Source organism: Luteimonas kalidii, assembly GCF_029887935.1.
Taxonomy (GTDB): Bacteria; Pseudomonadota; Gammaproteobacteria; order Xanthomonadales; family Xanthomonadaceae; genus Luteimonas; species Luteimonas kalidii.
On record NZ_JARXRO010000016.1, the window covers coordinates 1 to 52,408 of the forward strand.

Annotated in this window: 45 protein-coding genes and 1 tRNA gene; 17 read left to right on the plus strand and 29 right to left on the minus strand. The window is 67.5% G+C overall.

Annotated features, from left to right (window positions below; genetic code table 11):
• Positions 1-188: 188 nt before the first annotated feature.
• Positions 189-275: a hypothetical protein gene (locus tag QFW81_RS09870; RefSeq protein ID WP_280578806.1), complete on the plus strand. Its 87-nt coding sequence runs from the start codon at positions 189-191 to the stop codon at positions 273-275.
• A gap of 368 nt (positions 276-643) precedes the next feature.
• On the opposite strand, the gene QFW81_RS09875 is transcribed toward QFW81_RS09870, so the two are convergent.
• Together QFW81_RS09875 and QFW81_RS09880 are read right to left on the minus strand one after the other, a co-directional pair.
• The gene (locus QFW81_RS09875; protein ID WP_280578612.1) at positions 644-1,558 is read right to left on the minus strand and encodes an RES family NAD+ phosphorylase; all 915 of its coding nucleotides are present in this window, start codon (positions 1,556-1,558) and stop codon (positions 644-646) included.
• A 4-nt stretch (positions 1,559-1,562) separates the two neighbouring features.
• Positions 1,563-1,919 (minus strand): hypothetical protein, encoded by a 357-nt coding sequence (locus QFW81_RS09880; RefSeq protein ID WP_280578613.1) that lies wholly within the window; start codon positions 1,917-1,919, stop codon positions 1,563-1,565.
• Between the two features lie 451 nt (positions 1,920-2,370).
• Here QFW81_RS09880 and QFW81_RS09885 point away from each other — a divergent pair, with 451 nt between their 5' ends.
• Positions 2,371-2,988, plus strand: coding sequence for a hypothetical protein (locus QFW81_RS09885; RefSeq protein ID WP_280578614.1), 618 nt, complete (start codon positions 2,371-2,373; stop codon positions 2,986-2,988).
• 510 nt (positions 2,989-3,498) lie between these two features.
• On the opposite strand, the gene QFW81_RS17735 is transcribed toward QFW81_RS09885, so the two are convergent.
• From QFW81_RS17735 to dtd, 19 genes are all read right to left on the minus strand, one after another.
• Positions 3,499-4,044 carry an SH3 domain-containing protein gene (locus QFW81_RS17735; RefSeq protein WP_425604008.1) on the minus strand — a complete coding sequence of 182 codons (546 nt, stop codon included), beginning with the start codon at positions 4,042-4,044 and terminating at the stop codon, positions 3,499-3,501.
• A 794-nt stretch (positions 4,045-4,838) separates the two neighbouring features.
• A complete protein-coding gene (locus tag QFW81_RS09890) occupies positions 4,839-9,536 on the minus strand; it encodes an RHS repeat-associated core domain-containing protein (RefSeq protein ID WP_280578615.1) in 4,698 nt (1,565 codons plus the stop codon).
• Between the two features lie 117 nt (positions 9,537-9,653).
• Positions 9,654-9,968, minus strand: coding sequence for a zinc-finger-containing protein (locus tag QFW81_RS17740; RefSeq protein WP_425604009.1), 315 nt, complete (start codon positions 9,966-9,968; stop codon positions 9,654-9,656).
• A 42-nt stretch (positions 9,969-10,010) separates the two neighbouring features.
• Complete coding sequence (locus tag QFW81_RS09895) at positions 10,011-10,265, minus strand: hypothetical protein (protein ID WP_280578616.1); 255 nt, start codon at positions 10,263-10,265, stop codon at positions 10,011-10,013.
• Positions 10,255-10,503 (minus strand): hypothetical protein, encoded by a 249-nt coding sequence (locus QFW81_RS09900; RefSeq protein WP_280578617.1) that lies wholly within the window; start codon positions 10,501-10,503, stop codon positions 10,255-10,257. The genes QFW81_RS09895 and QFW81_RS09900 overlap by 11 nt, the downstream gene beginning before the upstream one ends.
• On the minus strand, positions 10,484-10,798 hold the full coding sequence (locus tag QFW81_RS09905; protein WP_280578618.1) for a hypothetical protein: 315 nt from the start codon (positions 10,796-10,798) through the stop codon (positions 10,484-10,486). Before QFW81_RS09905 ends, QFW81_RS09900 begins: the two co-directional genes overlap by 20 nt.
• Positions 10,795-11,730: an SOS response-associated peptidase family protein gene (locus QFW81_RS09910; protein WP_280578619.1), complete on the minus strand. Its 936-nt coding sequence runs from the start codon at positions 11,728-11,730 to the stop codon at positions 10,795-10,797. Before QFW81_RS09910 ends, QFW81_RS09905 begins: the two co-directional genes overlap by 4 nt.
• Before the next feature lie 1,032 nt (positions 11,731-12,762).
• Complete coding sequence (locus QFW81_RS09915; protein WP_280578620.1) at positions 12,763-13,365, minus strand: Fic family protein; 603 nt, start codon at positions 13,363-13,365, stop codon at positions 12,763-12,765.
• A gap of 1,110 nt (positions 13,366-14,475) precedes the next feature.
• On the minus strand, positions 14,476-14,706 hold the full coding sequence (locus tag QFW81_RS09920; protein WP_280578621.1) for a hypothetical protein: 231 nt from the start codon (positions 14,704-14,706) through the stop codon (positions 14,476-14,478).
• The gene (locus tag QFW81_RS09925; protein WP_280578622.1) at positions 14,699-14,914 is read right to left on the minus strand and encodes a hypothetical protein; all 216 of its coding nucleotides are present in this window, start codon (positions 14,912-14,914) and stop codon (positions 14,699-14,701) included. The genes QFW81_RS09920 and QFW81_RS09925 overlap by 8 nt, the downstream gene beginning before the upstream one ends.
• 741 nt (positions 14,915-15,655) lie before the next feature.
• On the minus strand, positions 15,656-17,422 hold the full coding sequence (locus QFW81_RS09930; protein ID WP_280578807.1) for an ATP-binding protein: 1,767 nt from the start codon (positions 17,420-17,422) through the stop codon (positions 15,656-15,658).
• 5 nt (positions 17,423-17,427) lie between these two features.
• A complete protein-coding gene (locus QFW81_RS09935) occupies positions 17,428-17,730 on the minus strand; it encodes a CHC2 zinc finger domain-containing protein (protein WP_280578623.1) in 303 nt (100 codons plus the stop codon).
• A 221-nt stretch (positions 17,731-17,951) separates the two neighbouring features.
• Positions 17,952-18,167 carry a hypothetical protein gene (locus QFW81_RS09940; protein ID WP_280578624.1) on the minus strand — a complete coding sequence of 72 codons (216 nt, stop codon included), beginning with the start codon at positions 18,165-18,167 and terminating at the stop codon, positions 17,952-17,954.
• 911 nt (positions 18,168-19,078) lie between these two features.
• Positions 19,079-19,273, minus strand: a complete 195-nt coding sequence (locus tag QFW81_RS09945) for a hypothetical protein (RefSeq protein ID WP_280578625.1) — start codon at positions 19,271-19,273, stop codon at positions 19,079-19,081.
• Between the two features lie 580 nt (positions 19,274-19,853).
• Positions 19,854-21,068 carry a tyrosine-type recombinase/integrase gene (locus QFW81_RS09950; RefSeq protein ID WP_280578626.1) on the minus strand — a complete coding sequence of 405 codons (1,215 nt, stop codon included), beginning with the start codon at positions 21,066-21,068 and terminating at the stop codon, positions 19,854-19,856.
• A gap of 177 nt (positions 21,069-21,245) precedes the next feature.
• A tRNA-Ile gene (locus tag QFW81_RS09955) sits at positions 21,246-21,321 on the minus strand.
• Positions 21,322-21,643: 322 nt separating this feature from the next.
• Positions 21,644-22,024, minus strand: a complete 381-nt coding sequence (locus QFW81_RS09960; RefSeq protein ID WP_280578627.1) for a hypothetical protein — start codon at positions 22,022-22,024, stop codon at positions 21,644-21,646.
• 209 nt (positions 22,025-22,233) lie between these two features.
• Entirely contained in the window at positions 22,234-24,102 is a 1,869-nt protein-coding gene (rpoD, locus tag QFW81_RS09965) for an RNA polymerase sigma factor RpoD (protein ID WP_280578628.1), read from the minus strand.
• 169 nt (positions 24,103-24,271) lie between these two features.
• Complete coding sequence (dtd, locus tag QFW81_RS09970; RefSeq protein ID WP_280578629.1) at positions 24,272-24,712, minus strand: D-aminoacyl-tRNA deacylase; 441 nt, start codon at positions 24,710-24,712, stop codon at positions 24,272-24,274.
• Positions 24,713-24,935: 223 nt separating this feature from the next.
• On the opposite strand from dtd, the gene QFW81_RS09975 reads away from it, so the two are divergent.
• Genes QFW81_RS09975 through QFW81_RS09985 form a run of 3 tightly spaced genes read left to right on the plus strand, consistent with a single transcriptional unit; the run spans position 24,936 to position 27,884 of the window.
• Positions 24,936-25,853, plus strand: coding sequence for a lauroyl acyltransferase (locus QFW81_RS09975; protein WP_280578630.1), 918 nt, complete (start codon positions 24,936-24,938; stop codon positions 25,851-25,853).
• Entirely contained in the window at positions 25,850-26,386 is a 537-nt protein-coding gene (locus tag QFW81_RS09980; RefSeq protein ID WP_280578631.1) for a PH domain-containing protein, read from the plus strand. Before QFW81_RS09975 ends, QFW81_RS09980 begins: the two co-directional genes overlap by 4 nt.
• Positions 26,370-27,884 carry a PH domain-containing protein gene (locus QFW81_RS09985; protein WP_280578632.1) on the plus strand — a complete coding sequence of 505 codons (1,515 nt, stop codon included), beginning with the start codon at positions 26,370-26,372 and terminating at the stop codon, positions 27,882-27,884. Before QFW81_RS09980 ends, QFW81_RS09985 begins: the two co-directional genes overlap by 17 nt.
• A 25-nt stretch (positions 27,885-27,909) precedes the next feature.
• Here the strand turns inward: QFW81_RS09985 and QFW81_RS09990 are convergent, their stop codons facing one another.
• Entirely contained in the window at positions 27,910-28,923 is a 1,014-nt protein-coding gene (locus tag QFW81_RS09990; protein WP_280578633.1) for a glycosyltransferase family 4 protein, read from the minus strand.
• Between the two features lie 172 nt (positions 28,924-29,095).
• Between QFW81_RS09990 and QFW81_RS09995 the strand changes: the two genes are divergently transcribed.
• The gene (locus QFW81_RS09995; RefSeq protein WP_280578634.1) at positions 29,096-30,121 is read left to right on the plus strand and encodes a glycosyltransferase family 9 protein; all 1,026 of its coding nucleotides are present in this window, start codon (positions 29,096-29,098) and stop codon (positions 30,119-30,121) included.
• A gap of 6 nt (positions 30,122-30,127) precedes the next feature.
• On the opposite strand, the gene QFW81_RS10000 is transcribed toward QFW81_RS09995, so the two are convergent.
• From QFW81_RS10000 to def, 4 genes are all read right to left on the minus strand, one after another.
• Entirely contained in the window at positions 30,128-31,006 is an 879-nt protein-coding gene (locus QFW81_RS10000) for a glycosyltransferase family 2 protein (protein WP_280578635.1), read from the minus strand.
• 138 nt (positions 31,007-31,144) lie between these two features.
• Complete coding sequence (rsmB, locus tag QFW81_RS10005) at positions 31,145-32,458, minus strand: 16S rRNA (cytosine(967)-C(5))-methyltransferase RsmB (protein ID WP_280578636.1); 1,314 nt, start codon at positions 32,456-32,458, stop codon at positions 31,145-31,147.
• A 1-nt stretch (position 32,459) separates the two neighbouring features.
• Complete coding sequence (gene fmt / locus QFW81_RS10010) at positions 32,460-33,392, minus strand: methionyl-tRNA formyltransferase (protein ID WP_280578637.1); 933 nt, start codon at positions 33,390-33,392, stop codon at positions 32,460-32,462.
• A gap of 179 nt (positions 33,393-33,571) precedes the next feature.
• On the minus strand, positions 33,572-34,087 hold the full coding sequence (def, locus tag QFW81_RS10015) for a peptide deformylase (protein WP_280578638.1): 516 nt from the start codon (positions 34,085-34,087) through the stop codon (positions 33,572-33,574).
• 144 nt (positions 34,088-34,231) lie between these two features.
• On the opposite strand from def, the gene QFW81_RS10020 reads away from it, so the two are divergent.
• The 11 genes from QFW81_RS10020 to QFW81_RS10070 all read left to right on the plus strand — a co-directional run bounded on the left by QFW81_RS10020 (position 34,232) and on the right by QFW81_RS10070 (position 49,815).
• Positions 34,232-35,395 (plus strand): LysM peptidoglycan-binding domain-containing protein, encoded by a 1,164-nt coding sequence (locus QFW81_RS10020; RefSeq protein WP_280578808.1) that lies wholly within the window; start codon positions 34,232-34,234, stop codon positions 35,393-35,395.
• 93 nt (positions 35,396-35,488) lie between these two features.
• A complete protein-coding gene (dprA, locus tag QFW81_RS10025) occupies positions 35,489-36,616 on the plus strand; it encodes a DNA-processing protein DprA (RefSeq protein ID WP_280578639.1) in 1,128 nt (375 codons plus the stop codon).
• 33 nt (positions 36,617-36,649) lie between these two features.
• Positions 36,650-37,123 (plus strand): DUF494 family protein, encoded by a 474-nt coding sequence (locus QFW81_RS10030; RefSeq protein ID WP_280578640.1) that lies wholly within the window; start codon positions 36,650-36,652, stop codon positions 37,121-37,123.
• A gap of 90 nt (positions 37,124-37,213) precedes the next feature.
• Complete coding sequence (locus QFW81_RS10035; protein ID WP_280578641.1) at positions 37,214-37,720, plus strand: pilin; 507 nt, start codon at positions 37,214-37,216, stop codon at positions 37,718-37,720.
• A 44-nt stretch (positions 37,721-37,764) separates the two neighbouring features.
• Complete coding sequence (locus QFW81_RS10040; RefSeq protein WP_280578642.1) at positions 37,765-38,736, plus strand: RDD family protein; 972 nt, start codon at positions 37,765-37,767, stop codon at positions 38,734-38,736.
• 176 nt (positions 38,737-38,912) lie between these two features.
• On the plus strand, positions 38,913-41,462 hold the full coding sequence (locus QFW81_RS10045) for a DNA topoisomerase I (protein WP_280578643.1): 2,550 nt from the start codon (positions 38,913-38,915) through the stop codon (positions 41,460-41,462).
• 179 nt (positions 41,463-41,641) lie between these two features.
• Positions 41,642-42,208, plus strand: a complete 567-nt coding sequence (gene tsaC, locus QFW81_RS10050) for an L-threonylcarbamoyladenylate synthase type 1 TsaC (RefSeq protein ID WP_280578644.1) — start codon at positions 41,642-41,644, stop codon at positions 42,206-42,208.
• A 178-nt stretch (positions 42,209-42,386) separates the two neighbouring features.
• Entirely contained in the window at positions 42,387-46,844 is a 4,458-nt protein-coding gene (gltB, locus tag QFW81_RS10055) for a glutamate synthase large subunit (RefSeq protein ID WP_280578645.1), read from the plus strand.
• A complete protein-coding gene (locus QFW81_RS10060; protein WP_280578646.1) occupies positions 46,841-48,322 on the plus strand; it encodes an FAD-dependent oxidoreductase in 1,482 nt (493 codons plus the stop codon). Before gltB ends, QFW81_RS10060 begins: the two co-directional genes overlap by 4 nt.
• A 129-nt stretch (positions 48,323-48,451) precedes the next feature.
• Positions 48,452-49,156 carry a DUF4124 domain-containing protein gene (locus QFW81_RS10065; protein WP_280578647.1) on the plus strand — a complete coding sequence of 235 codons (705 nt, stop codon included), beginning with the start codon at positions 48,452-48,454 and terminating at the stop codon, positions 49,154-49,156.
• Entirely contained in the window at positions 49,156-49,815 is a 660-nt protein-coding gene (locus QFW81_RS10070) for a DUF4124 domain-containing protein (protein ID WP_280578648.1), read from the plus strand. Before QFW81_RS10065 ends, QFW81_RS10070 begins: the two co-directional genes overlap by 1 nt.
• A 6-nt stretch (positions 49,816-49,821) precedes the next feature.
• Here the strand turns inward: QFW81_RS10070 and QFW81_RS10075 are convergent, their stop codons facing one another.
• The 3 genes from QFW81_RS10075 to QFW81_RS10085 form a co-directional block, all read right to left on the minus strand.
• Positions 49,822-50,256 (minus strand): VOC family protein, encoded by a 435-nt coding sequence (locus tag QFW81_RS10075; protein WP_280578649.1) that lies wholly within the window; start codon positions 50,254-50,256, stop codon positions 49,822-49,824.
• A 122-nt stretch (positions 50,257-50,378) separates the two neighbouring features.
• A complete protein-coding gene (locus QFW81_RS10080; RefSeq protein ID WP_280578650.1) occupies positions 50,379-51,155 on the minus strand; it encodes an SDR family oxidoreductase in 777 nt (258 codons plus the stop codon).
• A gap of 168 nt (positions 51,156-51,323) precedes the next feature.
• A partial coding sequence (locus QFW81_RS10085) for a cupin domain-containing protein (protein ID WP_280578651.1) occupies positions 51,324-52,408 on the minus strand: 1,085 nt, incomplete at its 5' end.

The window sequence follows — 52,408 nt, forward strand, 5'->3', positions numbered from 1 at the left end:
GGCCGTCCAACGCTTGATCTCTTCGTCCATCACTTGGCTCATCGTGCTCTCCTTCAAAAGGTAGCACCTGAGCAGGAAATCACTGGGTCATTACACAGGCGCGGAAATACAGCTTCGATTTCCTCGAGTGGAAGCGGCAGTACGTGCTGCGCCAGCACTGGCTCGTCCACCGCAAGCGCGACTGTCCGGTGTGCGGCCACCTGCTCACGAAGGCCAAGCTCGGTACCCGCGATCGCTGGGCCTATTACTGCCCCCACTGCCAGCCGGTGCGATAGGCGGTCAAGTGGTGGCCCACCAGCGATCGCATTTGACGCGCAACCCATTGTTTGTGCTGTTTTTGTCAGCCGCCAGCGTTTCGCGTGACTCGCAATCTGACTCACTTTCCCGGGTTTGCCCCTGGACGCGGGACTGACAGACCGCTGCCGCCTTCTGCTGCTCCAAGCTGAACTTGGCACCCCGTCACGGACCGGGTAACCGGTGAGGAGCAGAGTGCCTCGGCCAGCAGCGCACAGAGCGACGCGGCCACACCTGCGGAGCTCCTCCCCAGCCAGTGCGTGCGCCCCGGATGGGGCGCGGCTGGCGCGGAAAACAATTTATGGCGCCCTTACGCCGCGCGGCCCTGATTCCGCGGAGCACCGCACAGCTAGCCCCCCTGGTATGGCAGTGCTTTCGCGATTGCACCGGGGTCCGGGTTGTCCGCTAGGATCGCGGCATACTCTGCCGGCGTCACGTTATAGATGCATATGCGCCCGGGCTGACTGGTGGCGGGCCATACAAAGTTCAGATCGTGGTCCAAGCCAATGGACGCAGTAATCACTTCGTGGTCCAGCATCCCAAAACGCCTTCGCTTTCCGACGCGTACTAGCGCGCAGGCTACGTTCTCAAATGCCAGGTCTGACGGCTCTGGATGAACCGCAATGTTGATGCCCCCAGGGTCTCTCACGCTCGGAAATGAAATACCATGTGCGGATACGCTTCGATGGAGCATCGCCCCTAATGCCCTGCTGAATGTGTAATTGGATTCGCGGGCTAGCGGATCATTGACAACTGAGGACAGGAACTTGTCGATATAGATCTGCGCGTGCGCTCCTCGGCCGTGCTCTCGAATCAGCCGCTTTATTGTTCCCCCAGGATCCGTACCCAAGGTATGCACGTACCCACTCTGCTGCACATTTGCATATTCGCCTACTAAGATTAGCCCGAGCGTCGCGCCGCTCACTAAGCGAAAGCCAGCCACTTGAACTAACTGCCCGTCTCTCGCCTCAATTTCGCACAGCGCCGTATGGATACTATTAGCGGCATAGAACGCCGGGACACCATGATCATTCAACCTTCCTACGCGCGCAAACTGCGCGGGCGGATAGTCCAACTGCTCCAAGTTCGCGAACCTGCCTTCATTGGTAGCTCGCGCGCGCCAAAAGATGGTTTCACCACGGCCAAACACAACCGAAAGTACGTCATAGAAATCCAAGAGCGGGCGGATCCGGTAGCAGAACTCACCCTCAGTAGAAGACTGGAGGACATCCTCAATCACGCTGTCGCAGGCATCTAGATTCATTCTGCTATTTGATCACTGCTCGGATTGTTGCGACCTTCCGGGTGGCGCGACCGAGCTCCGTCTTGGCGGTATTGGTGTGCTTCGTCGCCAGCTTCCGCTCGTTGTCAGCCTTGCGCTTGGACTGCTTGAACAGCTCCTGCTGCCACTCCTGCTCGGCAAGGTCCAGGCGGGTGTCCATCGTGGCGACCGCCTTCGCGACCAGCTCCGGCCGCAGTGTGTCGATCAGCGCCTTGGGGATCTTCTCGTGCTCGAGCCCATTCTCTCGGATCCACAGCCGCGCGAAGGCGTCGAGGTCCATGACAGCCCCGATCTCGCGGACCAACTTCCGGTAGTCGGAGTGGATCTGGGCGGAGTAGCGCATGGGGAATCCTCCAAAGACGCGATCCTACAACCGCAAACTGAGCTTCGCGCGATGCTGAAAAATGAATAGCGCTTGCACGATAGTAAATGTGAGACATATGTCTCCGCCATCGACAAGCCCCGAAGCTAAGGTAAGACCTCCTCAAATCGACAGGATGTAGAGCATGGCTAGGATGCATTATTCGCTCGCAATTGCGCTCTTCTCTTTGCAAAGCGCGCACGCTCAACAGTCCGAGGCACCGAATGCGGTTCCTGTGCAGGTATCAGCAGTTACTTGTGGAAATCCGACACACACAGCGTTTCCGGGTGGATACTCTGCTCGGCGATACTGCGGCGGGAAGTACGTCGAAGGAGTGGGCTCCACCCAGCCTGTGGCGACTGCGAATGCTCAAGGTTTTGGGGACCTTAGCGCCCAAACAGGGGGCGAAAGTTGGGTTGTCTCTCAGGATGGTGTGAAGCTGCTTGCTGGTGGATACAAGATCTATTTTACTAGTGGCGGAAAGCGCATCTCGGGTGTCGGAACGACAGCGACAACCGCGGGCGTGAATGGCTTGGCGTTCGGCCAACTGGAAGCCACCACTGGTGATTCGTATATGGCCTCCACCTACACCGACGGGGTGGTGCAGGTCGCTGGAGGATACGTTGTCAAGTTCGTCGACGGCTCGGCTGGGGTTACGGGTGCGGGGAACACTCTTACAGATGCGGGCGAGAATGGAGTCGGATTTGCTGCGCTCGCGTCGGAGTCAGGCCGAAACTACAATTTGTCCCTTAGCGACTCCGCAAATTTGCAGTCCTTCAGTGGTGGGTATTTGATGCAAGTTGGCTACTCGCTGGGTAGCAAAGTCAGTGGCGTTGGTTCGAATCTCAGCGACGCTGCCGATATCGCTCTTGGGTTCGCAGAGTTGGTGGAGCAGGGCGGAAGGCGCTGTACTCTCCAGATGAGTGATATCAGCATTGTCTTAGGTGCGTTCAACGTTTCCTATCGGTGTTCGTCGCGAATCGTCCAAGGTACTGGCGCTACGGCAACGGACGCAGGCCTCGACGCGCTCACGAAAGCGCAGGCGTTGTGACGCGATGGCCACCGCTGACTCCGAGCCGTCGGTAACTCCCACGAATTAGTCCATGAATCATGTCGGGTTCCTTGCCGGCGGGATCCGTCCAGGTGACCCAAACGCAGGCCTGGACGGATCCCGGTGAATAGCTGAGACAGGAGCTCGAGCGGAAGCGTGCCCGAGGCTTGGTTGGGGTGCTGAGATAGCGCAGATGCTGATAGTTCCTGTTGCCCCTGCTCTTAGGCCCACAGTACATACAGACGATCGCCGACCTCTGTGATTGCTACGGGCGCCATCGTGTCCAAGGGAAGCTGGCGCGGCCCGCCAAACCTCCGTAGTAGCGCCCGTTCGCCGACGCAGGCAAGCCAGTTCCACGGGCAGCCTTCAATAAGGGAGATTACCGTAAGGCGATGATTCGACGGCATACACGGACAGACTTTTAATCCGCTGGTCGATGATTCGAATCTAGCTCCGCGGTCCGCTGGGATGCCGGCGCTGTCAGCCACCTTGCAGTCGTGTATCGCTGTCCTAGCGGTATCGCTTGTTGCCGCCGCTGGTGATGCAGTAGCGACCGCCTCTTGGTCCGAAACAGTTGGACGACCCCGAGCAGGGGCAAATCCCCCCGTCACCCACCGGCGCCGCACGGGCCGCCCTCATCGTCGCTGGGGCAGGGGCCGCAGCTGGTGACGCACGATGCCAGCAATACGCGGTCGCACATGTGTACCGCTCGGAGATCCAGCCCGATCGAAACGACCCTGCGGAGACCTTCATCCATCCTCCTTCGCGTTGCTCGATGGTGACCTGAGTGCCTCGCGTCAGACGGCCTAGGACCCGACCGCTTGGAGAGCCGCGGTAGTTCAGAGCATCCGCGTCGACGTACGCTGTTTCAAGCCGCGGCGCGAGCCACGCGGGCGTCGAGAGTGCAGACGGTTGGGCGTAGTTCGCCGCTGAAGTCGCGTCTTGATGCGATCTGCTCGTATCACCGGAGCAGCGCCCGAGGAGCCACAAAACCGACGTGAGCGCGATGATGATGCTCACGGCTTCTCCCCCTGAGGTGCCGGCTCCCTTCGCCATGCCCGTCCCCTTCGGCTCGTCGCTTGGCGAAAGTAGTCCCACAACCCGTGTGGGTCAAATGTTGATCCGCATGGGGCCAGCTGCGGACGATCTGCATGTGGCGAACCCTGTCAGCAACGCGCAGCGTCCACTCCGGAGCCCAAGCGAACGTTCCCCGGGCGCGCGGCGCTTGCGTTTGGTGCTGCCTTTCGCGGCGATGCTGGCTTCTACACGTCGCGACGCCTCAGCACCGTCGCGCGGGCCCACTGATCAAATGTCTCGCCCGCGTCTCGCAAATGACCCTGAAGAGCCAGCGATAGACGAAAACTGTTGCCGCAGCCCGAACACGCGCCTCCTGGCCACAGTTCTAGTTGGACTCGTAAGGCATGGGGGCGATACCTGCCCTCAACAGCGGGTAGCCACTCACTGAAGAAGAAGCTAAGCGCGGGATGGCGTCGTCATGCTCTTCCTTACCCAAAATAACGGAAGCCCAGTCGTTTATGGCTGTTGTTGCACCAACCTCTTCACTTCTTCGTCCGCATGGCTACTTGCAAGGATGTGGGTTCTGACATCAGCAGCCATAACCTGGTCTGGGTCCAGAAACGACAATCTAACAAGATTAACCAAGACGTCGCGCGTAGGTGACTGCTTTAGCCACCAATGGAATACGCCATTCCTATCGTGCTCTGATGCCAACTCATTCCCAGGCTCATATGTCTCAATAAGATGATCCACGAGGCGATCTGGAAGCATCCCCAAAGACCGCCATTCCTTCGAGAAACCCATAAGACGAAGATACTCTTCTCTACTCACGATCATTCCCATCCGGACGGCACTCCAATACTTTCGATAAGCTCAGCACATGCGAGCGGATCAGAGCGGCAAGCATTCGTAAATGAGTCAGCGCCAACTAACGGCATAGACATCGCCCTAAGTATGTACTTGCCATACTTGAACACTGCCGCCTGGCGCCCCCTGATGAGGGACTTTTGACTATCAGTCAAAGAATCACACATCTTCCTCTGCTCACGGCTCATCTTCCGTGCATCAGCATCGGATAGGGGTCTGAAGTTCTCCGTATCAACTCTTGGTCCTTCATTACTTCCCAAATGCACGTGAGGCGGGCCGTGTTCTGCACGAAACGTCGTGGCTTCTGGCCCAGGATTGGCGTGTATGGAGATTGGAACTCCTGGAATCTTTAAGTCGATCAACCCTAGTGGATCGACGTAGCTAATTGGGTTTCCGCGCACATAAGCGTACGTATTCAATCCGCCGGCGAGCCCTATCGGGTCACTCTCCGCGTATCGCCCTGTTCCACTCTCGTAGTCACGGAAGTAGTTGTAGTTGAGCCCGCTTGCCGCGTCATAACGCTGCCCCGGAAACCGCATATCGAACACCAAGGGTGTGCCGTCGCCGTCCGGATCCTGATTCGGCGGCGTATCGCCGAACACCTCACCCGTCTCCTCCCACTTCCACGTCGCAACATCTCGCACCGGATCGATCACGGCCCGAGGAGTCCCCAAATGATCGGCTTCAATGTACTGAATGCCAGCCCCGGTAATCAGACCGACCGGCAGGTGGTCCAGCCAGACGATCTGCTGCTTCGGCGCCCCGTTGAGGTCGTACTCGCCCAACCAGCGTCCATTCTCGTCGTACACGAAATAGCTTTGGAGTGGGTCCAATGCGGACGCCAGTCGCCGCACTTGTTCTCCGCGCCCGTTGTACCTGTAGTACATCTTGATCGCACCGTTGCGCTTGACCACGCGCATCCGGCCGTCGGGCGTGTAGAAGAACTCTCTTGAAAGGCCGCCGATCGATGTGGTGTTGCCAGCGGCGTCGTAGCCACGTGGGGAACCTCCCACGCTAGCGAGTCGGTGGCTGCCGGATGGATAGGCGTAGGCTTGCGTGCCGGCGCTGTCGGTCAGGCTGACACGGTTGCCGGTGGCGTCATAGCCGTACGTCTCGATCGGAGTGCCGGTTGCGCCATCTTGCACCTGGTCCAGCCGGCCCAGCCCGTCGTAGCGGTACTTCGCCAGATTGACCGCAGGATTGGTCGGCTCGTGAAGCTCGTCCACCTGCCCGGCTGGGTCGTAGCCGTATCCAGTCTGCAAGCCGTCCGCGCGATCGTCTCGCATCACTGTTGGCTTGTAGTCGAGGTCGTGTGTTCGCTCGAGGAACCGGCCATTACCGTAGGTCAGCCTGCGCTGCGGGCCGAACGGGTAGTTGCTGACGGCGCTGATCAACACCTGTCGCGCACCACCAGCGGGCGTGACCCCGACAATGTTCACCCGACCCGTCGAGTTAGGGGTGTAGTCAACGACCGTGCCGTCTGGATAAGTGACGTTCTGAAGTGCACCCGCCTTGGTATAAGCGTAGCGGATGGTGAATGTCTTTCCACCAATCGTCTGCCTCTTCCGCACCACCTGCCCAAAGCGGTCGTAGCAATATTCTAGGCTTGCACCGTTTCCATTGTGGAGCCGACCAAGGCGACCCTTCCCGAAGGTTTCGCCGGTCGCACATGCCGTAGGCACCGTATCCCACATGTAGCTCGCGTCATAGGTGCTATCAGACGGATAGCTGATCGCCGTAAGGCGATTGAGTGCGTCGTATGTGTAATTGGAAACTACGCCGCGAGCGTCTGTCTTCGAGAGGCGATTGCCTGCGCTGTCGTAGGAGTACGTCGTCGTGCCGGTGTCCGGACTAGTCAACTCGACCACGTCACCAAACCCGTTGTATGTATAGGTGGTGTCCAGACCCTTCGGATCGGTCACCTTGGTCAAATTGTCCAGCGCATCGTACTCGTACTTGGTCTCAGCCTCGATGCCTCCGACATCCTGCAACGATCGCTTCAGTCGATTCAGAGGGTCGTAGTCATGGATGGTTTTCCGCCCGAGTGCGTCGGTGACCTTCTGGAGGTTACCGCTAGCGTCATAGGTATAGTCCGTAGGATTGAATGCAGCATCAGCTTGGGTTTCCAGCTGGCCTAGGGCGTTGTAAATACGGCTCAAAGTCCGATACAAAGTGCTGCCGGCGGGGTTCCGCGTCTCTTCAAGAATCCGATTGCCGGCGTTGTCCAGCGTGTAATCAATATAGAAGCCTGCCTTGTCAGTAATACGAGTCAGCCGCTGCGCCGCATCGTAAGTGAAGCTCAGGAATACGCCATCCGGCTGCGTGACTTTCTTCACCAAGCCAGTTGGCCAGTACTCGATGCGGGTGATGTGGTCGTCGGATTCGCTAGCATCATTTGTACCGCGCACCTTGGTGGCCGTGAGCCAGCCACGCGGATGGTATTCATAATCTGTAACAGCGCTATTGGGATCCTTGACCGAGAGCGGACGTCCTGCGCCGTCATACGCCAGTACTTCCGTCACATGGCCGAGAGCATTGGAGACCTTCCACAAGTCGCCAGGTCGGTAACCACAACCTGTGGGCGTGCCCACGCACGCGGGGCCGATCGTGCCGTAGTAGCTATACGACGTGACATCCGCCGCCTCCGTACGTGGGCCATCAACCGAAGTCACAAGCCCTATGAGTGGGCAGGCGCCCGCTTGGACATCCGATTGTTCGCAATACCCTATTGTCGAGGTACGGACCGTTCCGCTACTCGGATCGGTCAACGTAGTCGAGGTCGGCTGGCCGCGCGCATTGTTGGTCCACGATGTTTCCGAGACCGGCAGGCTCGATGAGTCAAGCACCTGTCGCTTAGTCAGGACGTTCAATGTGGTATCCCACTCGGTTCGTACAGTGCGCTGCGCCGACGTTCCGAGCCCGAACGTGGACGTGCTTAGCCTTCCGGCGACATAGGTATTTGCCTTCTGAATAGATCTCGCGTCGGTACTAAAAATTACCCGGCCGTAACTGTCGTAGCTCGTCGTAGTGGTTCCACTTGAGTCAACTATCTGTAGTGGCTTGCGATGGATGTCTAGGCTGTAATCATACGTCCGTACATCGTCACCATTGAACGTGACCTCCGCCTGGTTGGTTCCGGTGTAACGAATACGCGTCGTCGCAGCTGCCCCGCCGGCTGTTATGAGAGTACTAAGGACAACGCGGCCATGAATGTCGTAGCCAAAGCTGGCGTAGCGCCGACCATCCTCCGCTGTGATACCGGTCAACAGCGCGCGGTCGCCGTTGGTTGCAAGATCTGGCTCGCCATAGTGGTACTGCTTGACGCCACCCGCGCTACTTTCCGCCTTGATCAAGTTGTGATCTGCATCATAGGAGTAGCTGAATATGGTGCTGTCGGGTAGCTCAATACCCACCAGCATGCCGAACCAGTCGTATGTGAATTTCAATGCGCGTCCGCTACTCTCGACTACGCGGTCCAGCCGGCCGTTGCTTGAATATTCGAGTGTCAGATTTCTCGCGGGCGTTAGCCGGTTCTCGATACTGATCAGACGCCATCCTGAGGAGTACGTGCTCACGTCTCCGTTCGGCTCGAGGAGACGCCAAGTGCTGTCCGGCTGTTTCTCAAGTGGCGCATTTCCGAGCTCGGGTACGATGAATCGGTTCTGTGAAATGTATTGAATCTCAAGGCTGTCGCCATTGACCACAAGACCCGCCCCGTCATTTCCCGGCGGGACTAGTTTCGGAGCAAAGGTATGGGTCCAGCCTGGCCCCATGCGAAAGCCAACAGGAAGCTCTTCGCGCAGTGAATTGTAGTAGCGAAGGAAAGGACGGCCGGCGAAGACGAAATCAACTTCCGCGCTTGACTTATTTCCGGAAGCAGGCTGACACGAGCCTTGCACGGGGCAAGACTTAGTTTGCCTGGGCTCGTGTATCGTAATGAACCAGCCACTGGTGTTCTGGCAAATATTCGGGGCGAGTTCGGACAGTTTGCCCCTCATGGGTGAGAAGCCCTGCGGACACAAGTAGCGCCGCGATCGGGAAAGCGGTCGCTTGACGACACTGCGTGACGCACCTTCTTCGTAATATTGATCGTAGACGATCTGACGCACGTGCTGTCCGCTGGACTCGGTCAGGATTCCGATGCCGGCGGTAGCCGTACCATCCGATTGATCAAAAGGAAGGTATGCGCCCTCAATTCGAGGGTCTTGGTTGTAGCACTGGTGCCAGCCACATGCATAGACCACTCCGGGTTGGATACTCTGCGCGACGTACCCAGCGAATAGCTCGCTCTCACTGCCGCACGCGCCGGATTCAGCAGAGTTTGGACAGTATTGAGCAGCAGGAATTGCTACGAGAAATTTGTAGTAGGGCGGATAGTATTCCGCCGGCGGCTGACGCTTGACAGAATAGTAGGCGCGCAGCTTTCCGGGCCAGAGTGTCCCCATACTGCTGTTGTAGAGGAACTCGCCGACATTCGGAACGGCAGCCCGCAATGCCGCCTCAGCTTGTCCCAATGACGTGAAGCACCCGCCAGTATTGGGACAATAGATTGCCGCTGGAGCGACTCCACCAGTGGGGTCGTCAACTACAGGGGTCTCGGCCGCAATCGCGCCAGAACAAGATAGAAGCACGCACAAAGAAACTGCAGCGATGATCCGGCGCATCCCCCCCCCCTTCCTTGGACTTTGCGATGCGCTGGACGCGACCGCATTCTCGGCAGATCGATCCTACACACGGAACGGGTACAGGGGGAAGTACCACGGCGCTGCTGGCGCTCGCTATTAGCGGGAGCGGGCCTTCACGAGGTGAATGAGCCTGCGGCACTCGTCGGGATCCATGCGGCCCATGTGGGCCTCTTCTTGGGGAAGGCCCATGGCGGTTGCCATCCACCCGTAGGCTGCAGATCGCGACATGTCGCCGCGGCGCCATAGCGTGTCCAGCGCAGCGTGCGCCTTGTTGCGCCAGGCGCGGGTCTCTGCGTCGGGCCAAGCTCCCCAGCGGCCGCGTGGTGCCCACGTAGCAGCGGATGTAGGCGTCGCACGGGGCGCACTTCCAAGCCGGGCCCCAGTCGCCAGGGTAGGGGTAGCCAACCTCATGCCAGCGCAGAAGCGCCGCCGGGGCGCGGCAGTAGGGGCACTCTACTCCGGGAATGGCACGTTCTGGTGGCCGTCCTTGCCGAACAGGCCGGCGTCGACGGCGGTGTCGCATACGTCGAGGATCCGCGCATGCGCTTGCTCGGCCAGGTCCGCGCCTGCTTCGGCCTTGATGTCCTCGGCGCGGTGCCAGAACCAAGTGGCGAACTCGGCCGGCGTGCGCCCGGCGCGGGCGTTGGACCACTCGCCCACTTCGCGAGCGAGCGCGCGCAGGCGGGCCTCGAGCGCTTCAGGCGTCATCGCAGGGCTCCTCGTCGTCGCCGGGCACCAGCCCAGCTTCGTGCAGTATGCGGTTGATACGCGTGTCCACGTGCCCGCAATCCTCCGCGCTGGCGTGCTCGAGCATCTCGTCGGCGATGCCGGCGAAGGCGTCCATCAGGTGGTCGGGCTCGGTCTCGGCAATGAGCTGGGGCAGGCGCGCCTCGAGCTCGTCGAGCTGGTGGTCGAGGGTGGCGCGATCAATGTAGCGAGCTGTCATATGGGTCGATTCCTGGTCCGTCGCGGACCAACCGGTCCATGTCGCGCGCAGGCACCGAGAAGGCGTGGCCGTCGATCGTCGTATGGAGGACGTGGTACGCGTCCCAGTCGTCCGGCGACTTATCCGCGCCCACCTGGCGAAAGTAGGCGTCCAGCTCCGGATCCTGCGCTCGGAGCTCGCTCCAGAATTGCCTGAACGTCTTGTCGCCGTTCGCAGGATCTTTGCGGTAGCGCGCCACCCAGTCCGCCAGGGCGTCCGCCCGCGCAGTCAGGTCCTCCGGATCGTCAATGCTCACGCGGCCTCGCGGTGCTCATAGTAGGGGTGCTGCTTGTCGTCGAAGATCGCGTAGAGCGTCGCCAAGTTTGCAGGGTTGGGGTTGAGCCAGGCGTCCACGTGCTCGGGCTTGATGTTGATAATCGTCCGATCATGGCCAGCAGCGGCGACCTCGGGTTCGGGATCGTCCGTGATGGCCGAGAAGGAATACAGGTCCGGCTCCTTGCCCTTGGGGTCCGTCCAATGCGAGTACAAGCAGGCGATCAGCATCGGCTCGCCGGTTCGCGGAGTAAACGCCAGAACGCGATTCTTACCGTCCGGCCCCTGGACGTTCTCATAGAACACGTCCGCCACGATCAAGCCGTGCGAGTGCCCGAACTGACCTCGCCAAAACCCTTCCAGGTTGTCGCGGCGGGCATTATACGTGCCCGAGAAATCCCGGTCGTAGGACGAGGGCTTGCCCATGGGGCGGCATTGGTAGCGCATGGGGACCATGACGCGCTCTCCGTCCTGCATGATCAGCACGTGGCAGAAGCTGCCCGGGAACATGCGCTGATCCTCAGGCTTGGGCTCGGTGCGGCGCAGTGCGTCCAGCTTGTCGCGGATCTGCTCGACCTTGTTCGACCCGATGCGCACGTCCTCCTGCGCCTTCTTCGTGATCTTGGTCTGCAGCGCGCGTTCGCCGTCGGCTACGCGCTTGCGCTGCTTGAATAGCTCGCGCTCCAGGTCGGCCGTCTCGCGCGCGTCCCATCGTCGGATCAGCTCGGCCACTTCCTGCGGCCCGTCCCGGAGAAACCCGATGTCCATTGCTCGCGGAGTGCGGGGCCGCTTAGCGTAGGGGTCGAAACCCTCGTCCAGCCAGTAGAGCCGCACGTACTCCTTGATCGGCATCTTTGAACCGGTCACGCGCTGGAACTTTTTGTGCTCGGCGCGGACCTGGGCGGAGTAACACATGCGGCCTCCACGGCTGGGAACGGGGACAGGTTAGCCGGCAGCGTCGGGGATTTCCTACACGTCGAGTAGACGCCCCCTGATAGCCCCACAACGCGGCAGGGTGCATCTTGTCCCTGCCAGCAACGCACGGCACTCGCTAGCCCGGACCCGGATCACACGCGACCACCGTATCGATCCCCGTCCTAGTGCGTCATCCAGCCGGGCGTGCCTCTGCAGGGATGCAGGGGCTGCCGGCCAAACGACGACCTTCTACCCTGGGAGAAGCTTTTTGGCCCACTCCAAAGTTGCTACGCCACCCGCCGCGATCAGCGGAGGCAGCCCCGTTGCGATCGTGACGCAATCGGCGATAACTGCAAGTGCGGAGACAATCCCAAGCCCGTCCTCACTCGCCAGTGCCGCCCTGGATTGGGCATTCGCGCCAACGTGCCCGAATGTCTCCTCTACGATCTCTACTATGCGAGTCCCGCCTGTGAGCCAATACTCATCGATAGCTCGCGCCAGTTTCCCAATTTGCTCTAGAAGATAGCGACGCAGAGGTTCCGGGAGATCCGCCTCTCGCAGAAGATCGCCGAGTGCGTCGACCTTGCCCCTAAGGTCAGCAATGGTCTCGGCGGTCAGCGCTCGAGGAGCATGAATTCCAGCCAGTGTCGTTGCAGCCACGTGAACTGCGCTGATCGTTGGAGGCGGCACTTGCTTCTTGAAAACTCCCCACGCGCCATCCAGTGACTGATTTCCAAAAGCACTAGCGAGTTGAGTAACCCAAGACATATGGTGCTTGGAGGACCCGGGGTGTGCCCTTTCGATCTCCTCAAGCGCCTGATGAGGAAGCGCCATTACCTGACCCAGTCGAGCCATAAGTTCCGCCGCGTCGTCTGTACCTAGCAGCTCTGCCCAAGCTTCACGGCAGGGCTTCTGTGAGGAGAACCTGTGCCCTCGGTCGAGAAGGTCAGCGAGTCGATGTGCTGGCGTATCAAAGGTCATGGCGGTTAATCGCGCTCGGCATTCTGAGGCTCCGACGGGCTCGGTATTGGGCTATTCCACGTGCGACGCGAGCTGCTCTCCGATCAAGCGCGTGAGGAGCGAATGCAGTTCCGACAAGTCCAGTGTTCCGGTTTCGAGCGATCGATCCACCTCTTGGAGGGCGCGCACGTACTCGTCGCGATTCTCCTTAATAAGCTCGGGCAATATCATCTTGCCTGGCAGCCAATGGCCCGCCTTCAGACAGAGTACGAAATAGCACGCTGCTCGGGCGGTGCGCCCATTGCCGTTGATAAATGGATGGATGAAGTTCATCCGCCACAAGACGTATGCCGCGAGCACGACTTCGTCAGTCGCGTCCCAATCTCGATTGACCGAGTTGACAAAATCATCCATCAGCGCCTGAACTCGGAAGTGCTGTGGGGGCTGGTAGTCCCCTACCTTCACTGGGCACGGCCGATACTCACCTGCATTCGTGTGCAGGCAAGTTATCGCGTGGAAGTTGAGCGCCTTGACAATCGCCTGAGACAAAAACGGCCGCCCTATGGCGACCGACGCTTCAACCGCAGACTTTAAGAAATCGTATTGCCGCAATCCATTCGCGACCGCCATCTTCTGATAGACCGGATGCGCTTCGCTATTTGTCAGCTCGAACAAGATCAATCTGACACCCCTAGGCCAGACAAGCTCCTCAGCAACTAGCCGACTTGCTCAATGAGCTCCCGAACTTGCTGCTTCGTCATATTGGCCTTGGAGTCAATAGACGCGAAGACGAAAGAGACCTTCTGCTCCGTCACTTCCTTCTGACTCGGCGCCGGCACCTTACGAAGAGCCTGCAGAACCTTCGGATCGGTTTTGAGATTCCTCATTGAATTCCCCATGTTACGCACTCCTCGGGTGATAGCTTTAGCGGCTCGCTCAGGGACGGGCCCTCTAGCAACAAAGCTTGACCCATCCCGCGTTTCGCTCCGATGAACGACTCGCGGTGTACATGCCCCCGCGGGCAGGGGCAGAGCGCGATGGTTGTCTGCATAGTGTTGACACGTCAATAGGTCGCTAGTCAGGACATGATGGGCGCCTCATCTCTCCACGATCTTCCGCATGCCCCTCTCGCGCCAGCAGCCTCGGCCAGGAGGGCCTAGGAAGCCTCCTGAGCGGCGAATGATGACATCGCCCCCCGGGGGCGTGATCGACGCCTCGGCGGCCCTTGGGGGCGCTTACAGGCGGCCCCAGACACCTCCGAGCCCGTCGACCATCCGAGCCGCGCAGCCGATCGCTGTCATGGGGGCTGGCCGACCGCCACCTGTAACGCTGCGAGCCGCTCACGAGCCTCCATGCAAGCCTGGCCACGCCACGTCTGTTGGGAGAGCCATTCCAGGTGCCGCCGCTCATCGTGGGCCGCCAATGCGGTGTAGTGGCGCTTGGCCCACGCCTCGCACCCCGCCCGCCCAGCCTCGTAGCTGGTGCAGCTCCTGAACATAGGCCCCCGGTTCGGATAGCGGAAGGACGGCGACCCACCCGCTGGTCAGGCGCTCGCTGACCCGGGCAACCTCCGTCCCGCCCACATACAGCGCGTCCTTGGGGCCTAGCCCGGCCGGACCTGTGATCGGATGCCATCGGAGTTCCGTTCCGGCAGCCTAGAAGGCGCCGGCTCACGGGCCGAGATCGCTGGCGCCTCAGCAGCTTATGGTGGCGGCTGCGGCCGGCAAGTGCCGGCTCGCCCATCGATTGAGCTCGCTCGGATCCATTCGCTCCCACGGCGGTCAGTCATTGCTTGCGGAAGATCAGGTAGCCAAGGCTCGAGTCGATCGCGACGAGCTTCATCAGCCCGGCAAACGAGATCAGGCCGCAGTCGCAAGTGACGCCGTCTTCGAGCGCGCAGCCGTCGAAGTGGGTGATCCAGCCCGTCAGCAGCTCGTCGAGAGCGGCTACGCCGACGGCTTGGCGGACTCGCCATTCCTCGCGCCCCATCTCGGCCTCGATCGCAAACTCAGCCACCGGGCGTCTCGAGCGCGTCGCGCGCGTAGTTCGGCACGAACCGCTGACCCGTCGCGGAGTCGTACGCCAGGATCCAACCCGAATCAATCGCGGCCTCAAGCGCGTCGTCGAAGCTCTCGAACCGGGAGCAGGCGCGATTGGCCCTGACGCGGGAATGGGCCTCGAGCTCGTGCTTCGTGGCGCCCTGCAACTCGAGCGGCGACTTCACGCCCCGGTCTCGCAAGAGCCAGACGAGGGTCCGGGCAACGCACGAGGGCTGCGGCACGTCGAAGGGGCCAGGCTCGGCCGGCCAGCGGCCAGCAGCCTCGCGCGCCCGTGCGCGCGCCTGCGCGATGGCGGCGGATTCGTTTCGCCCAGCCCTCATGCGCCACCCCTGCACAGGCAGCCGGCACGCGCGGACTTCGGTGAGTTGTGGGCTCGACTGTGGCTGCCATTCCGCCAATCCGCCGCTATTCCGCCGCATTCCGCCGGGACGCCCGGCGCACTGGGACGCGGAAGGGCGGCGTCTATTCCGCCATTCCGCCGTTCCCTATAGGGCGGCGGATTAAAAACGGCCTGTTTCTGCGGGGTCCAGACCAGCCCAAATCGCCCCCTCCGAAGGGTTCTATTCCGCCGCCGCTCGGCGCCTCCGAGGGGGCAGGAACGGACCCATCCCGCCGGCCGCTCGAGTGGCACATCGCAGGCCAGCGCGCTACCCATGGGCACCTGCCCCGGGCCTTTCAGCCTGCTCACACGGCCAAGCCTCGCCTTGTTCTTCAGCCCGGAAGGCCGGCAGCTCAAGGAACCCGTGCACGAGGAGGGGTCGATATGGCGGTAGCCGTCGTACCAGCGCTCGTCACGCTCATTACAGCGAGCCGAAGCGGTCCAGGCTCCACCGAGTCGCGCTACGAACTCGGAGCTGGTCGCACCTTCCGCGCGGCTCGCGCGGATCCAGCGAGCGGCGTCTGGGTCAGTGGCCACCGGCGGCCTCCCTGTATCGCTCGGCGCTCGCGGCCGGACCGGGGAGCGCGAGGAACGTCTTCTTCCGACCGCGCGGGTGCGGGTGGGGCTGCTCGAGCAACAGCCCTCGATCCTGCGCCCACCTGAGCGCCGCGCGTCGCCTGTTCCTAGGGCCGTACTTCTCTGGCAGATCGTCGACCGTGGTGCTCGTGGGGAACTGCACCTCGCTCTGGGTAGCGAACCATTCACGCAGCACCTCCCAGGCACTCTGCATATCCGTCTTCGGGAACTCCGGCTCGAACAGCTGCAGGCGCGCCGCGTGTGGAGTGATGACGCGCTCGAGGTAGAAGTCGGGCTGACCAGGCGGCACCCCGTTGACCTTGACCAGAGACAGCCGCAACAGCCGCTTCTCGGCGACCAGATCCGCGGCATTGCTGGGGCATCCTTCGTCGCCGGGCTTGACTAGGGCCAGGTGCATGTTCGATCGGCCGTTGTCCGACAGCGAACTGCCCCCGCGGCCGCTGTACTGGTCTACCACGTTATCCCGGTGCTGCTGCTTGCCGGTGTGGTGCGCGACCAGAGTCGTGGTGCCGGTCTGGCGGCTGACCCGCTCCATGGCCGAGACAATTCGCGCTAGGTCTTCGTTGTTCTCCTCGCCGCCATTGAGGCGGCTCAGCGTGTCAAAGACCACCAGCCTTAGGTCCGGTATGCCCTTGGCGTACTCGACTAGCCGGTCTAGGTCTTGGGCGACCTCGGTCTGCCCATTGACGTGGCGCGTGAGCATGAAGCCGACACCGACCATGTCCTTCACGATGAAGTGCCGCGCCACCAGTTCGAGCTGCTCTGGCTCCAGGCCTTGGGCGTTCGCCCAGACATGCTTGCGGATCACGTCGCGCCGGTCCTCGGCACTCACATACAGCACGCTGCCCTGCTCTGGCCAATCACTGCCAAAGCGAAGGCCGGCGCAGATGTGGATGCAGAGCTTGGCCAGGAAGCCAGTCTTGCCAGCGCCGCCTGCGCCGGTGAGAACGCAGGCCAAGCCCGTCGGCAGGAGCGGCTTCAGGGTCCAGCGGGTCGCCGGCGGCTCCGAGGTCAGTTCCTCGACCGAGAAGCGGTCGGAAGCGGTCGCCGCCCAAGGGTCGGGCTCGGGCTCTTCAGGAGCAGGCAGGAGCGGAATCGCTGCAGACTCAAGCCAACCGAGGTCTCGCGCGCACTCGCCGACCATTTCGAACAGGTCGACCACGTCGCCGTGCGGTGGCAGCTCGTATCCGGACACGTCGACGATCTCGACCACGCATCCAAGCTCGCGCAGGGCGGAGGCGACCTCCTCTGCATACTGAGCGCCGGGTTCGTCGTTGTCGGGCCAGACGCGCACCCGGCGACACGCCAGCGGAGACCAGTCGGCACCTCGCGCGCTGGATGCGGAGCCGCTAGTCGTGGCGACTGCACCGCAACCTGCGAGTGCATCGGCGCACTTCTCGCCTTCAACGACCCACACGATGCGGTCGGGGGCGGCTGACAGTATCTCGCGGAGGCGGTACAGGAGCTTGCCACTCGCCGGCGACTTGGGTTCGCCAAGCACGAACCGGGTCCCGTCTCGCCGGACCGGACGGATCACCTTGTCGCCCGTCACCGGATTACGCAACCGCGCTCGATAGAAGCCGATATCGCCGCTTGCGTCCGCGTACTCGTGCAGCGCCTCGATCTCGTAGCCGGCGCTGATCTGGCTGCGCGCAAGCCGCGCGACCGCATCCCGCGGCGATTCGACGGGCCGCACCGCGTTCAAGGCTTCCACTCGATCAGTGCCCAGGCCGCGTCGCGGAAGTCCTCCCCTGTGCGGCGCATCCGGAAGCTGACCATGTCGCCTTGCCCGCAGCCGGCAAAGCATTTCCAACCCCCACGGGCCGAGGCAATGTGGACACTCAGGCTCGCATTGGAGTCGTCGTGGAAAGGGCACTTGCCCTTGGCCCAGCCCTCACCGTTGGGACGGCAAAGCCCATCAACGTGCTGGCGGTAGAAGGTCGCGGCATCCGGCAGCCGGCCGCGCCACGTCTCTGGCAGTCGTCGCCGCTGACGCCCGCTCATTGGCGCTTACTCCGTTCGAGGATCGCACCTGCTGTGCCGATTACGAGCAAATCGTTCCCCGTGACCGCCGTGATCCGGGGATGGCAGGTGCAGGCATGGCGCTGGTGCGCAAAGCAACCGAACCCATGGGCCACTTCGACACTCGTGACCCCGCCTGGCGCCGCGGGCAGATTGCCGACAGCCATCGCGGCGAAGATCCGTGCTTGGTAGCCGTCCACGGGTCAACTCGCCTGAGACGGGGAGATGGCCGAGGCAGCCGCGTTCAGTCGCTGCGGCAACGTGTACAAGCTGTCGAGATAGACGAAGCGCCGCCTGCCAATCGTCGTGGTCTCAAGCAAGCCGGAATTGGCCAGTTCGTAGGCCTTGGATCGACCGATCCCGACCTTGTTGCATTCCGGAATGAATGGCCGGAACTCCCTCTGTCCATGCTTGTCCATCTGCTGCACCGTGGAGCCGCTGAGCGGCGGGTGCAGCCATTTCGTTACAGGTTCGGCCCTGAGTCAGGCACAGAACGTCATCTTTCTCGGGACGTTCCTTTCTTGGCCGGCTTTCGGGGACGCTGCTCGGACATCGCGTCCTCCAGGGCTGCACGCGTTGCCTCGCGGAGCGACCGCATCTCGCGCAGGTAGCCCTTGATTGCGGCTACTGGGTCTGGATTTCCACCTTCTGCGTCATAGCAGATACTAACGATCGCTCTGAAATCGCTCCCGTCTGCGGCGCTTGGAAGCAAACGGACCGGGTACCTCTCGCGCTGGGGCCCATCGAAGTAAGACTTCACCTCGAGGCCATCCACCATCCGCACCGAGAACACGCCGTTTCGATGCGCTTTGCCCCAACCGCGCTTGAGCGCGGCATCTACCGCACCAACTGGCTGGGGTGAGGCGACACGGTGTCTAACCGCTGTGGATGGCAGCTCCTCCCGTGCAGCCGTGGCAGCCTGGCGCAGCGCCTCGAGCAATGGAACGAGGTAGTCGAGAGGACTATCGGGACTGACATATTCGCCCTGCAGATCCCAGCACTTCATGTGGATTAGAACGTCAGCCGCCGTGTGCGCAGGATCTATCCTCGCGGCGAGAGAATGCAACTTCAACGCCAACGCCTTAGCGCCTGCCTCGACATCATCCAACAATGCGACGACATCGTTCCGCGCCGGCCTCGGAGCAAGCGCCAAGCGAACCGCCACGAGCGCGTGCCTCAACTCCTCGATCTGTACAGGTTCAAGCCCGAGTGATCGTAGACGGCCACGCTGCTCTGGGGTGAAGTCTGGATACTGTGGCACGTTGCTGTCTCTATTCAGATCGGAATTGCACCTCACCGGCACTGCGACCGGCGAAGTGCGGGTTGACCCTTATGAACGCGCGATCTTGCCACCATCGAACCACTGGCGGACATCATCGTCGCTCGACTTGCGAACGCTGCTAGGACTCAGGTCGAGCCCGGCAACGCGACCCGCGCGCATGCATCGCTCCAGGTGATCGCGATCGGTCTTGATGAGCGAGAAGGCGTCTGCGAGGACTTCTCGGAGAGAACGCTTGGCAGTCATGTCGTCACCTCCGCAGCCAGCGCTTGCTGCGCGCGCGCGGCTTCGCAGGACAGCAAATGGCGAATCGCTCGCTGCTCATGATCTTGCAGTTCTTGGAAGGCCTAGTCTGGGGCCGCCACCAAGATTGCGAGAGCATTCGCGTCCCGCAAGTGTCCCGCCGCGCGGCTTGTGTGGTCCCCGCGCATCGGCGCGGCGGCTTCCGCCAGCCCGTTCTCGCGGCAACTGCTCACTCGGCTGCCGTCCGCGAGGCTGTGCCCCATCTCGACCAGATACCGGATCCCGCACAGCGATTGTGCCAACAACGTCGGCGTCGATTCGAGTGTCCTTGTCCGTTCGCTAATCCGTCTATGAAGTTGGTGATGAGTGAGCCGGCCGTCGAGAATATGCAGCCAACGTCATCCAGCATGTCCCTTGGGGTCGTGGCAGGGCCTGCCACATATGAGCCGCTTCCGTTCCAGATGGCAACGGGTCCAGGTGAAGATTCTTGGAATCCATGAGCGTTCTCCTTGGGAACGTTTGTGGTAGGCCGGCCGGGTGTTGACGCACCCGGTTCGGCCGCTTTTTGATGGCTGCGGCTAGGTCACACCGCGCGCCCCATGAGCGGCACGACCTTCTTGTCGCCCGTTCGAAGTTGGTCTAGGTAATCTGCCCACGCCTGCATCATGTTGCGACGCTCAGCCAAGTGGGCGGTGCGGTTATAAGCTCGACCGTTCGGGTCGCGGACGGCGTGGGCCAGTTGGTGCTCGATGTAGTCCGGGCGAAAGCCAAGCACCTCGTCGAGCACCGTACGTGCCATGGCGCGGAAGCCGTGACCTACCAGCGTGTTGCTGTCGAAGCCCAAGTTTCGAAGCGCCGCATTTACCGTGTTCTCGCTCATTGGCTTCGAGGCGGTGCGCATGCTCGGAAAGACGTAGACGCTTCGACAGGTGATCGGATGCAGATCCTGCAGCACCCTCACCACCTGATCAGCGAGCGGAACGATGTGAGGCTTGCCGGTCTTGGTGGCGACATAACGCCACTCGTGCGCCTCTAGGTCGACGTCCGACCACTTGGCCGCCCGTAGCTCTCCGGGTCGCACGAAGGTCAGCGGAGCCAGCTTGAGTGCTGCCTGCGTGGCAGGCGCACCTTGGTAGGTCCACAGCGCGCGCAGCACCCTGCCAATGTCGGCAGGCTCCGTCACGCTGGCGAAATGCTTGGTCTGGGGTCGCTCCAATGCACCCGCGAGGTCTGCCGCCGGATTGCGGTCCGCTCGACCGGTGGCAATGGCGTAGCGGAACACGCGTCCGGCGAGCGACCGCGCCCGGTGGGCCGTCTCCGCCACGCCGCGCGCTTCGAGCTTTCGCAGGGCTGCCAGCAGGACCGGGGCCGACACTTCGGAAATCGGGAGGTTGAAGAGCGGGGCCATGTCCCGCTCGATGTGCCGCTGCTCACGCGCGACGGAGGAAGCGCCCAGGCCCTCGCGCGCACGCTTGGCCAAGTGCTCCAAGCCGATCGCGCCGAAGGTGTTGGCGACGCGCTCGGACCGCACCGCCTTCTCGCTCTTAGCCACGTGCGCGGGGTTCGCGCCGCCGCGGAGGAATTGGCGCTGCTTCTCGCGCGCGGCCCTGGCCTGCATGAGTGACAGAGCGGGGTATTCCCCCAGAGTGATCATGCTGGGGCGCCCCTCGAACCGATACCGGTAGCGCCAGACCTTTGCACCCGTCGGCCGCACCTCAACGCACAGCCCATTCGAATCCGCCACCCGATAGGCAGCCGCCTGAGGCTTGAGTGCGCGAATCTTCGTATCCGTGAGCATGTGAGTCGCCTTCCTGCGAGTCAGGAGCGATCCCCATCGGCTCCTGACACACAGCCTGACTCACTTATTGTCCGGATGCAAGCGAACGTCCACGAATTCCGACGGACGGGATTCGGGCTTCTGCTATGGGGTTTTGGCGGGCCATCGGATGGTGCCGAATCTCGGCGGACGGCTATTTGGTGGGCCCACCAGGACTCGAACCTGGAACCAAGGGATTATGAGTCCCCTGCTCTGACCATTGAGCTATAGGCCCGCGTGGGGCCCATTATCACCGCAGCGGTGGTGCGCAGGTGTGCGCAGCGTGCTCCGGGCAGAGGCCGCAAGGCGCACGGGCACTCGCCGCAGGCTGCTCGCGGGTCGCCGGCAATCGGACGACACCCTCGTGACTCTCTTCACTGCGACAGCCGACGGCTCCGCGCGACCCCCGACCGCATCAACCCGTATCAACCGCGCGACACGACCGCCGCGTCAGACACAGAATCGCGCAGCCGCGGCCGTTCGACGAGGTACCGGCCACGACCGCGCGACACGAGCCGGGCGGCGCGGGGCGCCACCCGGTCCGTCGGGAGGACGGCTTACATGCCGTCGGTGTTGTTGTCGCCGTCGGCAGCCGCGTTGGCTTCCTCGGCGGCGTCCTGTGCCTGCTCGGCGGCATCGGCAGCCTTCTCGGCAGCGTCGGCCAGATCCTCGCGACCGGTCGCATCTTCGCCCGTGCCGACCTGGCCGGCGATCTGCGACGTGGCGTCCGCAGCGGCATCGGCGGCGCCGGCGGCGGCCTCGGCGGCCTGCGTGGCGGCCATGTCGCCCGTGGCGGCGGCGTTCGCCGCGGCCTGCTGCGCCTCGGCAGCCGAGTCGGCGGCCTCCTGCGCGGAATTGGCGGCCTGGTCGGTGTTGGAGCACGCGCTCAGGCCGGCGGCCAGGGCGAGCGCGAGGAGGGTCTTGGCAGTGGTCGTCATCGAGAAAATCTCCTGGGTCCGGCGCACGCTGCGCCGTCGGGACGCAACTCTGCCGCGCACGATGTGGGCGCCGCGCGAACGCCGCGCCACGGGCACGTGGAGCGTTCAGGTTTGCATGAGGGATGACAAAAACCCCGGCACGCAGTGCGGACCGGGGCTTCTCGAGGGCACGTCCGGGCGGGAGAACCGGCCCGGTTCCGTCGCCGCCGTCAGTCGATGTCGAGGAACGAGCGCAGCTGTTCGGAACGGCTGGGGTGGCGCAGCTTGCGCAGCGCCTTGGCCTCGATCTGGCGGATGCGCTCGCGGGTGACGTCGAACTGCTTGCCCACTTCCTCGAGGGTGTGATCGGTGTTCATGTCGATGCCGAAGCGCATGCGCAGCACCTTGGCCTCGCGCGGGGTCAGGCCGGCCAGCACGTCGCGCACGGTCTCGGACAGGTTGATGTTGGTGGTGGCCTCGATCGGGGACTCGACGTTGGTGTCCTCGATGAAGTCGCCCAGGTGCGAGTCCTCGTCGTCGCCGATCGGAGTTTCCATCGAGATGGGCTCCTTGGCGATCTTCATGACCTTGCGGATCTTGTCCTCGGGCATGTCCATTTCCTTGGCCAGCTCCTCCGGCGTGGCCTCGCGGCCGTACTGCTGGAGCATCTGGCGGGAAATGCGGTTGAGCTTGTTGATCGTCTCGATCATGTGCACCGGGATGCGGATGGTGCGCGCCTGGTCGGCGATCGAACGCGTGATCGCCTGGCGGATCCACCAGGTGGCGTAGGTCGAGAACTTGTAGCCGCGGCGGTATTCGAACTTGTCGACCGCCTTCATCAGGCCGATGTTGCCCTCCTGGATCAGGTCGAGGAACTGCAGGCCGCGGTTGGTGTACTTCTTGGCGATCGAGATCACCAGGCGCAGGTTCGCCTCGACCATTTCCTTCTTGGCCTTGCGCGCCTTGGCTTCGCCATAGGCCATCGCGCGGTTGATTTCCTTGAGGTCGCCGAGCGTGACCATCATCGCCTTCTCGACCGACAGCGTGGCCTCCTGCTCGGCGATGATCTGGTCCTTGACCTCGCGCATGCCCGACGACCACTTCTGCTTGCGCTTGAGCACGTCGTCCACCCAGCCCAGGTTGGTCTGGTTGCCTTCCCATGCGCGGATGAAGTCCTTGCGCGGCATCTTCGCCACACGCGTGGAGAGGTCGAGGATGCGGCGCTCGTGGTCCTTGATCTCGCCCACCACGTCGCGCAGCTTCCTGACCAGCACGTCGGTCAGCGGCAGCGGCAGCTTGAAGGTGGTGAAGATCGCGGCCATCTCCTCGCGCAACTTCAGCACCGGCTTGGCTTCGGCCCCGTTCTTGGCGTAGGACTTCTGGAACTTGGCGTACAGCGCGCCCAGCGCCTCCATGCGGCGACCGACCTCGGCCGGATCCGGACCGGTGGGGCCGGCATCTTCCGAATCGCCGTCGTCGTCGCCGTCGCTGTCGTCGTCACTGTCGCTGTCGTCGGACGAGGCCGAGTCGTCGCTGGCGGTGGAGGCGGGCACGTCGTCGCCGGACTCGTCGAGGTCGTTGAAACCGACCACGATCTCGGCCAGGCGCTTCTTGCCGGCCTTGTGCAGGTCGTAGTCTTCCAGCAGCAGCTGCACCGACCAGGGGAAGCTGGCCAGCGAGGACAGCATCTGGTTCAGGCCTTCCTCGATGCGCTTGGCGATCGCGATCTCGCCCTCGCGCGTGAGCAGCTCCACCGTGCCCATCTCGCGCATGTACATGCGCACCGGGTCGGTGGTGCGGCCGCCTTCGCTGTCGAGCGCGGTCAGTGTGGCCGCGGCTTCCTCGGCGGCGGTGTCGTCGACGTCGCGGTTGCCGGTGGAATCGCCGGTCAGCAGCAGCGACTCGACATCGGGCGCGATCTCGTGCACCTCGATGCCCATGCCGTTGATCATGCCGATGATGTCCTCGATCTGCTCCGGATCGACGAGATCGTCCGGCAGGTGATCGTTGACTTCGGCGTAGGTCAGGTAGCCCTGCTCCAGCCCCTTGGAGATCAGGAGCTTGATGTCGGACTGTTCGGCTGGACGTTCGTTCGCCATGAGGCGCGCACCGGGGAGAAAAGTGAACCCGTAATTATACCATCGCGCCCGGTCCGGGTCCCGGCCGGGGGCGTGCGACCCCGGCGGCTGCACCGGGGCTGCGGACGATATGGGGCGCCTTCGCGCGGTTTCCACCCATCGTCCCGAGCCGCGCTGCCGCGCCCCCCGATCAGGCGCGCAGCAGGAACGTCACCGGTCCGTCATTGGCCAGCCGGACCACCATGTGGGCGCCGAACCGCCCGCTCTCCACCGCGCCGGCATGGCGTTCGCGGCATTCAGCCAGCAGTCGGTCGAACACGCCCTGCGCGGCCTCCGGCGCCGCGGCGGTGCTGAATCCGGGACGCATGCCCGAGCGCGTATCGGCGGCGAGGGTGAACTGGCTGACCAGCAGCAGCCCGCCCCCGGTGTCCGCCAGGGACCGGTTCATGCGTCCGTCCGCATCGGCGAAGACGCGGTAGCCGAGCAGCCGGGTGGCCATGCGTGCGACCTGCGCCTCGCCATCGCCCGGCTCGACCCCGACCAGGGCCAGCAGGCCCGTGCCGATCCGGCCGACCACCTCGTCGTCGACCGTGACGCTGGCGTCGCTGACGCGCTGGATGAGGCTGAGCATGGCGGTCGGGATCCGTCGGGGCGGAGAAGGCGAAGCCTAGCCGCGTTTCCGGGTCCAGGCAGCGTTCGCCACGCCGGCAAGAGACACGCGGTCGTCCCGCTGATGCCGCGCGCGCCTGCCGGGCGCCCGCCCCCGCCGGGTCCGACCGACGCGTCCGGGACAGCGCAGGCCGGGGTGGCATCCCCGCATCGGACCGGTCCGATGCGCTCGCTACACTGGACCGATGACCGACGCACTCGCGCGCCTGCTCCACGCCCTGGCCACTGCGGCCGGACGGCTGCCGTGGCACGTCCTGCGCCGGCTCGCCGATGCGCTGGCGTGGGGCTGGCTGCGCACGGGGGCGCGCGAGAGCGTGGTCGCCCTGCGCAACCTCGAACTGGCCTACCCCGACTGGACGCCCGCCGAACGCGACGCGGGCCGGCGCGCCATCCTGCGCGCGACCGCGCTGCAGACGCTCGACACCCTGCGCCTGTGGACCCGCCCCCACGGCGAAAACCTGGCGATGATCCGCGAGATCCACGGCGAGGCGCTGTTCGACGCGGCGCTGGCCTCCGGCCGTGGGCTGATCGTGGCCGCGCCCCATGTCGGCAACTGGGAACTGCTCAACCAGTGGCTGGCGGCGAAGACGCCGCTGGCCATCCTGTACAAGCCGCCCGAGTCGGCGATCGGCGAGGCCTTCCTGCGGCGTGTACGTGCCGACGCCGATGCCGACCGCGTGACCCAGGTGCGAGCCGAGGGCGCGGGGGTGCGCCAGCTGTACAAGCGGCTTCAGGCCGGCGGGGTGGTGGGCATCCTGCCCGACCAGCAGCCCAAGGGCGGCGACGGCGAGTTCGCGCCGTTCTTCGGCGTGCAGGCGCTGACCATGACCCTGCTCGGCCGCCTGGCCGCGCGCAGCGGTGCGACGGTGCTGTTCGCTTGGTGCGAACGGATCGGCGACGGGCCGGTCTACGCGCTGCACATCGAATCGGCCTCGCCGGGGATCGCCGACCCCGACCCGGCGGTCGCCACCGCGGCGCTCAACGCCGATGTCGAGCGCATCGCCCGGCGCGACCCGGCGCAGTACCAGTGGACCTACAAGCGCTTCAAGGCGCGCCCACCCGGCAGCACCACGCACCCTTACGCCGACCTGGAAGGCCGATGACCGAGCCCGACCCCGCCCTGGACGACGCAGCGGTTCCCACCGCCACGCCCGCACCCGCCATCGAAGGCTGGCGACCGCTGCCGCTACGCGCGCGGCGGCTGTTCGTGCTCGGCAACCTGTTCGGCCTGGGGCTGCTGGCGGTCGCCCTGCTGATTCCCATCGGGCTGCTGCTGCGCGACACCCCGCTCGCGCTGCCGTTGGCGCTGGCGGTGCTGGTCGCCCTCCCCGCGTGGGGCGTCTGGCTGGCCTACCGCCAGTACGCCTGCACCCGCTGGCGCCTGGACGGGCATGGCTACACCCTGCGCCGCGGGCGGCTGTGGCAGCGCGAGACCTTTGTGCCGCGCAGCCGGGTGCAGCACCTGGATCTGCAGCGCGGGCCGCTCGAACGCCGCTTCGGCCTGGCGACCCTGGTGGTGCACACCGCCGGCACGCGCCACAACGCGGTGTCCACGGCCGGGCTCGGCGAGGACGACGCCGAATGGCTGCGCGACCAGCTGGCGCAGTGGATCGAGGCCGATGACGACGACGCCTGACGATCCCGTCGACAGCGGCGACCGCCGCCTGCATCCGTGGTCGTGGCTGTTCGTACTGATCGGTTCGCTGCGCCAGTTCCTGGTCCCGCTGGTGGTCCTGGTGGTGTTCGGAGGCCGCCGCGAGGACGGCGTCCAGCTGGCGGCGGCCGCGGTGGCGGTGGCGGTCCTGGCGCTGCTGGCGGTGTGGCGCTATTTCACCTATCGCTACCGGATCGAGGGCGACAGCCTGTTCATCCGCAGCGGCCTGCTGGAACGCAGCCTGCGCCAGGTGCCGTTCTCGCGCATCCACAACGTCGAACTGCGGCAGACGCTGCTGCACCGTCTGTTCGGCGTCGCCGAGGTGACGCTCGAGTCGGCGGGCGGTACCCGGCCCGAAGCGCAGATGCGCGTGCTCCGGGTCGCCGAGGCGCTGGCGCTCGAGCGCCTGATCCGCCACCGCGCCCGCGCATCCGACGACGGGGCCGCAGCGGCGGCCGACGATGACGTGCAGACGCTGCTGACCTTGCCCACGATGGAAATCGTGCGCCTGGGACTGATCTCCAACCGCGGCATGATCGTGGTCGGCGCGGCGCTGGCGCTGGCGTCGCAGGTGTTGCCGGACAACGGGTTCCGGCAGGGGTTCGACTATGTGCGGCGCGAAGCCTTCGGCTACGTCGCGAGCTTCAACGGCGGCGGGACGTCGACGGTGCTGGCCGGGATCGCGCTGGTGCTGCTCGCGCTGGTGCTGCTGCGCGTGTTCTCCGTATTGCTGGCGCTGGTGCGCTACCACGGCTTCCGCCTGCAGGCGCAAGGTCGCCGGCTCACGGTGGAACGCGGATTGCTGGCGCGCGTGCGCAGCAGCGTGTCGCGCCGGCGCATCCAGGCTTGGACGCTGCGCGAAGGCGTGCTGCATCGCATCTTCAGGCGCCGTTCGCTGGCGATCGACACCGCCGGCGCGCAGGTGCAGGGCAGCGAGGGTCAGTCGCGCGAGCCGCCCGAACTGGCCCCGATCGCCACTCCCGCCGCCTGCGACGCCCTGCTGCAGGACCTGCTCGACGTCCCCGACTGGCCACCCCGCGACTGGCAGCCGCTGCATCCGCGCGCGTGGCTGCGGCTGTGGCTGGGCGACATCGTGTTCGCGGTGCTGCTGGCGGCGGGGCTGGCCTGGTATTTCGGCGCGTGGGGTTTCCTCGGCCTGCTGTGGCTGCCCTGGGGCGGGTGGCTGGCGCTGCGGCATGCCCGGTTCGCCGGCTGGCACGTCGACACGCGCCTGGTGGCGGTGCGCGAGGGATGGTGGTCGCGGCACTGGCGGTTCGCCGAGATCGACAAGCTGCAGGCGCTGCAGCTGCGCCAGTCGCCGCTCGACCGCCGCTTCGGCATGGCCTCGGTCTGGCTCGACACCGCGGGCGCCGGCGCCGCCTCGCCACCGCTGCGCATGCGCCACCTGCCCGAAGCGCAGGCGCGCGCGCTCTACACCGGCCTGGGGCGCGAGGTCTCGCGGCGGCGGCTGCGCTGGTAGCCGTGCGGCGTCGCCGGCGACGCGGTCAGCCTGAAGTGAAGCGCCGGTAGAACGCGTCCAGTTCCCGCAGCTTGTGCTCCACCCGCATCGCGTCCAGCGGATAGTCGCGGCGCGCAGGCCGTTCCCGGCCGGCCTTCGTCAGCGCCTGCGCCAGCGCGTCGACATCGCCGGTGGCGACCAGCGGGGTTCCGATCAGCGTGGCGAGGTGCCGCGCACCGCCGGTGTCGGTCGCGATCACAGGCAGTCGCGCCTGCATCGCCTCGATCATCACCAGGCCGAACGGCTCCTCGCGCGACGGGCTGACGAAGCAGTCGAACGCGGCCAGCCAGTCTTCCGGGGCTTCCACGAAGCCCGGCAGGGCGACCTGCCCGGCGGCGCGCCCACGCAGCGCGACGAGCTCGCGACCGCCGCCGACCAGCGCCAGGCGCGCGCCGGGCACGGCCGCGCGCGCGAACGCCTCCAGCAGCACGTCCATGCCCTTGCTCGACTCCATCCGCCCCAAGGCGCCGAACAGGTAGTCGTCGTCGCCGACGCCGATCGCGGCGCGGATGCGCGCGCGCGCGTCGGGCGCCGCGGTACGCGGCAGCACCCAGTTGTCGATCTGCACCGACCGCGCGCGCAGCGGCGCGGGAATGCCGGGCAGTTGCCAGGGCGCGATCGCCACCAGCCCGTCGAGATGCGCGTGCTGTTCGGGCACGTAGTCGATGTGCAGGGTCGCCAGGCGCGGGATGCCGCGTACCCCGCGCAACGCGCGCGACGCGGATCCCAGGTGGGCATGGGCGATGTCCGGCCGCAGCCTGCGCACCAGCGCGCGCGCATGCGCGATCACCGGCCAGCGGTCGACCAGGTCGTGCGCCAGCAGCACGTCCACCCGCGGGTCAACGCGATGGGCGATCGCGTCCGCGCGCGCCTGCGCCGCCTTGCGCCTGAGGATGAGCGTGACCCGATGCCCCGCCGCCGCCTGCGCCGCGCTGAGTTCGAGCACGTGCCGCTCGGTGCCGGCGAAGCGTTTCGTCAACAGCAGGTGGGCGATGTGCATGCATCGGCGCGCGCGGACGGAGCGGCCATTCTCCCCCATCGCCGGCACCGCCCGGGGGCGCCGGCGACGCGCGTTCAACCGCCGCTGGGGTACGCTGGCGCGCCCTGCCAGGACGCGTTCCGATGTCGCACGACCGTTCCCGCCGAGTCCGGCCCTGTGCGAGGCGCGGCGCATGAGCGCACGCCCGCTCATCGTCCGCTGCGGCGCGTTCGGCGACATGGTGATGCTGACCACGCTGATGCGGGTGGTGTCGGCGCGCTACGACAGCCCGGTCGACGTGGTGAGTTCCGGGGGCTGGACGCCGCCGCTGCTGCAGCGCGAACCGACCCTCGGCCACCTGCAGATGGTGACCAGCCGCAAGACGCCGTACCTGCTGTGCCCGAGCCAGTGGGCGCTGGTGCGCTGGCTGCGCGCGCGCGGCCGCGGGCCGGTCTACCTGGGCGACACCGATCCGGAGATGCGCGCCCTGCTGGTCCGCGGCGGGGTGCAGAAGGACGACATCGTCGCCCGCGATCCCGCCGGCGAGGACGCACCGGTGCTGTGGCCCGACCGCTGGATCGAGATCGGCATGCGCGACCCGGCGACGCCCTATCCCGTGCGCGAGGTCGACCCTGCCCCGTTTCGCCTGCCCAGGCTGGTGGTGCGCGAGGACGAACGCCGCGAAGCGGCGACATGGCTGGCCGCGAGCGGTCTGACGGGTCCGCTGGTGCTGCTGCAGCCGGGCAACAAGCGCACCCACAAGCGCGGGCGCCTGATGACCGCCGACCATCCCAAGCACTGGGACGCGGCGCACTGGGCGGCGGTGGCGCGGGCGGCGCTGGCCGACCTGCCCGACGCCCATGTGCTGCTGTGCGGATCGCCGCCCGAGCACCCGCTGCTGGAGGACATCCGCACCGCCGCCGGCCACGATCCGCGCATCGTCAACGGTGCCAACGATCTGCCGATCCCGCGCCTGCTGCCTTTGCTGGAACGCGCGCACAGCATGGTGTCCGTCGACACCGGCCCGGCCCACGCGGCGGCCGCGCTGGGCTGTCCGCTGGTGGTGCTGTTCGGCGCGGCGCCGCCGGACAAATGGCGCCCGATCGGGCCCGGCCCCATCCGCGTACTGGGCGGCGAACGCGGTGCCGACAGCCGGGTGGCCGATCTCGCGCCGGGCGCCGTGATCGCCGCCTGGCGCTCACTGCCCGGACGCGCTTGAGACCGCTCAGCGCCGCGTGGCCGACGCGTCCGCCGCGCGTGCCGGGACCGGCTGCAGGTCGTCGTTGGCCGCCTGCCTGACGATCCCGTGCGGCGTCCAGACCCGACGCTGCGCGCGGGTTTCGGCGCGGATCGCGAGGTTGGCGCGGATCGATTCCTCGGTGCGATAGCCGCGCGCATGATCGAGGTGCACGCAGATCGCGCGATGCCGGACCTGCCTGCCGCGCACGCCGGCGTTTTCCAGTCGCTCGCCCAGTTCGCGATCGGGTCCACCGTATTTCATGCGTTCGTCGTAGCCGTTGACCGCGATCAGGTCGGACTTCCACGCCGATGAATTGCAGTTGTTGAACGTGGCGCCCGCCGGCGTGATCGCGTCGAGCATGCGCGCCGCCAGCGGTCCGGCGCCGAGCTTGCGGCGGCTCGAGGCGCCCAGGCGACCGGCCGCCGCCAGCCAGCCGGGCTCGAAGCAGCGGCCGCTGGCGATGTCGTCGACGTTGATGCGCGTGCTCGTGGCCATGTCCAGCTTGCAGTAGCCGCCCGACAGGAACCGCCCCGGCTCGGCCAGCTGCGCATGGGTGGCCACGAAATCGCGCCGCGGGATGCAGTCGCCGTCGGTGAACAGCAGGTAGCCGTGCGCCGCGAGCGGGATGGCCCGGTTGAGGATCTCCTGGCGGCGGTAGCCACGGTCCTCGTGCCACACGTGCCGCAGCGGCACCGGGAACGTGGCGGCCATGCGCGCGACCAGCGCGGCCGTCGCCGGGCCCGAGCCGTCGTCGGCGACGATCACCTCGAACGCCGGATGGGTCTGCAGCGCGTAGCCGGTGAGCACCTTCTCCAGCCAGGCTTCGGCGTTGTAGGTACTGACGATGACCGTGATGGGCAGCATGCGACCCTCGCGCGGGCACGGGCCGGCAGCGCCGGCGTCATGTGCATGTTCGTGCGCGGAAGATTGCGTCCGCGTGACGGCCGGCCTGGCGCGCATCCGGACGGTGGAGGGCCGCGGGGGCGGAGGCCTCGCCCGGATTCAGCCGGGGGCGCGGCCGAGCGCGGCGTAGAAGAAGCCGTCCATGCCCTGCTCGCCCGGCAGTCGCTGGCGCCCGTGGCCGGTGGCGTGGCCGAATGCCTCCGCGAGCGGCAACGCGGTCGCGGCAGGCGTGCGCGACAGGAACGCGGCCACCTGCGCCTCGTTTTCCGCCGCCAGGATCGAACAGGTGGCGTAGAGCAGCCGCCCGCCGGGCGCCAGCAGCGGCCACAGCGCGTCGAGCAGGCGCGCCTGCAGCGCCGTCAGCGCGGCGATGTCGGAAGGGCGGCGGTGCAGCAGCACGTCCGGCTGACGGCGGATGATGCCGGTGGCCGAACACGGCGCGTCGATCAGGATGGCGTCGAACGGTTCGCCGTCCCACCAGGTCGCCGGCGCCGAGGCGTCCACGGCGCGCAGGACCGCGCCATCGCCCACGCCCAGCCGCGCATGGGTCTCGGCCACCCGTCGCAGGCGCCGCGGGTCGAGGTCGAGTGCGGTCAGCCGCAGCGAGGGGTCGCGTTCGAGCAGGTGCGCGGACTTGCCGCCCGGCGCGGCGCAGGCATCGAGCACGTGCGCTCCGGCAGCCGGCGACAGTGCATCGGCGACGCGCTGGGCGGCCGCGTCCTGCACCGATACCTCGCCCTCGGCGAAGCCGGGCAGCGTGGCCGGCGAAACGGGAACGTCGATGCGCAGCGCATCGGGCAGATCCGCGGACGCCTGCGCCTCGATGCCGGCCTCGCGCAGCCGCTCCGCATAGCCGGCGACGGTACTGCGCGTGCGGTTGACCCGCAGCCAGGTGGGCGCCTGCACGGCACCGGCGGCGAAGATCTCCGCGGCGGTCGCATCGCCCCAGTCGGAGCGGACCTGCGCGCGCAGCCACTCGGGCCATGCGGCATCGGCAGGCGCTGCCGGCAGTCCGTCGCGCTGGGCGCGGCGCAGCAGTGCGTTGACCAGTCCGGCCTGGTGCTGGCGCCCGAGCCCCCGCGCGGCCTCGACGGTGGCGGCGAGCGCGGCATGCGCCGCCAGGGCGAGCGGATCGAGCTGGGCGAATCCCGCGTGCAGCAGGGCGCGCAGCGGCGCGTCCCGGCGCGGCAGCGGTCGTGGCATCCAGGCCGCGAGCGCGGCGTCGTAGCGCGCGCGGTGGCGAAGCGCGGCGAAGCAGATCGCCTCGAGCAGGGCACGGTCGCGGGGGTCGGACAGCCCCGGCAGCGCCGCCGCCAGTTCGGCCTTCAGCGAACGCCCACGGTGCAGCACCGCGTCGAGCACGCCCGCCGCGCAGACGCGCACGGCCACACCGGGAGGCAGCGGCGCGGCCACGTCAGCTGCGCGCCAGCGGAGCGCGCAGGTCGCCGCGCGCGTTGAGGTAGTCGGCGGCGGTCACCACCTTGCCGCCGGCGCGCTGCAGTGCGCGGATCCGCAGCGCGCCGCTGCCGCAGGCCACGTCGATGCCGTCGCGACCGGCATGCAGCACAGTGCCCGGCACTGCCGCGTGCGCCAGCGGCAGTGCGACCGCGCCATGCAGGCGCACGCGCTCGCCGGCGAGTTCGGCCTCGGCCACCGGCCAGGGATGGAATGCGCGCACCTTGCGCGCGAGGACGTCGGCCGCCTGGCTCCAGTCCAGCCGCGCCTCGGCCTTGTCGAGCTTGTGCGCGTAGCTCACGCCTTCGTCCGGCTGCGGCCGCGGCGCCGGACGCATGCCGGCACGCAGCAGCGCCAGTCCATCGGCCAGGACCTGCGCGCCGAGGTCGGCCAGGCGCGCATGCAGCTGGCCTGCGGTCTCCTCCACGCCGATCGGGATCACCTGCGACAACAGCACCGGGCCGGTATCCAGGCCCTGCTCCATCTGCATCAGGCACACGCCGGTCTGCGCGTCGCCGGCTTCGATCGCACGCTGGATCGGCGCCGCACCGCGCCAGCGCGGCAGCAGCGAGGCGTGCACGTTCCAGCAGCCGAAGGCCGGCGTCGCCAGCACCTTCGGCGGCAGCAGCAGTCCATAGGCGACCACGATCATCAGGTCCGGCCGCAGCGCGCGCAGCGCGCGTCGCGCCTCGAGCGTGCGCAAGGTCTGCGGCTGCAGCACCGGCAACCCCAACCGCTGCGCCTCCTGCTTGACCGGCGAAGCCGACAGCCCGCGACCACGGCCGGCGGGCCGGTCGGGCTGGGTGTAGACCGCGACCACGTCGCCGTGCGACGCGGCCACGCGCAGCGAGGGAACGGCGAACTCGGGGGTACCGGCGAAGACGAGGCGCATGGGATGGGATTCGATGGGGAAAGGGTCGTGAGCAATCGGGAGCCTGCGCTTCCGGCGGGTCGATCCGCGGCCGTGCCGCGCCCTGGATCGACGTGAGGCCGGCGCCGCACTCGCGCGATCGCGTGCCCGCCAGCCGCGGACAGGCATCAGCCGACGTGGCGCGCCTGCGCGACGGGCGTCTACTCCCGCCCCTTCCTCAGCTTCTCCAGCTTCCTGATCGCGCGGTCGCGCTTGAGCGCGGAGAGGTGGTCGATGAACAGCTTGCCGTCGAGGTGGTCGACCTCGTGCTGCACGCAGGTGGCGAGCAGCCCGTCCACGCGCAGCTCGAACGGTTTGCCGTGGCGGTCGAGCGCCTCGATCAGGATGCCGTCGGGGCGGGTCACGTCGGCGAATACGCCCGGGATCGACAGGCATCCCTCCTGGTGCAGGCGCAGGTCCGGCGAACGTTCGCGGATCACCGGGTTGATGAAAGCCAGCGGCTGTTCGCGCCCTTCGGTGACGTCGATCACCATGAAGCGCTGGTGGGTGTCGACCTGGGTCGCGGCCAGTCCGATGCCGGGCGCTTCGTACATGGTCTCGAACATGTCGTCGAGCAGGCGCTGGAACGTGGGGTCGTGCAGCTGGTCGACCTCCACCGGCCGTGCGACCGTGCGCAGCCGGGGATGGGGATACTCGAGGATCGGGAGCAGGGACATGGGCGCAAAGGGAGGCGGCGGTCACAACCGCGCGGAACGGCCTGCCATTGTAGCGCCGGGCGGCTTGCAACCGGCCGCCACTTGTACGCTATAGTGCCGGCGCTGCACGGGGAAATCTTCAAGGGGAGCAATTAGATGGCCCGCATGCTTGAGCGCCTTTCTCAGGGGCTTCGTACGACGTGCGTCGTCGCATTGATGACGGTGGCCACCTACGCCACCGCCCAGACCATGCGTGGCGACCATCCCGACACCTATGTCGTGCAGCGTGGGGATACGCTGTGGGACATCGCGGGCAAGTTCCTGCAACGGCCCTGGCTGTGGCCGGAAATCTGGCAGGCCAACCCGCAGATCAGCAATCCGCACCTGATCTATCCGGGCGACATCATCAGCCTGGCCTACCTCAACCGCGTGACCGCGACGCCGGGCCCGCGCGAGGAAGCGCAGCCGATCAATGCGATCCCGCTGTCGGACATCGAGGCCTTCCTCAAGGACCTGCGCGTGGTCGACGCGTTTGAGCAGCTGCCCTACGTGGTCGGCCTCGAGGAGGACCGCCTGCGCACCACACAGGGTCAGGTCGCCTACATCCGCGGGGTGCCTGAGTCCGTCGCCGGCCAGCGCTACGCCGTGGTGCGCCCGACCGTGCGCTACACCCACGTCGACCGCACCAGCCTGTGCTGCGACCTGTTCCACAAGGACGACCTGGACTTCCGCGGCAAGCGCATCGCCGACTTCGACCAGTACTGGACCAACGTGATCATGCCCGACAAGGGCCAGGAACTGCTGGGCTACGAACTGCAGCGCGTCAACGTCGGCACCATCACCCGCGGCGAGGTCGGCGGCATCCAGGCCAGCACCCTGTTGCTGGACGAGACCGGCCGCGAGGTCCGCATCGGCGACCGCCTGATCCCGATCGACGCGCAGCCCTACGACCTGCAGTTCTTCCCGCATCCGCCGGCGCAGCAGCTCGAATACGGCCGCGCCCGGGTGCTCGCCGTCGCCGATACGCTGTCCCACGGCGGCCCGCGCGACGTGGTGGTGCTGTCGGTCGGCGCCCGCGAGGGCGTGGACAACGGCACCGTGTTCTCGATCTGGCGCGAGGGTACCAATACCGTCGACCGCGTCGAGAAGGGACCCGACCGCGACGCCGACACCGTGTTCTTCGAGAACAAGGTGCGCCTGCCCGACGAGTTCGCAGGCCACGTGATGGTGTTCCGCACTTTCGACAAGGTCAGCTACGGCCTGGTGATGAGCAGCGTCAAGCCGACCCGCATCGGCCACCACCTCAAGCACCCCGACGCGCCGTACTGACGGCGCGCCGCGCGCACGGCGCGGGGTTTTCCGACACGATCCGAAGACGGCGCCCGAGGGCGCCGTCTTCGTCTGCGCGCCATCCTGCGCGGCATGACCGAAGACGATCTCGCCCTGCTGCGGCTGGTGGCGGCCGGTGGCCGCTCAGGACCGCGCCGACACCTGCTCGAGGCCTGCGGCAGTCCGTCCGCCGCGCTGGCGGCAGGCGCGCCTGCCTGGCGCGAAGCCGGCCTCTCGGCACCCCAGGTGCAGGCGCTGCGCACGACCGGAGTCTCCGCCACCGCGTCCGGCTGGCTGGCCGCGCCGGGGCAGCGGGTGGTCGGCTGGCACGACCCGGACTACCCCGCCCTGCTGCGGCGTGTCGCGAGCCCACCGCTGGCCCTGTTCGTTGCCGGCGACATCGACCTGTTGTGGCATCCCTGCGTGGCGATCGTCGGCACGCGTGCACCGACCGCCGGCGGACGCGACCATGCGCGTGGATTCACCCATGCGCTGGTGCGCGCCGGTCTCGGCATCTGCAGCGGTCTGGCCGCAGGCATCGACACCGTCGCCCACACCGCCGCACTGGCCGCCGGCGGCACCACCGTCGCGGTCGTGGGCTGCGGGATCGACCGGCCCTACCCGGCCTCCAACGCGGGCCTGCTGCGCGAGGTGGCGGCGCGCGGAGTGGTGGTCAGCGAGCACCTGCCCGGCACCCCCGCCCGCCGCGAGCATTTCCCGGCGCGCAACCGGATCATCGCCGGGCTGTCGCTCGGCACCCTGGTCGTGGAGGCGGCGCAGCGCTCCGGGGCCCTGATCACCGCGCGCCTGGCCGCCGAGGCGGGGCGCGAGGTGTTCGCGCTGCCGGGTTCGATCCGCAATCCCATGGCGCGCGGCTGCCACCGCCTGATCCGCGACGGCGCGACCCTGGTCGAGGACCCCGGCGAGATCGTGGCCGCGCTTGCGCCGGTGGCCCATGCGCTCGCGGACGCCTTGCGAAGCCGTCTCGGGGCCCCCATCCATGGGGCCGGAAGCGTCGCCGCGGACGCCGCCGGACGTCCGCTGCCGGATGATCCTGACTACCAGCGCTTGTGGTCGGCCATCGGCCATGACCCAAGCCCTATGGATCAACTGCTGGAACGTTCCGGATTGACGACCGCGGTGGCCTCGTCCATGCTGCTGCTCATGGAGCTGGATGGCCGGGTCGTGCAGGCGCACGGCCGGTATTCCCGAAAGTCCTGACACACCGCGCCCACGGGCGCAGGCCGGGGGGAAATGAAAGAAAGCATCCTGGACGTCCTGCTCTACCTGTTCGAACACTATTTCACCGAAGACGCGGACCTCGTCCGCGACCGAGACTCGCTCCAGGCCGGCCTGCTCCAGGCCGGATTCAGTCCGGCGGAAATCAGCAAGGCCTTCGACTGGCTCGACGCCCTGGCCGACCAGCGCCCGGTCGCCGGACGCCCCCGCGCCGACGGCCCGACCCGCGTCTACTTCGGCCCCGAACTGGACAAGCTCGACGTCGAATGCCGCGGCTTCCTGCTGTTCCTCGAACAGCACGGGATCCTCGATGCCGACCAGCGCGAACTGGTGCTCGACCGGGCGATGGCCCTGGACCAGGACGAGCTCGACCTGGACGACCTGAAGTGGGTGGTGCTGATGGTGCTGTTCAACCAGCCCGGAAGCGAGGCCGCCTACGCGTGGATGGAAACCCAGATGTTCGCGGACGAGCCCGAGCCGGTGCACTAGCGACACCGGAGACACCCTCCACCCGGGCCTCATCAGGTCGCGCGGCAACGCGGCCTCTCCTCTGCTCCACCTCCGCAAGGGACTGCACGCGTGAACCACCCGCCCCGGGGCGCGGCACCGCCGCCCCTGCCTCCCCGCTCCGCCCGGCCGACTGCGGACGCCGCGCGCAGGCGCGGCTGCCTGATCGCGCTGGTCGTCGCGGGCTGCCTGCTGGTCCCGGTGGTCGCGATCCTGGCCGCGATCGCGGTCCCCGCCTACCACGATTACCTGGGCCGGTCGCAGGTCGGCCGGGCATTGGCCGCGGCCGGGCCGCTGCAGCCGGCGGTGGCCGCGTTCGTCGCGGAGCACCGGCGCTGCCCCGTCAACGGGGATCCGGGGTTCGAGCCCGCCGAGGCCTACACCGGCCCGGCGCACGCATCGATCGTCTTCGGCGAGAGCGACGAGCAGGTGTGCGCGATCGAACTGCTGCTGCAGGCCGATCGCCACGAGGCCGTCGATGGTCATCGCCTCTGGCTCGAATACGATGTCGCCGGGGACCGCTGGGGCTGCAGCGCCGAACCCGACGACCGCTACCTGCCCGCGCACTGCCGCGGCTGATCCACGCCGCGGGGAGCGGCGCACACAGAGCAAGGGGGACAACGATGTCGATGTGGTACTACGCCGATCGCGAGCACGCCCGCCAGGGACCGGTCGAGGCCGCCGAGCTGGTGCGCCTGCGCCTGCAGGGGCGCCTGGACTGGGAGAGCCTGGTCTGGCGCGAAGGCATGGACGAGTGGCGGCCGATGCGGGAGTTCGCGGGCGAGCTGGCCCAGGCCGATGACCGCGGCCTCGGCCCCGCCCCGACGCCCCCCATGGGCGAACCGGGTGCCCGGGCCGTCGCGCAGTCCCATGCCGAACGGTCCGAGCCCGGGACGCCCGGCGCCATCGGTGGGCCGGGCCCCGCCGCGGCCGACCCGGACTCGCCATATGCCCCGCCACGGGCCACCGTGTCCGCCGATCCGGCCGTGATCGCCGGCGGCGAGGTGGTCCAGGCCGGCTTCTGGAAGCGGTTCGCGGCGATGGTGATCGACGGCCTGGTCACGGCCGCCGCGTCGTGGGCCGTGCAGATCCCGCTGTTCCTGCTCGCCGGGGTCGGCGCAACCAGCGACCTGTTCTCGACGGGCGGCTCGATCGGGATCCTGCTGGTCTCCTACGGCATCGGGTTCGTGATCCCGCTGTTCTACTTCGCCTGGATGCATTCCTCGTCCAGCCAGGCCTCGCTGGGCAAGCTGGCGGTGGGGATCAAGGTCACGCGCGGTTCGGGGGAACGAATCAGCTTCGCCCGCGCACTCGGTCGCTATGCGGCCTACTTCCTGACCGTGGTGTTCAGTTTCGGCCTGGGGGCGCTGGTCTCGGGCCTGACCGTCGGCCTGGGGCAGCGCAAGCAGGCCCTGCACGACATGATGTGCGACACCCTGGTGGTCGACCGGTGGGCCTTCACCGACCGCCCGGACCTGCAGCGGCGCGAGCTCGGGGTGGTGACCTGGGTGGTGCTGGTGATCGGGCTGGGCCTGCTGGGCCTGATGCTGATCGGAATCGTGGCGGCGATCGCAATTCCGGCCATGAACGGCTGACCGGCGCCCGCCGCCGGGGCCGCCCTTGCTTGACACGGCCGCACGCGGCGTGATTCCACTATAAATAGCGCCGCACCTGAACGGCGCCGACCGAACGCCCGGGCATCCCCGGGCGTCGTAGTCTTCGAATCCCCCCGAGCGGCGTGGCCGGAAGCCGCGCCCGGAACCCTACCCCGATGGCCAAGAACCTCCTCATCGTCGAGTCGCCCGCCAAGGCCAAGACGATCAACAAGTACCTCGGCAAGGACTTCCAGGTCCTGGCTTCGTATGGCCACGTCCGCGACCTGGTGCCCAAGGAGGGCGCGGTCGACCCCGACAACGGCTTCGCGATGCGCTACGAGCTGATCGAGCGCAACGAGAAGCACGTCGAGGCGATCGCCAAGGCCGCCCGCGCCGCCGACGGCATCTGGCTGGCGACCGACCCGGATCGCGAGGGCGAGGCGATCAGCTGGCACATCGCCGAGATCCTGCGCGAGCGCGGCCTGCTCGAGGGCAAGGAGCTGCAGCGGGTGGTGTTCACCGAGATCACGCCGCGCGCGATCAAGGAAGCGATGGGCCACCCGCGGCACATCGCCGACGAACTGGTCGACGCCCAGCAGGCGCGGCGCGCACTGGACTACCTGGTCGGCTTCAACCTGTCGCCGGTACTGTGGCGCAAGATCAAGGCCGGTCTGTCGGCCGGACGCGTGCAGTCGCCGGCGCTGCGGATGATCGTCGAGCGCGAGGAGGAGATCGAGGCGTTCAAGGCGCGCGAGTACTGGACCATCGAGGCCGAGTGCGCGCATCCCTCGCAGGCCTTCGGCGCCAAGCTGGTCAAGCTCGACGGGCAGAAGTTCGAACAGTTCACCATCACCGACGGCGAGACCGCCGAGGATGCACGGTCGCGCATCGCCGCCGCCGCGCAGGGCGCGCTGCACGTCACCGACGTGGCCAGCAAGGAGCGCAAGCGCCGGCCTTCGCCACCGTTCACCACCTCCACCCTGCAGCAGGAGGCCGCGCGCAAGCTCGGCTTCACCACCCGCCGCACCATGCAGGTCGCGCAGAAGCTGTACGAGGGCGTGGCGATCGGCGAGGAAGGCACGGTCGGCCTGATCACCTACATGCGTACCGACTCGGTGAACCTGTCGCAGGACGCGCTGGGTGAGATCCGCGACGTGATCGCGCGCGACTTCGGCACCGCCTCGGTGCCGGACAAGCCCAACGTCTACCAGACCAAGTCCAAGAACGCGCAGGAGGCGCACGAGGCCGTGCGCCCGACCTCCGCGCTGCGCACGCCATCCCAGGTGGCGCGTTTCCTCAGCGACGACGAGCGCCGGCTGTACGAGCTGGTGTGGAAGCGCGCGGTCGCCTCGCAGATGATCCCGGCCACCCTCAACACCGTGACCGTGGACCTGGCCGCCGGCGCCGAGCACGCGTTCCGCGCCTCCGGCACCACGGTCACCGTGTCCGGCTTCCTGGCCGTGTACGAGGAGGGCAAGGACAGCAAGGGCAAGGAGGACGAGGACGAGGGCCGCAAGCTGCCGGCGATGAAGCTGGGCGACCGGATTCCGCTCGACCGCATCCACGCCGACCAGCACTTCACCCAGCCGCCGCCGCGCTACACCGAAGCCTCGCTGGTCAAGGCGCTCGAGGAGTACGGCATTGGCCGCCCCTCGACCTATGCCTCGATCATCCAGACCCTGACCGGCAAGCAGTACGCGGTCCTCGACGGGCGCGCGTTCAAGCCGACCGACGTCGGCCGCGCGGTGTCGAAGTTCCTGAGCAACCATTTCGCCAAGTACGTCGATTACGACTTCACCGCCAACCTCGAGGACGAACTCGACGCGGTGAGTCGCGGCGAGGAGGCGTGGATCCCGCTGATGGAGAAGTTCTGGGGGCCGTTCAAGCAGCAGGTCGACGACAAGAAGGCCACCCTCGACAAGTCCGACGCCGGCAGCGTGCGCGTGCTGGGCGAGGATCCGAAGAGCGGCCGCCAGGTCAGCGCGCGGATCGGCAAGTTCGGGCCGCTGGTCCAGATCGGCACGGTCGAGGACGAGGACAAGCCGCGCTTCGCGTCGCTGCGCCCGGGCCAGAGCATCTATTCGATCTCGCTGGACGAGGCGCTGGAACTGTTCCTGCTGCCGCGCGTACTGGGCCAGGACAAGGGCGAGGACGTGAGCGTGGGCATCGGACGCTTCGGCCCGTTCGCGCGCCGCGGCGACACCTACGCCTCGCTCAAGAAGGACGACGACCCGTACAAGATCGACCTCGCCCACGCGGTGGCGCTGATCGAGGAGAAGGAGGAGATCGCGCGCAACCGGGTGATCAAGGAATTCCCGGGCAGCGACATCCAGGTGCTCAACGGCCGCTACGGGCCGTACATCAGCGACGGGCGACTCAACGGCAAGATCCCGAAAGACCGCGAGCCGGCCTCGCTGACCCTGGAGGAAGTGGCGAAGCTGCTGGAGGAGACCGGCAAGCCGGCGCGCCGCGGCTTCGGTGCGAAGAAGGCAGCGAAGAAGGCCCCGGCGAAGAAGGCGGCTGCGGGCAAGGCACCGGCGCAGAAGGCGGCTGCGAAGAAGACCGCGAAAAAGGCCACGAAGAAGACGGCGTCTAAGAAGGCTGCCGGCAAGGGCGCGCGCCCGCTGTCGGCCGATCTCGAGCCCGCCCGGCCGCTGGTGACCGCCGCGCGTTTCGAGCCGGGCAAGAAGCGGGTGATCAAGAAGTCCGACAGCGCGCCGTTCTGACCGCACTGGTGCGCCGCCCCGCGGGGTGGGCGGCCATGCGGGTGCGTCTCCGGTCGGCGGCCGGGGACGTCCGGGGAAGGCGTTCCGGGGCGGCGCCGGCCTCCGGGGCCTGGCATCGGCAAGCGGCCGGGGTCCATGCGCCTTGGCCGGCCGCACGCTCCGTTCGCTAAGCTGTGGCGATGCACGTAGTCACGCCCGCCGCCATCGACCAGGCCGTCGCCGTCCTGCGCGGCGGCGGCGTCATCGCCTATCCCACCGAGGGTGTCTGGGGTCTGGGTTGCGATCCGTTCGACGAAACCGCGGTGCTGCGCCTGCTGGCGCTCAAGCAGCGCACGGTCGACAAGGGCCTGATCCTGGTCGCCGCCACCGCCGCCCAGTTCGACACCCTGGTCGACTGGGCGGGCCTGGACGATGCGCAGCGCGACGCGGTGCTGGCCAGCTGGCCCGGCCCGCACACCTGGATCGTCCCGGTGACGGCGCGCGTGCCGCGCTGGATCCGGGGCGACCACGACGGGGTCGCCGTGCGGGTCAGCTCGCATCGCGGCGTGGCGGACCTGTGCGCCGGCTTCGGCGGGCCGCTGGTGTCCACCAGCGCAAACGTCGCCGGCGATCCGGCGCCGACCACACGCGCCGGACTTGGACCCGTGATCAGCGCCGGCGTGGATCTGGTCGTTGCCGGGGAAACCGACGGACGGGGCACGGCCAGCACCCTGCGCGATGCGCGAACAGGTCGCCAACTCCGCTGAAAACGCACGTTTTTCGCCCTGTTTTGCTTTCAACGGCAACCAACCGGCAGGCGCCGTTGCCGCGTCGCACAATTTGTGATCTAGTCGGGGTCGTGGACGCGCCGCCGGGCGCTGGATTGCGATGCCCCGGCTCCGATTCCCACGCCACCTGCCACCTGACCCAACGACGACGACGACGATGCGGGCACTCCCGGATCGGGGGCTCCATGACCCCCGCGATGAGCACGACAGCTGTGGTTTCGGCCTGATCGCGAAGATCGAGGGCGACCCCGAGCGGGCGATCGTGGACATCGCACTCGAGGCCCTGTCGCGCATGGCGCACCGCGGCGGCGTCAATGCCGACGGCCTCTCGGGCGACGGCTGCGGCGTGCTGATCCACGGCGCCGAAGGTTTCGTGCGGACGCTGGCGCAGGCGTCCGGATTTCCTCTGCACGACGGTCCGGTCGCCGCCGGCATGGTGTTCCTGCCGCACGACGAGGCGGCCGCCGCGCGCTGCCGCGACGAACTCGGTCGCCAGCTCGCGCAGGTCGGCGTGCGCGTCGCCGGCTGGCGCATGGTCCCGCTGGACCTGGAGGCCTGCGGCAAGCTGGCGCGGTCCTCGGTGCCGCGCGTGGAGCAGGTGTTCGTGGAGAGCGACGAGACCGCCACCGACGCGCTCGAACGCGCTTTGTTCCTGGCCCGGCGCCGCAGCGAGCAGGCGCTGCACGAGGTCGAGGACTTCTACGTGGTCGGCCTGTCGCCTCGCCTGCTCGGCTACAAGGGCATGGTGCTGCCCAGCCACCTGCGGCAGTTGTTCCCCGACCTGTCGCACCCGGCACTGGCCGCGCGCGCGGTGGTGTTCCACCAGCGTTTCTCCACCAACACCCTGCCGCGCTGGCCGCTGGCGCATCCGTTCCGGCGCCTGGCGCACAACGGAGAGATCAACAGCATCGAGGGCAATCGCCGCTGGGCGCAGGCGCGCAAGGACGTGTGGCGCTCACCGCTGCTGGACGTGTCCGAGTTCGAATCCACCGTGACCATGCACGGCTCGGACTCGCAGTCGCTGGACAACATGCTGGAGTGGCTGCTGCTCGGCGGCATGGACCTGCTGCAGGCGATGCGGATCCTGATCCCGCCGGCGACCCAGTCGCTGGAGTACAAGGACACCGACCTCGCCGCGTTCTACGAGTACTACTCGATCAATTCCGAGCCCTGGGACGGACCGGCCGGCGTGGTGATGTGCGATGGCCGCTTCGCCGCCTGCACGCTCGACCGCAACGGCCTGCGCCCGGCGCGCTGGACGCTGTCGAAGGACGGCGTGTTCGTGATCGCCTCCGAAGCCGGCGTGTGGGACCTGCCGCCCGCAGACGTGGTGGCCAAGGGCAAGCTCGGCCCGGGCGAGATGATCGCGATCGACCTCGAAGGCGGCCGCCTGCTCGACAACGACGCCATCGACGACGTCAACCGCGCCCGTGCGCCCTACAAGCAGTGGCTCAAGCGCGGCATGAGCTGGCTGCACACCGAGCTGATCGACCCGGCGCTGACCGACGCGCCGTTCACGCCGGAAACGCTGCTCGCGTTCCAGAAGCTGTTCCAGCTCTCGCGCGAGGAGCAGGAAGCGGTGCTGCGTCCGCTGGCCGAAACCGAACAGGAAGGCATCGGTTCGATGGGCGACGACGTGCCCATGGCGGCCATCAGCCAGCGCGTGCGCCCGCTGTACGACTGCTTCCGCCAGGCCTTCGCCCAGGTCACCAACCCGCCGATCGACCCGATCCGCGAGGACTGCGTGATGACGCTCTCCACCCAGATCGGGCGCGAGGGCAATCTGTTCCTGGACCAGGCCGAGAACGTCCACCACGTGATGCTCAACTCGCCGGTGCTGTCGCAGCGCAAGCTGCACCAGCTGCTGGCGCTGCCGCGGTTCGCCGCCGCGCACCGCTACCTCGACCTGTACTTCGACCAGCGCACGTCGCTGCGCGATGCGATCGACCGCCTGTGTGCCGAGGCCGAGGCCGCGGTGCGCGAGGGCGTCGAACTGCTGATCCTCAGCGACCGCCGCCCGCGCCGCGGCCACGCCGCCGTGCACGCACTGCTCGCCACCGGCGCGGTGCACCTGCACCTGGTGCGCCAGGGGCTGCGCTGCGACGCCAACCTGATCGTCGAGACCGGCACCGCGCGCGACCCGCACCACTTCGCCTGCCTGATCGGCTTCGGCGCGACTGCGGTCTACCCGTTCCTCGCCTACCAGACCCTGGCCGCGCTCGCGCGCCGCGGACTGCTCGGCGGCAAGACCAGCAACGAGCCGCTGCAGGTCGGGCGCAGCTATCGCCGCGGGATCAAGAAGGGCCTGCTCAAGATCCTGTCGAAGATGGGCATCGGCAGCATCGCCAGCTATCGCGGCGCGCAGCTGTTCGAGATCGTGGGTCTGGACGAGGACGTGGTGGCGACGTGCTTCGAAGGCACGCCGTCGCGCATCCGCGGCTCCGGCTTCGCGCGCCTGGAGCGCGATGCGTGGACGCTGGCCGAACACGGCTGGGACGACAACGCCCTGCCCGAGCCCGGCGGCCTGATGCGCTACGTGCACGGCGGCGAGTACCACCAGTACAACCCCGACGTGGTGACCAGCCTGCAGCGCGCGGTGCTGACCGGCGAACGCGCGGACTGGAAGGTCTACGCCGACCATGTCGACACGCGCCCGCCCGCGGCATTGCGCGACCTGCTGCGGCTCGTGCCGCTCGGTGCACCGGTGCCGATCGACGAGGTCGAACCGGTGTCGTCGATCGTCAGGCGCTTCGATTCCGCGGCGATGAGCCTGGGCGCGCTGTCTCCCGAGGCGCACGAGGCGCTCGCCATCGCCATGAACCGCCTCGGCGGGCGCAGCAACTCCGGCGAGGGCGGAGAGGATCCCGCGCGCTACGGCACCGAGAAGCGCAGCAAGATCAAGCAGATCGCGTCGGGCCGTTTCGGCGTCACGCCCGAGTACCTGATCAATGCCGAGGTGCTGCAGATCAAGGTCGCGCAGGGCGCCAAGCCCGGCGAAGGCGGCCAGCTGCCGGGCAGCAAGGTCAACCCGCTGATCGCGCGGCTGCGCTACGCCAAGCCCGGCATCGGCCTGATCTCGCCGCCGCCGCACCACGACATCTATTCGATCGAGGACCTCGCGCAGCTGATCTTCGACCTGCGCCAGATCAATCCCTCGGCGCTGATCTCGGTCAAGCTGGTCGCGCATGCCGGCGTGGGCACCATTGCCGCGGGGGTGGTCAAGGCCGGTGCGGACCTGATCACCATCTCCGGCCACGACGGCGGCACCGGCGCGAGCCCGCTGGGCTCGATCCGCTACGCCGGTGCGCCGTGGGAACTGGGCCTGTCGGAGGCGCGCCAGGCGCTGCAGTCCAACGAGCTGCGCGAGCGCGTGCTGCTGCAGACCGACGGCGGCCTGAAGACCGGCCTGGACGTGGTCAAGGCGGCCATGCTGGGCGCCGACAGCTTCGGCTTCGGCACCGCGCCGATGATCGCGCTGGGCTGCAAGTACCTGCGCATCTGCCACCTCAACAACTGCGCCACCGGCGTGGCCACCCAGGACGAGCGCCTGCGCTCGGCCCATTTCACCGGCCTGCCCGAGCGGGTCGAGAATTTCTTCCGCAATATCGCGCAGGACGTGCGCGAACTGCTGGCCTCGCTGGGCGCGCGCTCGCTGGACGAGATCGTCGGCCGCACCGACCTGCTCGAGCAGCACCTGCGCCATACCCGCGAGGAGGTCGACATCGACCTGTCGCGCCTGCTGGCGCGCGATCCCGCGCAGGCGTCCGCGTATTGCGGTGCGCCCGCGCTGCAGGCACCGCCGGGCGGGCTGGCGGCGCGGCTCGAGGCGGAACTGGCGGCGGTGGTCGAGCGCGCGGGCGGCGGCGAGTACGCCTACCCGATCACCAACACCGACCGCAGCATCGGCACCCGACTGTCGGGGCTGATCGCGCGCCACCACGGCAATACCGGCATGGCCACGCGACCGCTGACGCTGCGCCTGACCGGAAGCGCGGGACAGAGCTTCGGCGCGTTCAATGCAGGCGGCCTGCACCTGCTGCTGGAGGGCGAGGCCAACGACTACGTCGGCAAGGGCATGGCCGGCGGCTGCATCGTGCTCTCGCCGCCGCAGGCCAGCGCGTTCGAGTCGCGGCATGCGCCGATCCTCGGCAACACCTGCCTGTACGGCGCCACCGGCGGCGAGCTATACGCCGCCGGCCGTGCCGGGGAGCGCTTCGCGGTGCGAAACTCCGGCGCGGTCGCGGTGGTGGAAGGCGCCGGCGACCACTGCTGCGAGTACATGACCGGCGGCACCGTGGTCGTACTGGGTCGCACCGGCCTGAACTTCGGCGCCGGCTTCACCGGCGGCCTGGCCTATGTGCTCGACCTGGACCGCGATTTCGTCGACCGCTACAACCACGAACTGATCGACATCGTGCGCATCTCGCCGGAAGGCTTCGACAACTACCGCCAGCACCTGACCGATCTGCTCGAGGCCCATGCACGCCTGACCGGCAGCGCGTGGAGCGCGCGCGTGGTCGACGAGTTCCGCGACTTCGTCGGCAAGTTCTGGCTGGTCAAGCCCAAGGCCGCGAGCCTCGAGGCGCTGGCCAACGAACTGCGGAGAGCCGCATGAGCAAGAAGCAGGTATTCCAGTTCCTCGACGTGCCGCGCGAGATGCCGCGCAAGATACCGCTGCAGCTGCGCACCGAGGGCGACTGGAACGAGCTGTACGGCAAGTTCGGCCAGGCCGATGCCGCCTACCAGTCCGGGCGCTGCCTGGACTGCGGCAACCCGTACTGCGAGTCCAAGTGCCCGGTGCACAACTACATCCCCAACTGGCTGCAGCTGGTGGAGGAAGGACGCATCCTCGAAGCGGCGGCGCTGTGCCACGAGACCAACCCGCTGCCGGAGATGTGCGGCCGCGTGTGCCCGCAGGACCGCCTGTGCGAGGGCGCCTGCACGCTCAACGCCGGCTTCGGCGCGGTGACCATCGGCGCGGTCGAAAAGTACATCGTCGACACCGCGTTCGAGCAGGGCTGGCGACCGGACCTGTCGAAGGTCGTGCCCACCGGCCGCCACGTGGCGATCGTCGGCGCCGGTCCCGCGGGACTCGCCTGCGCAGACCGCCTGCTGCGCAACGGCATCGCCGCGACCGTGTTCGACCGCTACGAGCAGATCGGCGGCCTGATGCAGTTCGGCATCCCCAGCTTCAAGCTCGACAAGTCGGTGATCGCGACCCGGCGCGAGGTGCTCGAGGAGATGGGGGTGCGCTTCCGGCTCGGGGTCGAGATCGGTCGCGACGTCGCACTCGGCACCCTGCTGACGGACTACGACGCGGTATTCCTGGGCCTGGGCGCCTACCGCTACACCGACGGCGGCCTCGCCGGGCAGGACCTGGCGGGCGTCCTGCCGGCGCTGCCGTTCCTGGTGCAGAACGGGCGCATCGTCACCGGGCGCGAGCCCCAGGGTCGGCCGATCGCCGGCTGGGAAGACCGGCTGGAGCTGCCCGACCTCGCCGGCAAGCGCGTGGTGGTGCTCGGCGGCGGCGACACCGGCATGGACTGCGTGCGATCGGCGGTGCGCCTCGGTGCGGCCAGCGTCACCTGCGCCTACCGCCGCGACGAGGCCAACATGCCCGGCTCCGCGCGCGAGGTGGCGAACGCGCGCGAGGAAGGCGTGCGCTTCCTGTTCAACCGCCAGCCGCTGGCGATCGAATCGGCCGACGGTCGCCAGGCATCGGGCGTGCGCGTGGTCGAGACCCGGCTCGGCGAGCCGGATGCCAACGGCCGCCGCAGCGCGGTCGCCGTCGCGGGCAGCGAGTCGCTGATCGACGCCGACGTGGTGATCATCGCCTTCGGCTTCTCGCCGCGGCTTCCCGACTGGCTCGCCAATTCGGGTGTGCAGGCGCGCGAGAACGGCCGCATCATCGCCGGCGGCAACGACCGCCTGCCCTACCAGACCGCGCATCCGCGCCTGTTCGCTGGCGGCGACTGCGTACGCGGTGCCGACCTGGTGGTGACCGCTGTGCAGGAAGGCCGCGACGCCGCGGTGGCGATCGCACGCATGCTGCGCGAGACGGCGGGCATGCAATCGGCGCTGGACGCGGCCTGATCGAACGCACTGAGGCACGCATCGCCATGGACGATGCGTCTTCGAGCAGCCGGCCGTTGGGGTTGAACTGATCCTGACCGCGTGGCCCGGTGGTTTGCCGCCTCGCGGCGGCGGGGTCAAGATAGGCCAATGCGCCCGCGTCCTGCCACCTGCCTGCTTGCCCTGCTGTTCGTCGGCGCGGGCGCACGTGGGGCCGATCCGGTCACGGTGTACCGCTGCACCGACGCCAGTGGCCACGTCACCCTCGGAGACGTGCCATGCGAGACGGGATCGGCCGAACAGGTGCGGCGGCTGCAGCGCCCTGTCGATGGGCCCGCTGCGCCGCCGGTCGCCGCCGCGCCGGCTCCTGTGGACGAGCCACCGCCCGTCCCCCGGGTGGTGGTGGTCCGCACGCCGCAGCCGATGTACGAATGCACCACGCCCGACGGCGAGCGCTACACCAGCGACGACGGCGAGGGCAATCCCCGCTGGGTGCCGCTCTGGACGCTCGGGTATCGCGCCGACCGACATGGTCCGGGGCGCGACGCCGGTCGCCGCGACACGCGCGAAGCCGGCTCGGTCTGGAGTCGCGTCGGCGCGCCGCCGCCGGAGCGGAACGGGGACCTGGACAGACCGTCGCGGCCGCCCCATGGCGCACGCGCGTATGGGGCCGGCACCTGGGTCCGCGACACCTGCCATGCCCTGCCCCAGGGCGAAGTCTGCGCCCGCCTGGTCGATCGCCGCGAGGAGATCCGGCGGCGCTTCTTCAATGCCCAGGAGCGCGAGCGCGACACCCTGCGCCGCGAGGAACGCGGCATCAACGAGCGCCTCGCCGCCGACTGCGGGCGTCGCTGATGGCCAGGCCCGCGTGGACACTCGCCTGCCTGGCGCTGCTGCTCGCCGGAAGTGCGGTGCCGGCGCAGGACGCCAGCACGATCTACCGCTGCACCGCGGCCGATGGCGAGGTGACGATCCAGAACGGCACGCCGTGCCCGGCCGGCGCCCGGCAGGAAATCCGCCAGGTCGATGCCCTGCCCACCCGCCCCCCGCCGCCCACCGCCGGCGGGCTGACGGTGGTCGAGGAGCCCGCCTACGTCCCGCCTCCGCTCTCCAGCTTCGTGCAGGTGGCCGGGCCGCAGGACGAACCGATCACCGGCCCGCCGCGACCTGCCTTGCCCGCGGCCGCGCGGATCCCTCCGGCCGACCGGCTGCCGCCGCCACCGATCTTCCGGTGCGAAACCTGGGACAACGACAGCTACGTCAGCGAGGATCCCGCACCCAAGCCGCGCTGCGTGCGGCTGGACACCGCCGGCGTGGGCCAGGCATGCGAGAACAAGTACGACCTGTGCGCGCGGATCGGCGACCGGGATGCCTGCGACGGATGGAAACAGCGCCAGCGCGAAATCGAATCGGGCTGGCGCCACGCGCGCGGGCAGGACAAGCCCGCGCTGCAGGAGGAGTTCGCACGGGTGACGAAGATCCTCACCGACTCCACCTGCGCGTTGCCGCCCTGAGCGTGCTCAGGCGTCGAACGTGATGTGCACCGAGTCCGCGCTGCGCTGCGCCGGTCCGTGGTGGACTGCTTCGACGTTGTTGCCGTCCGGATCCAGCACGAACGCGGCGTAGTAGCCCGGATGGTAGGGCCGCTCGCCCGGGGCGCCGTGGTCGCGCCCGCCGTGCGCGAGCGCCGCGGCGTGGAAAGCCTCCACCGCCGCCCGGTCGCGCGCCTGGAACGCGAAATGGTGGCGTCCGGTGAGTTCGCCCGCCGCCGCCTCGCTGTCGGCGCTGGAGACGAACAGTTCGTCGGCCCAGAACCAGTCCTCGCCCCCGCCGCCCATCGGGATGCCGAGCGCCGCCAGCACCGCCTCGTAGAAGCGCCGGCTGGCCGCGACGTCGCGCACCACCAGGTGCAGGTGGTCGATCAGGCGACCACGATGGAGTTCCTGCGTGTCCATTGCCACTCCTCCCGCTGGATGGCCGGGACCGTAGCCGGCGAAGCGTGCGGCACCCGTGAAAGACAAGACATGATCGACCGGTCTCCGGATGGTTCGCGATACCCCTCCCGCGAGGCTGCGTTCTAGAACCCGTAGCGCAGGAACCCGCCGTCGACCGCAATGCACTCGCCGGTGATGTAGGCCGCCGCCGGCAGGCACAGGAAGGCGACCGCCGCGGCGACCTCCTCCGGCTCGCCGATCCTGCCCATGGGCGTGCGCAGCAGCACTTCGTCCAGGTAGTCGGGGTCGGACAGCTTGCCCGAGGTGCGACGCGTGCGGATGTACCAAGGCGCGACCGCGTTCACGCGCACGCCGTCCTCGGCCCACTCGACCGCGAGGTTGCGCGTCATCTGGTGCATCGCGGCCTTGCTCATGCCGTAGGGCGCGCCGCTGCGCACGTGGGTGATGCCCGACACGCTGCCGACGTTGACGATGCACGAGGCCGGGTGCTGCGTAAGCAGCGGGTGGGCGTAGCGGCACAGTTCGAATGCGCTGAACACGTTGACCTCGAAGATCTCCCGCCACTCGTCCTCTTCGTAGTCGTTGGCGCCGCGGGTGAGGTTGCCGCCGGCGTTGTTGACCAGGATGTTCAGGCCCTCGCCCTGGTCCTCGACCCAGTCAAGCACTTCGCGCCGCTGTTCGTCGTCGGATACGTCGCCGATGAAGGCGCGCACGTCGCCGGCGGGAAATTCGTCGGCCAGTTCGTCGCGCGCGGCCTCGAGCGCGTCGCCGTTGCGCGCCACCACCAGCACGGTGGCGCCGAAGCCGAGCAGCTCGCGCGCGATGGCGTGGCCGATGCCGGCGCTTCCGCCGGTGACGAGTGCGAGCTGTCCATCCAGGCGCCAGCGGTGCGGGTCCATTTTCGCGTCCAAGACCGGGTTAGGCCTAGGATAGCGCCCGCCCGGTCGCGGGGAGCCGCCGTGTACCGGATCGCCACGTCCATCGCGCTCGCCGCCGTCCGGCGGCGCGTCGCCCGGCGCATTCCCGTGGGGCCCGCTTCGCCGACGTCCGCCCGAGCCCCGGGCCACTCAGGGCGTACGCGAGGCCTCGTCGAACACGATGAAGATCACCAGGTCCTGTTCGCCGAGCTGGCGCAGTCCGTGGCGGTCGCCATTGCGCGTGAGGATCGCATCGCCGGGCCCCACCTCGCGCACGGCGCCGTTGAGCATCAGTTCCCCCCGCCCGGACAGCACGTAGTAGATCTCGTCCTTGTCGTTGACGTGGTCGCCGATGGTCGCGCCCGGATGCAGCGCACGCTTGCGGAAGACCAGCGGCAACCCCGTGGCGTCGGCGAAGAAGGGATAGGCGGTGGTGGTGCCTTCTCCTTCGTGGGGGCCCGGCTGGACGGTGGCGATCGTGCGCTCGTCCACCACGGCGGAGGGCGACACCGCGGGCGTCGCAGAAACTGGAATCGCCGCGCAATCACCTGGTCTGACCGGCCGCACCGGTGCACCGGCGTCGGCCGAACGCCAGCCGGCCGCCACCAGGCAGGCGATCGCCTGCGCACCGGCCGCGCTGAAATGGGTGTCGTCGCGCTGACCCTGCGCCGGCACGTGCATGAAGTACGGCCTGGACGCCGCGTCGCCCAGGCCGCGCAACCAGTCCATGCTCAGCGTGTTGAGGTCGACCAGGGCGACGCCTTGGCGCGCCGCGAGGTCGCGCACGGCCTGCGGAAACGGGCCGTGGGTGTCGAGTAGCTGGCCGCCGTCGAACTTGCGCCGGGCCACCGGAGTCACCAGCACCGGTGTGGCGCCGCGTTCGAGCGCCAGGTCGACGTAGCGCATCAGCCAGGCCGGATAAGCGGTTCCGGGATCGCTGTAGCGCGCCGGATCCTCCACCTTCGCATCGTTGTGGCCGAACTGCACCAGCAACACGTCTCCTGCGCGCAGGTCCCGCGCAATCGCCGCGAGCCAGCCCTGTTCGATGAAACTGCGCGCGCTACGTCCACTCTGCGCGTGGTTGCGCACCTCCCAGCCGTCCGCCAGCCAAGGCTGCAGCCGCATTCCCCAGCCTTCGCGCGGGGCGCGTTCAGCCGGATACGCGCTGGCCGTGGAATCGCCGGCAATGAACACCCGGCGCGGTCCGGCGGCGTGTGCCGTCGCGACCGCGCACG

Bases quoted from the DNA above. Each gene is read 5' to 3' on its own strand.
- QFW81_RS17735 (WP_425604008.1), bottom strand. From the start codon at position 4,044: ATGGCGAAGGGAGCCGGCACCTCAGGGGGAGAAGCCGTGAGCATCATC.
- QFW81_RS09910 (WP_280578619.1), bottom strand. From the start codon at position 11,730: ATGTGTTACTCCGCCCAGGTCCGCGCCGAGCACAAAAAGTTCCAGCGC.
- dtd (WP_280578629.1), bottom strand. From the start codon at position 24,712: ATGCTCAGCCTCATCCAGCGCGTCAGCGACGCCAGCGTCACGGTCGAC.
- gltB (WP_280578645.1), top strand. From the start codon at position 42,387: ATGCGGGCACTCCCGGATCGGGGGCTCCATGACCCCCGCGATGAGCAC.
- QFW81_RS10030 (WP_280578640.1), top strand. From the start codon at position 36,650: ATGAAAGAAAGCATCCTGGACGTCCTGCTCTACCTGTTCGAACACTAT.
- QFW81_RS09980 (WP_280578631.1), top strand. From the start codon at position 25,850: ATGACCGAGCCCGACCCCGCCCTGGACGACGCAGCGGTTCCCACCGCC.
- QFW81_RS09990 (WP_280578633.1), bottom strand. From the start codon at position 28,923: ATGCACATCGCCCACCTGCTGTTGACGAAACGCTTCGCCGGCACCGAG.
- QFW81_RS09945 (WP_280578625.1), bottom strand. From the start codon at position 19,273: ATGACTGCCAAGCGTTCTCTCCGAGAAGTCCTCGCAGACGCCTTCTCG.
- QFW81_RS09875 (WP_280578612.1), bottom strand. From the start codon at position 1,558: ATGAATCTAGATGCCTGCGACAGCGTGATTGAGGATGTCCTCCAGTCT.
- QFW81_RS10045 (WP_280578643.1), top strand. From the start codon at position 38,913: ATGGCCAAGAACCTCCTCATCGTCGAGTCGCCCGCCAAGGCCAAGACG.
- QFW81_RS10080 (WP_280578650.1), bottom strand. From the start codon at position 51,155: ATGGACCCGCACCGCTGGCGCCTGGATGGACAGCTCGCACTCGTCACC.
- QFW81_RS09940 (WP_280578624.1), bottom strand. From the start codon at position 18,167: ATGGACAAGCATGGACAGAGGGAGTTCCGGCCATTCATTCCGGAATGC.
- QFW81_RS10070 (WP_280578648.1), top strand. From the start codon at position 49,156: ATGGCCAGGCCCGCGTGGACACTCGCCTGCCTGGCGCTGCTGCTCGCC.
- QFW81_RS09880 (WP_280578613.1), bottom strand. From the start codon at position 1,919: ATGCGCTACTCCGCCCAGATCCACTCCGACTACCGGAAGTTGGTCCGC.
- QFW81_RS09895 (WP_280578616.1), bottom strand. From the start codon at position 10,265: ATGACGCCTGAAGCGCTCGAGGCCCGCCTGCGCGCGCTCGCTCGCGAA.
- QFW81_RS10000 (WP_280578635.1), bottom strand. From the start codon at position 31,006: ATGCTGCCCATCACGGTCATCGTCAGTACCTACAACGCCGAAGCCTGG.
- QFW81_RS10065 (WP_280578647.1), top strand. From the start codon at position 48,452: ATGCGCCCGCGTCCTGCCACCTGCCTGCTTGCCCTGCTGTTCGTCGGC.
- QFW81_RS09995 (WP_280578634.1), top strand. From the start codon at position 29,096: ATGAGCGCACGCCCGCTCATCGTCCGCTGCGGCGCGTTCGGCGACATG.
- QFW81_RS10020 (WP_280578808.1), top strand. From the start codon at position 34,232: ATGCTTGAGCGCCTTTCTCAGGGGCTTCGTACGACGTGCGTCGTCGCA.
- QFW81_RS17740 (WP_425604009.1), bottom strand. From the start codon at position 9,968: ATGAGGTTGGCTACCCCTACCCTGGCGACTGGGGCCCGGCTTGGAAGT.
- QFW81_RS09890 (WP_280578615.1), bottom strand. From the start codon at position 9,536: ATGCGCCGGATCATCGCTGCAGTTTCTTTGTGCGTGCTTCTATCTTGT.
- fmt (WP_280578637.1), bottom strand. From the start codon at position 33,392: ATGCGCCTCGTCTTCGCCGGTACCCCCGAGTTCGCCGTTCCCTCGCTG.
- QFW81_RS10075 (WP_280578649.1), bottom strand. From the start codon at position 50,256: ATGGACACGCAGGAACTCCATCGTGGTCGCCTGATCGACCACCTGCAC.
- QFW81_RS09900 (WP_280578617.1), bottom strand. From the start codon at position 10,503: ATGACAGCTCGCTACATTGATCGCGCCACCCTCGACCACCAGCTCGAC.
- dprA (WP_280578639.1), top strand. From the start codon at position 35,489: ATGACCGAAGACGATCTCGCCCTGCTGCGGCTGGTGGCGGCCGGTGGC.
- def (WP_280578638.1), bottom strand. From the start codon at position 34,087: ATGTCCCTGCTCCCGATCCTCGAGTATCCCCATCCCCGGCTGCGCACG.
- QFW81_RS09985 (WP_280578632.1), top strand. From the start codon at position 26,370: ATGACGACGACGCCTGACGATCCCGTCGACAGCGGCGACCGCCGCCTG.
- QFW81_RS10060 (WP_280578646.1), top strand. From the start codon at position 46,841: ATGAGCAAGAAGCAGGTATTCCAGTTCCTCGACGTGCCGCGCGAGATG.
- QFW81_RS09975 (WP_280578630.1), top strand. From the start codon at position 24,936: ATGACCGACGCACTCGCGCGCCTGCTCCACGCCCTGGCCACTGCGGCC.
- QFW81_RS09950 (WP_280578626.1), bottom strand. From the start codon at position 21,068: ATGCTCACGGATACGAAGATTCGCGCACTCAAGCCTCAGGCGGCTGCC.
- QFW81_RS09960 (WP_280578627.1), bottom strand. From the start codon at position 22,024: ATGACGACCACTGCCAAGACCCTCCTCGCGCTCGCCCTGGCCGCCGGC.
- QFW81_RS09935 (WP_280578623.1), bottom strand. From the start codon at position 17,730: ATGAGCGGGCGTCAGCGGCGACGACTGCCAGAGACGTGGCGCGGCCGG.
- rpoD (WP_280578628.1), bottom strand. From the start codon at position 24,102: ATGGCGAACGAACGTCCAGCCGAACAGTCCGACATCAAGCTCCTGATC.
- QFW81_RS10040 (WP_280578642.1), top strand. From the start codon at position 37,765: ATGTCGATGTGGTACTACGCCGATCGCGAGCACGCCCGCCAGGGACCG.
- tsaC (WP_280578644.1), top strand. From the start codon at position 41,642: ATGCACGTAGTCACGCCCGCCGCCATCGACCAGGCCGTCGCCGTCCTG.